41 protein-coding genes, 1 tRNA gene, 2 rRNA genes, 1 pseudogene and 1 riboswitch (1 of these 46 running past the window's edge) are annotated in these 57,671 nt (G+C 46.1%); of the genes and pseudogenes, 34 read left to right on the plus strand and 11 right to left on the minus strand.

Features of this window, described 5'->3' with window-relative positions:
* The 3 genes from AND4_RS13440 to AND4_RS13450 form a co-directional block, all read left to right on the plus strand.
* Positions 1-239, plus strand: a 23S ribosomal RNA gene (locus tag AND4_RS13440); the annotation flags it as partial.
* Between the two features lie 120 nt (positions 240-359).
* A 5S ribosomal RNA gene (gene rrf / locus AND4_RS13445) occupies positions 360-476 on the plus strand.
* Positions 477-544: 68 nt separating this feature from the next.
* Positions 545-621 (plus strand) — tRNA-Asp (locus AND4_RS13450).
* A gap of 138 nt (positions 622-759) precedes the next feature.
* On the opposite strand, the pseudogene AND4_RS19590 reads toward AND4_RS13450, so the two are convergent.
* The 3 genes and pseudogenes from AND4_RS19590 to AND4_RS13465 form a co-directional block, all read right to left on the minus strand.
* A pseudogene (locus AND4_RS19590) lies at positions 760-1,044 on the minus strand (transposase); the annotation flags it as partial.
* A 31-nt stretch (positions 1,045-1,075) separates the two neighbouring features.
* Positions 1,076-2,111, minus strand: a protein-coding gene (locus AND4_RS20125; protein ID WP_186004053.1) for an IS630 family transposase whose coding sequence is annotated in 2 segments (ribosomal slippage) — positions 1,076-1,646 and positions 1,645-2,111 — 1,038 coding nt in all. Because the reading frame shifts where the segments join, the coding sequence is not laid out codon by codon here.
* 158 nt (positions 2,112-2,269) lie between these two features.
* Positions 2,270-3,595, minus strand: a complete 1,326-nt coding sequence (locus AND4_RS13465; protein WP_009843528.1) for a sodium:proton antiporter — start codon at positions 3,593-3,595, stop codon at positions 2,270-2,272.
* Between the two features lie 189 nt (positions 3,596-3,784).
* Here AND4_RS13465 and metH point away from each other — a divergent pair, with 189 nt between their 5' ends.
* Positions 3,785-7,465 carry a methionine synthase gene (gene metH / locus AND4_RS13470; RefSeq protein WP_009843529.1) on the plus strand — a complete coding sequence of 1,227 codons (3,681 nt, stop codon included), beginning with the start codon at positions 3,785-3,787 and terminating at the stop codon, positions 7,463-7,465.
* Positions 7,466-7,531: 66 nt separating this feature from the next.
* On the opposite strand, the gene lysC is transcribed toward metH, so the two are convergent.
* Positions 7,532-8,881 carry a lysine-sensitive aspartokinase 3 gene (gene lysC, locus AND4_RS13475; protein ID WP_009843530.1) on the minus strand — a complete coding sequence of 450 codons (1,350 nt, stop codon included), beginning with the start codon at positions 8,879-8,881 and terminating at the stop codon, positions 7,532-7,534.
* A gap of 120 nt (positions 8,882-9,001) precedes the next feature.
* Positions 9,002-9,180: riboswitch (Lysine riboswitch) on the minus strand.
* A gap of 223 nt (positions 9,181-9,403) precedes the next feature.
* Here lysC and AND4_RS13485 point away from each other — a divergent pair.
* Positions 9,404-10,525 carry an alanine--glyoxylate aminotransferase family protein gene (locus AND4_RS13485; RefSeq protein ID WP_009843532.1) on the plus strand — a complete coding sequence of 374 codons (1,122 nt, stop codon included), beginning with the start codon at positions 9,404-9,406 and terminating at the stop codon, positions 10,523-10,525.
* A gap of 80 nt (positions 10,526-10,605) precedes the next feature.
* Here the strand turns inward: AND4_RS13485 and AND4_RS13490 are convergent, their stop codons facing one another.
* The 4 genes from AND4_RS13490 to AND4_RS13505 form a co-directional block, all read right to left on the minus strand.
* Positions 10,606-12,387 carry a PglL family O-oligosaccharyltransferase gene (locus AND4_RS13490; RefSeq protein ID WP_009843533.1) on the minus strand — a complete coding sequence of 594 codons (1,782 nt, stop codon included), beginning with the start codon at positions 12,385-12,387 and terminating at the stop codon, positions 10,606-10,608.
* Between the two features lie 64 nt (positions 12,388-12,451).
* Positions 12,452-15,274 carry an excinuclease ABC subunit UvrA gene (uvrA, locus tag AND4_RS13495; RefSeq protein ID WP_009843534.1) on the minus strand — a complete coding sequence of 941 codons (2,823 nt, stop codon included), beginning with the start codon at positions 15,272-15,274 and terminating at the stop codon, positions 12,452-12,454.
* A gap of 138 nt (positions 15,275-15,412) precedes the next feature.
* Positions 15,413-16,285 carry a UTP--glucose-1-phosphate uridylyltransferase GalU gene (galU, locus tag AND4_RS13500; RefSeq protein WP_009843535.1) on the minus strand — a complete coding sequence of 291 codons (873 nt, stop codon included), beginning with the start codon at positions 16,283-16,285 and terminating at the stop codon, positions 15,413-15,415.
* A 160-nt stretch (positions 16,286-16,445) separates the two neighbouring features.
* On the minus strand, positions 16,446-17,090 hold the full coding sequence (locus tag AND4_RS13505) for a LuxR C-terminal-related transcriptional regulator (RefSeq protein ID WP_009843536.1): 645 nt from the start codon (positions 17,088-17,090) through the stop codon (positions 16,446-16,448).
* A 282-nt stretch (positions 17,091-17,372) separates the two neighbouring features.
* On the opposite strand from AND4_RS13505, the gene AND4_RS13510 reads away from it, so the two are divergent.
* The 25 genes from AND4_RS13510 (at position 17,373) to tldD (ending at position 48,435) form a co-directional block, all read left to right on the plus strand.
* Positions 17,373-17,927 (plus strand): single-stranded DNA-binding protein, encoded by a 555-nt coding sequence (locus AND4_RS13510; RefSeq protein ID WP_009843537.1) that lies wholly within the window; start codon positions 17,373-17,375, stop codon positions 17,925-17,927.
* 232 nt (positions 17,928-18,159) lie between these two features.
* On the plus strand, positions 18,160-20,169 hold the full coding sequence (gene csrD, locus AND4_RS13515) for an RNase E specificity factor CsrD (RefSeq protein WP_009843538.1): 2,010 nt from the start codon (positions 18,160-18,162) through the stop codon (positions 20,167-20,169).
* 11 nt (positions 20,170-20,180) lie between these two features.
* On the plus strand, positions 20,181-21,629 hold the full coding sequence (locus tag AND4_RS13520) for a hypothetical protein (RefSeq protein ID WP_009843539.1): 1,449 nt from the start codon (positions 20,181-20,183) through the stop codon (positions 21,627-21,629).
* Complete coding sequence (gene gspM, locus AND4_RS13525) at positions 21,626-22,276, plus strand: type II secretion system protein GspM (protein ID WP_009843540.1); 651 nt, start codon at positions 21,626-21,628, stop codon at positions 22,274-22,276. Before AND4_RS13520 ends, gspM begins: the two co-directional genes overlap by 4 nt.
* Positions 22,269-22,601, plus strand: a complete 333-nt coding sequence (locus AND4_RS13530) for a hypothetical protein (protein WP_009843541.1) — start codon at positions 22,269-22,271, stop codon at positions 22,599-22,601. Before gspM ends, AND4_RS13530 begins: the two co-directional genes overlap by 8 nt.
* A 21-nt stretch (positions 22,602-22,622) precedes the next feature.
* Positions 22,623-24,257 carry a pilus (MSHA type) biogenesis protein MshL gene (mshL, locus tag AND4_RS13535; protein ID WP_043991673.1) on the plus strand — a complete coding sequence of 545 codons (1,635 nt, stop codon included), beginning with the start codon at positions 22,623-22,625 and terminating at the stop codon, positions 24,255-24,257.
* Between the two features lie 43 nt (positions 24,258-24,300).
* Positions 24,301-25,146, plus strand: a complete 846-nt coding sequence (locus tag AND4_RS13540; RefSeq protein ID WP_043991674.1) for an AAA family ATPase — start codon at positions 24,301-24,303, stop codon at positions 25,144-25,146.
* Positions 25,131-26,231: a tetratricopeptide repeat protein gene (locus AND4_RS13545; RefSeq protein ID WP_043991675.1), complete on the plus strand. Its 1,101-nt coding sequence runs from the start codon at positions 25,131-25,133 to the stop codon at positions 26,229-26,231. Before AND4_RS13540 ends, AND4_RS13545 begins: the two co-directional genes overlap by 16 nt.
* Positions 26,228-27,952 (plus strand): GspE/PulE family protein, encoded by a 1,725-nt coding sequence (locus tag AND4_RS13550; RefSeq protein WP_009843545.1) that lies wholly within the window; start codon positions 26,228-26,230, stop codon positions 27,950-27,952. Before AND4_RS13545 ends, AND4_RS13550 begins: the two co-directional genes overlap by 4 nt.
* 7 nt (positions 27,953-27,959) lie before the next feature.
* Entirely contained in the window at positions 27,960-29,183 is a 1,224-nt protein-coding gene (locus AND4_RS13555) for a type II secretion system F family protein (protein ID WP_009843546.1), read from the plus strand.
* Positions 29,184-29,724: 541 nt separating this feature from the next.
* A complete protein-coding gene (locus tag AND4_RS13560) occupies positions 29,725-30,231 on the plus strand; it encodes a prepilin-type N-terminal cleavage/methylation domain-containing protein (protein WP_009843547.1) in 507 nt (168 codons plus the stop codon).
* A gap of 68 nt (positions 30,232-30,299) precedes the next feature.
* A complete protein-coding gene (locus AND4_RS13565; protein ID WP_009843548.1) occupies positions 30,300-30,545 on the plus strand; it encodes a hypothetical protein in 246 nt (81 codons plus the stop codon).
* A 259-nt stretch (positions 30,546-30,804) separates the two neighbouring features.
* Positions 30,805-31,368, plus strand: a complete 564-nt coding sequence (locus AND4_RS13570) for a type II secretion system protein (RefSeq protein WP_009843549.1) — start codon at positions 30,805-30,807, stop codon at positions 31,366-31,368.
* Positions 31,365-31,928: a type II secretion system protein gene (locus AND4_RS13575; protein WP_009843550.1), complete on the plus strand. Its 564-nt coding sequence runs from the start codon at positions 31,365-31,367 to the stop codon at positions 31,926-31,928. The genes AND4_RS13570 and AND4_RS13575 overlap by 4 nt, the downstream gene beginning before the upstream one ends.
* On the plus strand, positions 31,928-32,644 hold the full coding sequence (locus tag AND4_RS13580; RefSeq protein ID WP_009843551.1) for a prepilin-type N-terminal cleavage/methylation domain-containing protein: 717 nt from the start codon (positions 31,928-31,930) through the stop codon (positions 32,642-32,644). The genes AND4_RS13575 and AND4_RS13580 overlap by 1 nt, the downstream gene beginning before the upstream one ends.
* A complete protein-coding gene (locus tag AND4_RS13585; protein WP_009843552.1) occupies positions 32,634-33,068 on the plus strand; it encodes a hypothetical protein in 435 nt (144 codons plus the stop codon). Before AND4_RS13580 ends, AND4_RS13585 begins: the two co-directional genes overlap by 11 nt.
* Positions 33,069-33,072: 4 nt before the next feature.
* Positions 33,073-37,437 carry a DUF6701 domain-containing protein gene (locus tag AND4_RS13590; RefSeq protein ID WP_009843553.1) on the plus strand — a complete coding sequence of 1,455 codons (4,365 nt, stop codon included), beginning with the start codon at positions 33,073-33,075 and terminating at the stop codon, positions 37,435-37,437.
* 152 nt (positions 37,438-37,589) lie between these two features.
* Positions 37,590-38,633 carry a rod shape-determining protein gene (locus AND4_RS13595; RefSeq protein WP_009843554.1) on the plus strand — a complete coding sequence of 348 codons (1,044 nt, stop codon included), beginning with the start codon at positions 37,590-37,592 and terminating at the stop codon, positions 38,631-38,633.
* 147 nt (positions 38,634-38,780) lie between these two features.
* On the plus strand, positions 38,781-39,671 hold the full coding sequence (gene mreC / locus AND4_RS13600; protein WP_009843555.1) for a rod shape-determining protein MreC: 891 nt from the start codon (positions 38,781-38,783) through the stop codon (positions 39,669-39,671).
* Positions 39,661-40,149: a rod shape-determining protein MreD gene (gene mreD, locus AND4_RS13605; RefSeq protein ID WP_009843556.1), complete on the plus strand. Its 489-nt coding sequence runs from the start codon at positions 39,661-39,663 to the stop codon at positions 40,147-40,149. Before mreC ends, mreD begins: the two co-directional genes overlap by 11 nt.
* A gap of 4 nt (positions 40,150-40,153) precedes the next feature.
* Positions 40,154-40,723 carry a Maf family protein gene (locus AND4_RS13610; RefSeq protein WP_009843557.1) on the plus strand — a complete coding sequence of 190 codons (570 nt, stop codon included), beginning with the start codon at positions 40,154-40,156 and terminating at the stop codon, positions 40,721-40,723.
* Positions 40,724-40,741: 18 nt separating this feature from the next.
* Positions 40,742-42,211, plus strand: coding sequence for a ribonuclease G (gene rng / locus AND4_RS13615; RefSeq protein ID WP_009843558.1), 1,470 nt, complete (start codon positions 40,742-40,744; stop codon positions 42,209-42,211).
* 11 nt (positions 42,212-42,222) lie between these two features.
* A complete protein-coding gene (locus tag AND4_RS13620) occupies positions 42,223-46,101 on the plus strand; it encodes a YhdP family protein (RefSeq protein ID WP_009843559.1) in 3,879 nt (1,292 codons plus the stop codon).
* 55 nt (positions 46,102-46,156) lie between these two features.
* Entirely contained in the window at positions 46,157-46,978 is an 822-nt protein-coding gene (locus tag AND4_RS13625) for a carbon-nitrogen hydrolase family protein (protein WP_009843560.1), read from the plus strand.
* An 11-nt stretch (positions 46,979-46,989) separates the two neighbouring features.
* The gene (gene tldD / locus AND4_RS13630; RefSeq protein ID WP_009843561.1) at positions 46,990-48,435 is read left to right on the plus strand and encodes a metalloprotease TldD; all 1,446 of its coding nucleotides are present in this window, start codon (positions 46,990-46,992) and stop codon (positions 48,433-48,435) included.
* Positions 48,436-48,505: 70 nt separating this feature from the next.
* Here tldD and AND4_RS13635 read toward each other — a convergent pair whose 3' ends face one another.
* On the minus strand, positions 48,506-49,882 hold the full coding sequence (locus tag AND4_RS13635) for a PhoH family protein (protein WP_009843562.1): 1,377 nt from the start codon (positions 49,880-49,882) through the stop codon (positions 48,506-48,508).
* A 532-nt stretch (positions 49,883-50,414) separates the two neighbouring features.
* Here AND4_RS13635 and rapA point away from each other — a divergent pair.
* Positions 50,415-53,324: an RNA polymerase-associated protein RapA gene (rapA, locus tag AND4_RS13640; protein WP_009843564.1), complete on the plus strand. Its 2,910-nt coding sequence runs from the start codon at positions 50,415-50,417 to the stop codon at positions 53,322-53,324.
* 134 nt (positions 53,325-53,458) lie between these two features.
* Here rapA and AND4_RS13645 read toward each other — a convergent pair whose 3' ends face one another.
* A complete protein-coding gene (locus AND4_RS13645; protein ID WP_009843565.1) occupies positions 53,459-54,724 on the minus strand; it encodes a divalent metal cation transporter in 1,266 nt (421 codons plus the stop codon).
* A gap of 236 nt (positions 54,725-54,960) precedes the next feature.
* Here AND4_RS13645 and rluA point away from each other — a divergent pair, with 236 nt between their 5' ends.
* Positions 54,961-55,713 (plus strand): bifunctional tRNA pseudouridine(32) synthase/23S rRNA pseudouridine(746) synthase RluA, encoded by a 753-nt coding sequence (gene rluA, locus AND4_RS13650; protein ID WP_009843566.1) that lies wholly within the window; start codon positions 54,961-54,963, stop codon positions 55,711-55,713.
* 32 nt (positions 55,714-55,745) lie between these two features.
* Positions 55,746-56,708, plus strand: coding sequence for a D-2-hydroxyacid dehydrogenase (locus tag AND4_RS13655; RefSeq protein ID WP_009843567.1), 963 nt, complete (start codon positions 55,746-55,748; stop codon positions 56,706-56,708).
* 64 nt (positions 56,709-56,772) lie between these two features.
* Here the strand turns inward: AND4_RS13655 and yjgA are convergent, their stop codons facing one another.
* Entirely contained in the window at positions 56,773-57,300 is a 528-nt protein-coding gene (yjgA, locus tag AND4_RS13660; protein ID WP_009843568.1) for a ribosome biogenesis factor YjgA, read from the minus strand.
* 110 nt (positions 57,301-57,410) lie between these two features.
* On the opposite strand from yjgA, the gene pmbA reads away from it, so the two are divergent.
* Positions 57,411-57,671: the 5' portion of a metalloprotease PmbA gene (gene pmbA / locus AND4_RS13665; RefSeq protein ID WP_009843569.1), read on the plus strand. Its footprint extends 1,083 nt past the window's final position; the window shows 261 of its 1,344 coding nt (coding positions 1-261); the start codon lies at positions 57,411-57,413; its stop codon lies beyond the right edge, outside the window.

Consider the following 57,671-nt stretch of genomic DNA (forward strand, 5'->3'; position numbering starts at 1 on the left):
CCGGAGTGGACGAACCTCTGGTGTTCGGGTTGTCATGCCAATGGCATTGCCCGGTAGCTAAGTTCGGAATCGATAACCGCTGAAAGCATCTAAGCGGGAAGCGAGCCCTGAGATGAGTCTTCCCTGATACTTTAAGTATCCTAAAGGGTTGTTCGAGACTAGAACGTTGATAGGCAGGGTGTGTAAGCGTTGTGAGGCGTTGAGCTAACCTGTACTAATTGCCCGTGAGGCTTAACCATACAACACCCAAGAGGTTTTGATGGACTCAAAGCAAGAACAGATTGAATGTGTGAGAACAAAAACAGCTTTCCGAATGATTGTTTTTAGGTTGAATTAGACCTGAAGACAAAAAGAATTTGCTTGGCGACCATAGCGATTTGGACCCACCTGATTTCCATTCCGAACTCAGAAGTGAAACGAATTAGCGTCGATGGTAGTGTGGGGCTTCCCCATGTGAGAGTAGAACATCGCCAGGCTTTAATTTCGTTTTTATCTTTTCAAAAAGATGAAGACAAAAATTTAGACTTAAATGTCTAACCAGTGCGGAGCGGTAGTTCAGTTGGTTAGAATACCGGCCTGTCACGCCGGGGGTCGCGGGTTCGAGTCCCGTCCGCTCCGCCACTTATTTAGAAACCCAGTCTTCGGACTGGGTTTTGTCGTTTAAGAGCAGGAGACTTTCCCTTGCTGGGAACGACTCCAATTACGTGCAAGCCCAGACTAGGCGCCCCGCCGTTCCGCCACTTATACCAATCCGGAAAATTAACTGATCAGGTTTATCCAATCTCTTCTGCTTATTTTTGTGACACGATCTTTGCACTCAAGAAATCCATTCCAAGCGCGACAAACCTTGGAAACAATGTCGTTATAATCAGTGAAACTTTGATTCGCTAGATAATGTTGTCGCAACCAACTCCAAACTTGCTCTATAGGGTTAAGCTCTGGCGAGTAGGGAGGAAGCTTAATAGTACTGACGTTATTAAACTCTCTCGCAATATCATCGGTATGCCAGCCTGCACCATCTATTATAACGACAGCATGACGTCCTTTTTTAGTAGCCTTATACCAATCCGGAAAATTAACTGATCAGGTTTATCCAATCTCTTCTGCTTATTTTTGTGACACGATCTTTGCACTCAAGAAATCCATTCCAAGCGCGACAAACCTTGGAAACAATGTCGTTATAATCAGTGAAACTTTGATTCGCTAGATAATGTTGTCGCAACCAACTCCAAACTTGCTCTATAGGGTTAAGCTCTGGCGAGTAGGGAGGAAGCTTAATAGTACTGACGTTATTAAACTCTCTCGCAATATCATCGGTATGCCAGCCTGCACCATCCATTATAACGACAGCATGACGTCCTTTTTTAGTAGCCTTAGATATCTGCTCTAAGTGCTTGGTCATTATGTCCTTGTTAACCCAGGGAACCACCATGGCTTCACCAATTCCTCTTTCAGGGTATGCTGAATCAAACAAATAAGCGTATTCAAATTGCTGTTGTTTTACCACGCGAGGTCTCGTTCCACGAGCCGCCCAAAGACGTGTCGTTGTGTTCTGTTGGCCAAACCTAGCTTCGTCTTGAAACCAGACATCAACACTCTCTAGCCCAATATGACCGGGGATCTTAAGGATCGTTTCTATTTTGAATTTTTTTAAAATCGTCTTGGACTTGCTGTGATTGTTTAGGGTGTTTGGAGCGAGAAGTTATCCAAGAGAAACCCATGTGATCGAGGAGATAATAGATAGAATTAGGGTGGTAGTATTTATCAAAGTTTTTCACGATGTAGTCATGTATATCGCTCCCGACAAGGCGCCCGCCCGAAGGGGAGTCTGCTTCTTTTTTAATGAATGCACTGAGTTGTTTTCGTTGTTCTGCATTGAGATATGCAGGTCTGCCTGTGCGAGGTTTTTCTTGAAGCCCTTCCAATCCTTCTTCAAGAAATGTTTGAACCCATTTGTTTACACTAGTTCGACTGACTTTAAGGTATTTGGCAATTTGAGTGCGCGAGTGACCTTCTTTGAAGTGGGCAAGTGCTAGCAAGCGAACCTTCATTTGAATAGTTTTTTGTTGGCTTGCTAGTTTTTTAAAATCAGTATTATTAAGGCTATCCATCGCGATTTTCTGTAAGAGTTCGACAGCCTCAATTAGATTTTATTTTTACTTTAATTGATATTCGGTACTCGAGTATTGTCGATAAGTCTATTTGCAAACAAGCCATAAAAAAGGCAGCCCATCATGAGGCTGCCTAGCAATAGCGATGATGTAAGTAATTATTCTTGAGAAGCCTTTGATTCTTGCGTCTCAGAAGAAGCTTCTTGTTCCATTTCTTTCTCGGCTTGTTTTGCTTTCTCAATCATTGGTGTAATGGTTGAACCTTGGATAAGTATAGAGAACACAACCACCGAGTAAGTCATCACCATGATGATTTCTTTTACATCAATCAATTTTTCTGGAATGACCAAGATACCTGAGGGGATTGATAATGCCATGGCCAATGCAAGCCCTCCACGTAAGCCGCCCCAAGTAAGAATCTTCACTGACCACGGGTTGTACTTTCTGTAGCGCTTAAAGCCGATATAAGAGATGAATACACTGAGGTAGCGAGCAGCCAGTACAAGTGGTACTGAAATGGCCATCATTATCCAGTCTTCTTTATGGAATTCGAACAGAAGCATCGACATACCGATCAGTAGGAATAACACGCCATTTAGGAATTCATCGACCAATTCCCAGAAGTGGTCTAAGTGATCTTCACTTTCTTTCGAGAAACCAATAAAGCGTGTCCAGTTACCAATCATGATACCCGATACCACCATTGCTAACGGTCCTGATACGTGAAGGTATTCTGCAAATGCGTAACCAGCGGTTGGAACGCCAATAGTGAGCAGCAGTTCCATTGAGTGATCGTCGGTCGCACTGATTAGGTAGTGAAAAATTAAACCTAATACGAAGCCGTAAACAATGCCACCGATCGCTTCTTGAATAAATAGGTGTGTAACGCTGCCCACTGTTGGTGCTTCGGTGCCGAATGCTATGGTGAATAGCGTTACGAAAATCACCAGACCAAAGCCGTCGTTAAACAAGGACTCACCTTCAATTTGTGTTGAGATGCGTCTTGGGGCGTTGAGCTTTTTAACAATAGCGAGTACCGCAATCGGGTCTGTTGGGGAGATAAGTGCACCGAAGAGCAAGCAGTACACAAGGTCGAATTGAATACCGATAACTTGGCAGAAACCGTAAAGTACAAAGCCAATGAAAAAAGTGGAGAACAGCGTCGCACCTAAAGCGAGCACGGTGATTTCCCATTTTTGATCTTTGAGGTTAGGGAGTTTGATACCTAAGCCACCAGCAAACAGCAGGAATCCAAGGATACCCTTGAGAAGAAAATCTTCGAAATTAATGCTGGTAACGGTCTCGGTTGCTATCTCGTTGAGGTGAAACCAATCATTTTGACCTGCGATTAGAATGAGAAGTGAAAGAATCATCGAACCAGCAGTGATTGCGATGGTGGTTTGCATCTTTCCTATCTTGCTGTTTACAAAGGCAATAACCATTGCAGCCGCAGATAGAAAACATAAAGTATGATAGACCGACATAGAGCTCTCTTTATGTAACATTTTATGAATGGAATTCTCGGATGATGTTGACTAAATAGCAAACATTTTTTCGGGATTATTTTGTAATTCAACGCAAACAAAATAATCATCAATTTGCATTTTAGACGTCTAGACTCCTTTAATTTGTGTGTTAGGATGGAGAGATAACAAAAGGAATGAGGCTGTACTGTGGGAAGTAATGTAAGACAACAGATTGAAGCTCAATTAAAGCAACGTATTTTATTGATCGATGGTGGTATGGGCACCATGATTCAAGGATACCAACTTGAAGAGCAAGACTACCGAGGAGAACGCTTTGCAGATTGGCATAGTGATCTAAAAGGCAACAATGATTTGTTGGTGCTCACTCAGCCTCAATTGATTAAGGAAATTCACAGCGCTTACTTAGAAGCTGGCGCTGATATTCTTGAGACCAACACCTTTAACGCGACGACGATCGCGATGGCTGACTATGAAATGGAAAGCCTGAGTGAGGAAATTAACTTTGCCGCTGCAAAGCTTGCTCGTGAAGCTGTGGATGAGTGGACGTCAAAAACACCAGATCGTCCGCGTTATGTTGCGGGAGTGCTTGGTCCGACAAACCGTACCTGTTCTATTTCTCCTGATGTTAATGATCCGGGCTATCGAAATGTTTCCTTTGATGAGCTGGTTGAAGCATATTCTGAATCCACTCGAGCTCTGATTAGAGGTGGTTCCGATCTTATCCTCATCGAGACTATCTTTGATACGCTAAACGCGAAAGCTTGTGCCTTTGCGGTTGATAGCGTTTTCGAAGAATTAGAGATTACATTACCAGTCATGATCTCCGGCACCATAACCGATGCTTCCGGACGCACGCTTTCTGGTCAAACAACGGAAGCCTTTTACAATTCTCTGCGTCATGTTAATCCGATTTCATTTGGCTTAAATTGTGCGCTTGGTCCTGACGAACTTCGCCCTTACGTAGAAGAGCTATCTCGTATTTCCGAATCTTTTATTTCTACTCACCCAAACGCGGGTTTACCAAATGCTTTTGGTGAGTATGACCTTTCACCTGAAGAGATGGCGAATCATGTAAAAGAGTGGGCGGAGAGCGGTTTCCTCAATCTTATTGGTGGCTGTTGTGGTACGACACCAGAGCACATTCGCCATATGGCAATGGCGGTTGAAGGTATGAAACCTCGTGAGTTGCCAGATCTTACGGTTGCGTGTCGCTTATCCGGTCTCGAGCCTCTGACGATTGAAAAAGAGTCGCTGTTTATTAACGTTGGTGAACGCACTAACGTAACGGGTTCGGCGCGCTTCAAACGTCTGATCAAAGAAGAGCTCTACGATGAGGCTCTTGAGGTTGCTCGTCAGCAAGTTGAGAACGGTGCTCAGATCATCGACATCAACATGGATGAAGGTATGTTGGACGCTGAAGCCTGTATGGTTCGCTTCCTTCATCTCTGCGCGTCCGAACCAGAAATCTCCAAAGTGCCAATCATGGTTGACTCCTCTAAGTGGGAGGTGATCGAAGCAGGGCTTAAATGCATTCAGGGCAAGGGTATTGTGAACTCCATCTCTTTGAAAGAAGGGAAAGAGAAGTTTATTGAACAAGCAAAGCTGATTCGCCGTTATGGCGCGGCTGTGATCGTCATGGCCTTTGATGAGCTCGGTCAGGCGGAAACACGTGAACGCAAGCTTGAAATTTGTACTAACGCTTATCGTATCTTGGTTGATGAAGTCGGCTTCCCTGCGGAAGATATCATTTTTGACCCGAATATTTTTGCCGTTGCGACGGGCATCGAAGAGCACAACAACTATGCCGTGGATTTCATCGAAGCGGTTGCCGACATTAAGCGCGACTTGCCTCACGCGATGATCTCTGGCGGTGTGTCTAATGTTTCCTTCTCATTCCGCGGTAATAATTACGTTCGTGAAGCGATTCACGCGGTGTTCCTATACCACTGTTTTAAAAATGGTATGGACATGGGCATTGTTAACGCCGGTCAATTAGAAATCTATGACAACGTCCCGGATAAACTCCGTGAAGCGGTTGAAGATGTGGTGTTGAACCGCCGTGACGATTCAACCGAGCGATTGTTAGATATAGCGGCGGAGTATGCGGGTAAAGGCGTTGGCAAAGAGGAGGATGCCTCGGCACAAGAGTGGCGTACCTGGGCGGTAGAGAAACGTTTAGAGCATGCGCTTGTAAAGGGCATAACAGAGTTTATTGTCGAAGATACTGAAGAGGCTCGCCTCAATGCCTCTAAGCCACTTGAAGTGATTGAAGGTCCATTAATGGACGGTATGAACGTGGTTGGTGATCTATTTGGTGAAGGTAAGATGTTCCTTCCTCAAGTAGTGAAATCCGCGCGTGTTATGAAGCAAGCGGTAGCGCACCTAGAGCCTTTCATTAACGAGGAAAAGCAAGCGGGTTCATCGAATGGCAAAATCTTGCTAGCGACGGTAAAAGGCGACGTGCACGATATCGGTAAGAATATCGTCGGTGTGGTATTGCAATGTAATAACTATGAAATCATTGACCTTGGCGTCATGGTACCGTGCGACAAGATCCTTAAAGTCGCGAAAGAAGAGAATGTCGATATCATCGGTTTATCAGGCCTAATCACGCCTTCTCTTGATGAAATGGTGCATGTGGCAAAAGAGATGGAGCGTCTCGATTTTGATGTGCCACTTCTGATTGGTGGTGCAACAACATCGAAAGCGCATACGGCGGTTAAGATTGAGCAGAACTATAAAAACCCCGTGGTATATGTGAACAATGCTTCTCGTGCGGTTGGTGTATGCTCCTCACTGCTATCAGATGAGCGCCGCCCCGGCTTTGTTGAAAAGTTGGATGCAGACTATGAACGCGTGCGTGAGCAGCATCACCGTAAGAAACCGCGTACTAAGCCTGTTACGTTAGAAGCGGCACGAGCGAATAAAGTCGCGATTGATTGGGGAGCGTATACCCCGCCTATACCAGCGAAGCCTGGCATTCACGTTTTTGATGATTTTGAAGTGTCGACGTTACGTAAGTATATCGACTGGACACCTTTCTTCATGACTTGGTCGTTAGTCGGTAAGTATCCGACTATTTTTAAACACTCTGAGGTTGGAGAGGAAGCGCAACGTTTATATAAAGACGCCAATGATTTGCTTGAACGCATTGAGAGTGAGGGATTGCTTAAGGCCCGTGGTATGTGTGGTTTATTTCCAGCGGCGAGTGTGGGCGATGATATTGAAGTTTATACGGATGAATCGCGCACCGAAGTTGCAAGAGTTTTGCTGAATTTACGTCAGCAGACCGAGAAGCCTAAAGGTTTCAACTACTGCCTTTCTGATTATATTGCTCCGAAAGAGTCGGGTAAAAAAGATTGGATTGGTGCATTCGCGGTGACAGGTGGTATCGGCGAGCGTGAACTTGCAGATGAGTACAAAGCACAAGGTGATGACTACAATGCCATTATGATTCAAGCGGTTGCTGATCGTCTGGCCGAAGCATTTGCTGAGTGTTTGCATGAAAGAGTGCGCAAGGAGATTTGGGGTTACGCTGTGGAGGAAGATCTGTCGAATGAAGAACTGATTCGCGAGAAATACCAAGGTATTCGCCCAGCACCAGGTTATCCCGCATGTCCTGAGCACACAGAGAAAGGACCGATCTGGGATCTAATGAATGTTGAAGAAAATATTGGTATGTCGCTGACCTCCAGTTATGCGATGTATCCAGGTGCTTCGGTATCAGGTTGGTACTTCTCGCATCCTGACTCACGTTATTTTGCGATTGCGCAGATCCAAGAGGATCAGTTACTCAGTTACGCTGATCGCAAAGGGTGGGATAGGATCGAAGCAGAAAAATGGCTTGGTCCAAACATTAATGGTTAACCGAACCGTCAACAAACTAACAGGGCTGCGATGTGCAGCCCTTGTTTATTGATGAGTTAAATTTTATTACTCAAACAATTCTGTATGCAGTTTTTGAATTGCTTGGCGTGATACCGACTCATGAACAAGGAAGCACAGGTTATGCGGGCTGGCGCCGTAACAAATCATGCGTAGGTTAAAGTCTTCTAAGGTACCAAAAACTTGCTTAGCGTAACCCTTACACTCACTCATATTATTACCAATCAGAGCGACCAGGCATAAGTCGTGTTCTACTTCTACTTTACACAGTTCTTCTAGTTCTTCACGCACTGCTTGTGGGAGCTGTGGGGCGCCACCTGATGTGTCTGTTTGATCAAGAGTGAGTGAAACACTGATTTCAGATGTGGTGATAAGATCGACGGAGATTTTGTGTTTTGCTAGGATCTCAAACACCTTGGCTAAGAAGCCGTATGCGTGAAACATATTAACACTGCGCAGTGTCACCATGGTTTGGTTGTCGCGCAGAGTGAGTGCTCGGAATAAAGGTGAGCTCTCTACTTGATGGCGGATCCAGGTGCCGCCTTTTTCGGGTTCTTTAGAGGAACCAACAAAAACCGGAATATCATGACGAAGCGCAGGAACTAAGGTTGAAGGGTGGAGGATCTTTGCTCCAAAGTTTGCCATTTCAGATGCTTCACTAAAGCTGATCTCTGGAATTGGTGCGGCTTTTGAAGCAATGCGCGGGTCCGTGGTGTAGATGCCCGGAACGTCGGTCCAAATCTCTAGGCCTGCCGCTTTCACGCCTTCTGCGATCAATGCGGCGCTGTAGTCACTGCCACCACGACCAAGAGTTGTTGTGTTACCTTCTTCATCTGAGCCGATAAACCCTTGAGTGATAACCACGTACTGCTGGCAAAGTGGAACCAGCTTTTCTTGCGCCCGTTGCGCGATTGTCTCAACATTGGGTTCTGCGCACCCAAAGTTGCCATCGGTTTTGAGAATATCCCTAATATCAAAACGAACAGCGTTGAGGCCTTTCTCGCGCATTAGCTGAGCAAGAACATGAGTGGACATCAGCTCGCCACATGCCACTAAATGGTCGGTGAGTTTACTGCTTGCTTGAATAGAGGCAGCCTCAGCAAGGCTCGTGACTGTATCGAGAATCTCGTAAACTTCAGTAGCGGTTTTGGCCGCATCTTGTAATCGAGCTAATATTGACTCATGTATATCGGCTAATTTTTGCAATACTTCTGCGCGATGTTCTTGGTCCTGAACACCATTTGCTAATTCGACTAAAAGGTTGGTAACGCCAGAGCAAGCGCTGCTCACAACAAGGCGGGTATTTGGATTGTTTTTTATGATAGTGGAGCAACGACTCATTGCCTCAAAGTTGGCAACACTGGTTCCACCGAATTTTGCTACGTTAAATGCGCTCACTGCGTTCTCCCGCGACTTCCTGAAAATAACAACAATTAATGGGTTGCCCAATACATCCAATGTATGGTGAGGAAAGGAACAGAGCAAATAGAGAGGTAGTAAGAATGTGATTTAAAATTTACCCTCAGAAGCTCTTCATCAAACAGCGTTGATGACAGTTGATGGGATTCAACCCAAGTCAACCGACAAGTCAAATCCGGCAAATTTGACTTACCTCGGCACTGCTCCCCCTGAGTGATTGGTATTGGAGTTGCGGCTCCACAAATCACCTACCTAGGCAGTGCTCCTCTTCTGCATAAAGCTTTATCATTGAACGGTTTTGCTGCCACATTGTCAACCAAAATTGCAACGATTATAAAGTTTTTTATTAACGAATTTGTGACAGTGGTTTGACCTCTATACTTAGGGTTAATTGCTGACAGAGGAAAAATCTATTAGGGTGAAAGTTCCGACCCTGAGCCAACCTTTTGAATAGAGCGTATGCAACTGCTCAGGATGAATGACTGCAATCAAGGAGCTGACATGGCGATTCAAAGTTTTATTCCCCCACATCGTATTTTGATGGGACCTGGTCCATCAGATATTTCACCTCAGGTTTTGCAGGCACTTAGCCGCCCAACGGTTGGCCATCTAGACCCGCTTTTCATCGTTATGATGGATGAGTTAAAACAACTGCTTAAATACGCCTTCCAAACCGAAAATGAATTTACCATAGCAGTTTCTGCTCCGGGCAGTGCAGGTATGGAAACGTGCTTTGTTAACCTGATTGAAAAGGGTGACAAGGTGCTCGTCTGTCGAAATGGTGTTTTCGGTGAGCGCATGCGTGAAAATGTAATTCGTGCTGGTGGTGAAGCGATTGTCGTCGATGATGAATGGGGAACACCTGTCTCGTTGGATAAGGTCGAAGAAGCATTAAAACAGAACCCAGATACCAAGATTCTTGCTTTTGTTCATGCAGAAACATCAACGGGAGCGGTGAGTGATGCTCAAGCTTTAGGTAAACTTGCGAAGCAGTATGGCTTGCTATCGATTGTCGATACCGTGACCTCGCTTGGTGGTGTACCACTCAAAGTTGATGAGTGGCAGTTAGACGCTGTGTATTCTGGTAGCCAAAAATGCCTGTCGTGTGTTCCTGGGTTGTCGCCAGTAACGTTTTCGTCTGCTGCTATTGAAAAAATTCAATCTAGAACGACACCAGTTCAAAGTTGGTTCTTAGATCAAAGCCTAGTATTAGGTTATTGGAGCGGCGAGGGTAAACGCAGCTACCACCACACAGCGCCAGTGAACAGTTTATACGCGCTGCATGAAGCGTTACTCATGCTTAAAAATGAAGGTTTGGAAAATGCGTGGGCACGTCACCAGTTAATGCACGAGAAGCTTAAAGTGGGTTTGCAAAAACTAGGTTTTGAATTTGTGGTAGAAGAAGATTATCGCCTGCCACAACTGAATGCGATTTATGTTCCTGAGGGAGTGGATGAAGCAAAAGTGCGGAGTCACTTACTTGAAACCTACAACCTAGAGATCGGCGCGGGCCTTGGCGTACTGGCTGGTAAAGCGTGGCGAATTGGCCTGATGGGCTATGGTGCTCGACCTGAAAATGTGGCTTTGTGTTTGCGCGCTTTAGAAGAGTCGTTAACTGAGTAAAAAACCAGTGATGAGGTTAGGCAAAGCGAAGGTCACACCTTCGCTTTGTTGTGTTTAATTACCAAGTGATTGTGTGACGATCACTCCATCACAGACAGTGGCGTTGGTGAGGCTGAAATGGCTTGCGATGGTGGTTGATAATTAATGCTACTGAAGTCAATGTTAGGGAACAGGAACTGCGCTTCTGCACGAATCTGTTCTGCTTTGCTGGTGTCATCTAGCCCTTGGTATGCCAATATTAGGTTGTTATAAAATGCTGGACGTGGCTTGTCCTTAATAATAACTGAAGACCAATCAATGTAAGACTGTATCAAGGTTGGATCTTGCTTATATAAGCCGATATTTAAAAAAGTGCTATACACGTCCCAGTCGAATCGATCCTTCCAAACCACGGGGTTTGTCACTTGATTCAAGATGTCGGGATTGGTTGGACGCGTGGTTTCAAACTTGGTGAGCACGTAGTTAGTGTGCAGAGCACTCACCATGTAGAAGGTAAACACCGCTGGAACGACAAGGCTACATACTCGGAGTAAGCTTTTGGTCACTTTACTAAATGGTGCTTGACGATAGCGAGAGACGCGTTGGTCGACCCAGTAAAGCAGAATCACAAAGATTAGCCAATGCACTAATGAATGATAGAAAGGGTATTCTAACTGTGAGTGCAGAACGACCGGAATAAACAGCGCCAATAGTGCTAAGCGAGTCCCTCGTTTGGCTTGGTAGATACGATATAGCACTAGTACTATTGCTAAAAAGATACCGAGAATTGGCAGTAACCCACCTTCTACTGCCCAATACAAGAGTTCATTGTGTGGGTGATCCATGGCGGGTAAACCCGCAGGATAGCTTTCATTGAGTGCATGCTGGCGCGCAGTGTATAGCATGTATTCTGATTCAAATTTGCCGTAGCCGTATCCAGTGAATGGTTTCTCAATCACCATATCCAATGTTTGTGGAAAGGTGTATGTTCGCGGCGATTGCATATTTACTTTTTCACTTGCTAGGCCACCTCCATCTGGAAACGCAATATTTATCACGACAACTGATAAAGCGAGACCTATTGCCATGGCAACGATCCAGCGAACAAAGCGTGCACGTGTTGCAAAGCGGTACATATATGGGATGACCATCAAAATCGCAATGATGGATGCTAACCAGCCAGTGCGTGAGGCAAGAGCTACGATCAAAGGCAAGGTCACTACAGGTACGGCGTAAAGCAGGTAAATATCGCTAAGTTTATGTGAATATTTGTAAGGTTGTCGGGCGAGTAGGTAGCTGGCGATCACTAAGCCAGTCGCAAGGAAACTCGCCATAACGTTTGGTTGCTGAAAGATACCATAAGGGCGGTTCGCTACTGTGTCATAGTTAAATACGTTTTCTGGCTTGAGATAAAGATATTGAGTTAAGCCGAAAATCGCTTCGATCACGACGGCAAGCACAATAAACCACAGTAAGCGTTGGCGGTGCTTGTTACTGAAATGGAATTGTTGCAGCACAATGAAGAAAAGCATGCCACACCAAAGGCCAATAAGCTTATTGGCTGCAAGCGTACTATTCGCATTCGGATAGAAGATGGGTATGGTCATGATGGTGCAACTTATCAACAGACCAATGGTTAACTTGGAATAACGTAACACCCGATTGCTCGCAAGTTGGTAGCAACCAATGCCGAGAGCAAAGCTGAGCGCAATCCATGTGGTTGCATTGAAAGACAACGCAAGTCCAGAACCACCCGGATTTGGCATGAAGATGTGCATCGCCAGCAGAAAGAGCGCTGTTAGTGCGATGAGAAACTTGCGGTTTAGAGGAACTTGTACTTTCCCGGGAGAAAGGTTGGTTCCACTGACGTGTATAGTAGCCATAATTTTTGTGTTTTTTAATGAAAAAGACCAGCAATGGCTGGCCTTTGTACTTTACCTGTTTTTTCTACTTCAACATAGGCTTAAGGAAGCGCGCTGTGTGTGAACCCTTGATCTGGGACACATCTTCAGGTGTTCCTTGTGCAATAATTTCACCGCCCCCTTGCCCACCCTCAGGGCCTAAATCGATAATCCAGTCTGCCGTCTTAATGACATCGAGGTTGTGTTCAATGACGACAACCGTATTTCCGTGATCGCGTAGCCGGTGCAGTACGGTCAGCAATTGCTGGATATCATGGAAGTGCAGACCTGTTGTCGGCTCATCCAAAATGTATAAGGTTTTACCGGTATCACGTTTAGACAGTTCTCGCGCTAGTTTTACACGTTGAGCTTCACCACCTGAAAGCGTCGTTGCTGCTTGTCCTAAGCGAATGTAAGACAAACCAACATCCATTAGGGTTTGCAGTTTACGAGCAATGGCTGGCACTGGTTCGAAGAAGATTCGCGCATCTTCTACCGTCATTTCCAGCACTTCATCAATGGTCTTGCCTTTGTAACGTACTTCAAGTGTTTCTCGGTTGTAGCGTTTACCTTTACACAAATCGCAGGGAACGTAGACGTCAGGTAAGAAGTGCATTTCTACTTTGATTACTCCGTCACCCTGGCAAGCTTCACAGCGGCCGCCACGCACGTTAAAGCTAAAGCGACCTGGTTTATATCCACGAGAGCGAGATTCTTGCGTGCCTGCAAACAGTTCACGAATTGGAGTAAAGATGCCAGTGTAAGTGGCTGGGTTTGAACGTGGTGTACGACCGATAGGACTTTGATCAATGTCGATAACCTTATCGAAGTGTTCTAAACCTTTCACTTTTTTGTACGGTGAAGGGTGTGCGGTTGTTGCCCCGTTCAACTGAGTATGAGCAATCTTAAAGAAAGTATCGTTGATCAAGGTTGACTTACCTGAGCCGGATACGCCTGTAATGCAGCTGAACAAGCCAACGGGAACGGAAAGATCAACATTTTTTAGGTTATTGCCCGTCGCGCCAAGGAGCTCAACAGTTTTCTTTGGATCACGTGGTGTACGCTCTTTCGGTACTGCAATCTCTCTCGCGCCACTGAGGTACTGACCAGTCAGCGAGTTAGGGTTAGCGATGATCTCATCCATGGTACCTTCGGCGACCACGTTGCCACCGTGTACTCCAGCCCCCGGACCAATATCGATCACATGATCGGCACAGCGAATCGCATCTTCATCGTGCTCAACCACCAAGACGGTATTACCTAGGTCTCGCAGGTGGGTCAGGGTTTTCAATAAACGCTCGTTATCACGCTGGTGGAGGCCAATCGATGGTTCATCCAGAACGTACATCACACCCACTAAGCCTGCACCGATTTGGCTTGCTAAACGAATACGTTGAGCCTCACCACCTGATAGGGTTTCTGCGCTGCGGGATAAGTTGAGGTAGTTCAGGCCTACGTTAACCAAAAACTGAAGGCGGTCGTTGATTTCCTTCATTACCTTTTCAGCAATCTGGGCACGTTGACCTTCTAGCTTCAAAGAATGGAAAAATTCCAATGCATCGGCGATGCTGAGCTCAACAATTTCTGGCAGTGTCGTATCGGCGATGAAGACACTACGGGCTTCAAGGCGTAGACGAGTACCGCCACAACTCGAACAAGATTTCGTCGAGATGTATTTCGCAAGCTCTTCACGTACCGAGTTTGATTCAGTATCGCGGTAACGGCGCTCAAGTGTATTTAGGATCCCCTCGAAAGGATGGCGCTTAACACGGATGTCACCACGATCGTTAATGTATTTGAACTCAACGTCTGTGCGGCCAGAGCCTTTAAGAATGATGTCTTGGGTTTTCTTAGTGAGAGAATTAAACGGCACATGAAGATCGAAGCCGTAATGATCCGCCAATGCGGTCAGCATTTGGAAGTAATAGTAGTTCTTTTGATCCCAACCTCGAATGGCACCTTGTGCCAAGCTAAGCGTTTCATCTTGAATGACTCGACTCGGATCAAAATATTGTTGTACTCCTAGGCCATCACAAGTGCCACACGCCCCAGCTGGGTTGTTGAACGAGAACAGGCGGGGTTCAAGTTCTTGCATGCTATAGCCACAAGTAGGACAAGCAAAGTTGGCCGAGAAGATCACCTCTTCGCCATCGCCATCCATTGGTGCAACAACCGCAATACCGCCAGAAAGCTCTAGCGTGGTTTCAAATGATTCTGCCAAGCGTTGCTGTAGATCTGGGCGCACTTTAAAGCGGTCGACAACCACTTCTATGGTGTGCTTTTTGTGCAGTTCTAGCGTCGGTGGATCAGAAAGGTCGCAGGTTTCACCATCGATACGTGCACGGATAAACCCCTGCGCGGCAAGGTTCTCTAGTGTTTTTACGTGCTCACCTTTACGCTCTTTGACGATCGGAGCAAGCAGCATCATTTTGCTGCCTTCTGGCAACTCCAGCACTTTATCTACCATTTGGCTGACAGTTTGTGCTGCTAGTGGCTTATGGTGAGTCGGGCAACGAGGCTCACCAACACGAGCGTAAAGCAGACGCAGATAGTCGTAGACTTCGGTGATTGTTCCGACAGTCGAGCGCGGGTTATGTGATGTTGATTTCTGCTCAATAGAGATAGCAGGAGATAAACCTTCGATATGATCAACATCGGGTTTTTCCATAAGAGACAAAAACTGGCGTGCGTAAGCGGATAGTGACTCGACGTAACGTCTCTGACCTTCAGCGTACAAGGTATCGAATGCGAGAGAGGACTTACCCGAACCACTCAAACCAGTAATGACAGTCAATTTATCGCGGGGGATAGTGAGGTTGATGTCTTTTAGGTTATGGGTGCGGGCACCACGAACTTCTATTTTATCCATCGTTTTTGCTCTATGTATAACCAAGTCACGCAAGTATTACATAGTGTGAGAAATGTGCAAATAAAATACTGGACAAAAAAACAGTAAAAGAAAGCCCAGCGTTAAGCTGGGCTTTTAATCAACAGGCTTTTGAGTAGGTTACGCTTCTTTTTTCGTTACGTGTTTACCTAGCTCAGACTTCTTTTCATCTTTTAAATACAAGTTTTCAAAGCAGTAGTTTGTTGCTTCAATGTAACCCTCTACGCTGCCACAGTCGAAGCGTCGGCCTTTGAATTTGTACGCCAATACACAGCCCGCTTTTGCTTGCTTAAGTAGTGCGTCAGTGATTTGGATTTCGCCACCTTTGCCTGGCTCAGTGTTCTCGATCAGTTCGAAAATATCGGGAGTCAGAATGTAACGGCCGATGATCGCCAGGTTACTTGGCGCGGTACCTGACTCTGGTTTCTCAACCATGTCGTCTACGCGGTAGATGTCATCTTTGATCATTTCACCAGAGATAACACCGTATTTGTGCGTCTCTTCTTCCGGTACTTCTTGAACAGCAACGATTGAGCAACGGAACTGTTTGAATAGCGCCACCATTTGAGCCAGAACACCATCTTGCTCATTGACACAAAGGTCATCAGCAAGTACGACGGCAAATGGTTCGTCACCGATCAGCTCGCGACCAGTAAGGATGGCATGACCCAAACCTTTCATCTCACGCTGGCGGATGTAGGTAAAGTTTGCAGAGTCAATGATTTCACGGATATCAACCAACAATTCTTCTTTATTGGTGCCGCTAATTTGGTGTTCCAGTTCGTAGTTTTTATCGAAGTGGTCCATGATTGAGTGTTTACCGCGGCCAGTCACAATGCACATGCCGTTCATGCCAGCTTGGATCGCTTCTTCAACACCGTATTCAATTAGAGGCTTGTTCACGACAGGCATCATTTCTTTAGGCATTGACTTCGTTGCTGGAAGGAAGCGCGTACCGTAGCCCGCTGCAGGGAACAGACATTTTTTTATCATTGGGTAAATATCCTTTCTCATTATTTAATCAAGAATCTGGGCACCACTTTAACATGAGAGGTGTATATGAATCATGAATTAAGTCGAAAAATACGTAAAAATCAGGTTATAAATAAGTATGATTAATTCCTGTTTTAAAAATCCCCCCTTTATTATTGCTCTATGACAACAGGTTTTGGTCAGCCCAGGCAATGGCCTGTACGCGGTTTTTGACCGAGATCTTTTTAAAAATCTGAGACAGGTGAGACTTAATCGTGGACTCGCTCACGTATAGATCTTCAGCCATTTGAATGTTTGACGTACCGGCTTGCAGGCAGCGCAGAACTTGCAGTTCGCGAATGGTCAAATCGACGGTGGCAGGGGCGGTGTGCGTGCTAATAACGTTACGGTAATAATGTAGAAGCTGGCTAATGATATTGCGAGGTAACCAATTTTGACCATTAATGATTGCTTGTAACCCTTCGCTAATCTGTTCAACGGAGCTTTCTTCGTAGAAGATGCCTTTCAATTGACCAAAGGTGAGTAACTCATCTGTCGTCAGACGTTTAGGGACGTTGAACACGACCGTTTCGAAGTTTTTCCAAATCAAAGGAAGATTCTTTATCGATAGTACTAGCGCTTTGTGATCACTAAAGTCGATAAGAAGGATCTTGTTGCGGTATTTCGGGTTTGCTTCCATCAATGCTTGGGGTGAAATGACCGGAATGTCCATATCTATGCACTTCTCCAGCTCTTGGACCTGTTTACTTGCATGTTTTTCTCTGCTGATGAAAAAAAGTTTTCTCGTATAAGCCGATTCTTTCATGTGCTTTAATCTCCTGACTAACGTTGTTTGAATGCAAATACGTTGGCATCAATCATCACTTAGAGCTATAGCAACTGAACAGAAATGCGTTGAGATTCAAAGGTTCACGAAACGATGTCTGCAAATGAATCAAAAATGCAACGCCTTGGGCTTAAAGTAATATTTCATTTTCACAATGGGTTGTCTCAGGACACAATGGGATTAGGCTTTTATCAAAACATCAAAGCGTGTATTCTTGTGCGCTAGAATTTTATATAGATCCAGAGTTAAACGGAGCACATCATGGCCAGCCGTGGAATTAACAAAGTTATTTTGGTAGGGAATCTAGGTAACGACCCTGAAATTCGTTACATGCCGAGTGGCGGTGCAGTTGCAAACATTACGATTGCAACTTCTGAGTCATGGCGTGATAAAGCGACTGGCGAACAGCGCGAAAAAACAGAATGGCATCGTGTTGCACTATTCGGCAAACTGGCTGAAGTTGCAGGCGAGTACCTACGTAAAGGCTCTCAAGTTTACATTGAAGGCCAACTTCAAACGCGTAAATGGCAAGATCAAAGTGGTCAAGACCGTTACACCACAGAAGTGGTTGTGCAAGGTTTTAATGGCGTAATGCAAATGCTGGGTGGCCGTGCTCAAGGTGGCGCTCCAATGGGCGGTGGTCAGCCTCAACAGCAGCAAGGCGGTTGGGGTCAGCCTCAACAACCTGCTCAGCAGCCAGCTCAACAGCAATACAATGCCCCTCAGCAGCAGCAACCTCAACAACAGGCTCCGCAGCAACCTCAGCAGCAATACAATGAGCCACCGATGGACTTTGATGATGACATTCCATTCTAAAATGATTGAGCATTGAGTATTGAGTTTATAAGGCCGCGAATTTCGCGGCTTTTTTTATTATCTCTACGTCGGTATTGCTGACCCCGTTATTTTGGGCGGTCATTCATAATAATGTCTTGTACCTTTGCATCTTAGGCTCTCACATTCTCACGAATCCGATTGTCTAGTGGAGGCTTATCAAGTATAAATATTTCAATAAGGTATATGATGAATAAAAAGGAATTTGGTATTCATGAGGTATACCCCAACTCTTAAGCTAAGCACGCGACTGGTGGCTTTTGTCACTATGATCGTTATTTGCGCAATGTTTATCTTGTTTGTCGGTGGCACCCTCTCTTTCAAACGACTAGGACATGAGTATCTCAACCATTATTTGGAGGGGATCGTCGACGTTGTAGATAAAGAGTTGGAAGACCCAGACGCTGCTTACTCGATGCAGCGTTGGATGCCAAAGATGCTGCAAGCGAGCAACATTGTTGAAATGACGCTGTCTACGAATAATGCTGTCGTTTATCGCTTCAAAGACACCTCTCATAAGACAGGGAGTTTGGCGTTGCTTGAACATGAGTATCAACTTACTCACAACCAAGACTACGTCATCTACTTTAAAGCCATTCCTCCGTATCTCGGCTACGGATATTCGATGCAGGCTTTGTGGTCAATTACGCTTGCCGTTGTTCTTATTATTTTCTGTTTGATGCGTGGTGTTAAGTGGCTCAAAGAGCAGCTTGCAGGTTCGGAAATGCTTGAAGAGCGTGGCCGAATGATTTTGGCTGGCCGAGTTGAGCAATACGCAAAAGGTGATGAGCGAGAATGGCCTTATACGGCGAGCGAAGCGTTGGACGTATTAATCGAAGAACTTCAAGATGCGCGCAAGGAGCGCAGTCGCTTCGATACCTTTATCCGTACGCAAACTTTTCTCGACAAGTTAACTGGTACCGCCAACCGAGTCTTGTTTGACAGTAAACTGGAATCGGCTTTGTTAGAAGGTGGCTCGCGTGGCGCCGTAATGCTGATTCGCATTCAAGACTGGAAATCCGTCGAAGAGGCGCAAGATAAGCAAACTTGTGATGACTTTATCGTCGAAGTTGGAAGCTTACTCTCTAACCTAGTTCAACGTTATCCTGACGTAGTTTTTTCCCGCTATTACAATGCCGACTTTGCTCTATTTTTGCCACATCAATCGACAAAGGATGTCGCAAGCTTGGCATCTCAATGCATTCGTCAACTAGAGAAACTCGACCCTCCTTATCCTTTGGACTCTGACAACTGGTGTCATATTGGTATCACGATATACAAGGAAGGTGAGCTGCATAGCCAAATTATTGATGAAGCAGAAACGGCATTACGTAGTGCTCAGTTGCAAAATAGCAACAACTGGAGCCGTTTTAAAAAGTGGAATCAGGATGAGGATTCACGAGGCAGTGTGAGATGGCGTACGTTATTTGACTCAGCTCTCACTGTTGAAAATGTGATGCTCTACGCACAATCGGCTTACCCAATAAGTGACGCAGCACATAGCAAACCCCTGCATAAAGAGTTAACATGCCGAATACGTGACCCTGAAAGTGGCATTGTTAAAGCTGCTCGATTTATTTCTGCGGTTCGACAAGTCGGTTATGAAGCACAGATGGACCGCGCAGTTGTTAATAAATTCCTAAAAGATTTTAAGCATAGTTTTGACCGTTCTACCTGTTATGTGCTCAACCTGCACGTGGTGCCTTTTAGACAACGAGAATATTTCAAGTGGTTTCGTGATGAACTCTTACAGTTGTCACGAGAGCAAAGAAAGTGCCTTACGTTTGAGTTTGTTGAGGCACAATTTGTGCGGCATTTCGACTTTATGCGACCCGTTGTCAAGACGTTAACAGGGTTAGGATGTCACATCATGATTGGACAAGCCGGTCGAACGATCGTCAGTACTCATTATTTAAAAGATGTCGACATTCGTTACCTTAAGCTCCATCGTAGCTTGGTATCAAAAATCGATCAGAGACATGAGAATCAGTTGTTTGTCCGCAGTATGTTGGGCGCGGCCGCAAACAGCAAAACAAAAATAATAGCAGTGGGAATTGAGAACAAGCACGAATTGAACACCTTAATTGAATTAGGGGTTCATGGCGGTCAGGGGCGTTATTTCTCTCCAGAAGAGCAGTATTTACCTGGCGTTAAGCCAACAGTGACTTCTCAATCAGACTCTCAAATTAAATTGGGACGACGAAACCGCTGGCGAAAAAAATAAAGATACTAATCATGGATTTTAAAGCGGTACTCGATAAACTCAAGCGGTCATCGGTTGGCGGTCGTATGTGCTTTTTGGTCATTCAGCCAGATGCAGTTTATATATCATCACCAACGAACAGCAGCCGACCATCTAAATTTGAAATCTCCGAATCAAATTGGGAGCTCGCTTTTGAGCAAGCGCTAAGTGTTGCTGTTAGCGCTTATGATTCGTTATCAGTGGTGCTGTCTCACCATTATTATCAGATGTATCAAATCGACAAGCCAGCGATGCCACGCCATGAGTGGCCACTGGCGCTGCCATTTTTGTTAAAAGAGCTTATTTCTGAGCGTGCTATCGATATCATTGCCGACGCTGTAGCCTTGCCTAGCTCTAATAAAATTCAAGCTTATGTGATGCCTCGTAAAACGCTCGACAAGATCGTTTTACTTGCTGACCGAGCCCAGTTTACCCTCGAATCTGTGCTTCCTGAGGATGACATTTGGGGGGACACTTCAGGTGAATTAGGTAATTTCCTACTCCTACAACGCAGTGCCCGCGGTCATTTTCGTATTAGTGCATTTGTCGAACATACCATCGCTTTTCATCGCTCTATTCGCAGTGTGACCCCTCCGCTAACGGGGGTGCCTTCAAGTGATTTACAGATGGATAGTCTGTCATTAGAGCTGCAGCGTTCGATCGATTATCTCTCTTCCCAGTTACGTCATGTCCAATTACACCAATTGAAGGTGTGTTGTGATGATGAAGATGAGAACGAACTGGTTGAATCACTCAATTACCGTTTAAGCACCAAAGTGTCTCCTTTACTCGCCGAAGAGCAAGCGCTATCAGGTTATGTATTGGCGGATACTGCAGCGGCTTCAGTGAGCTCTCGACGAATCAATCTTTATCCAGAATTCCTCAAGCCGAAGAAGAATCTGCTGACGTTGAAAAATGTTGTCATCTCTTGGGGGGTAGCTGCTGCATTGATCTTTATCTCTTTTGGCTATCTCACTTGGCAAAATCTTGGTGTCGCAGATGAAATCAAGATTGTAAAAAGTCGTGGCGAAATCATGAAATCTGATTTGCAACATCAGCAGGCCAATCTACGCAAATATCAACCGAATACCAATAAGTTGGCGGCAAAAGCTCGTTTGGAACGCGAAGTGAAAGCGAAACGCGATTCACTAAAAGCGGTGGGGAAATATGATGACTCGCAGCGCACAGGCTACTCTGGTGTGATGTTATCTCTGGCTAAATTGGGTAGTAATAACATTTCTTTGACTACCATACATATCGACAATACCACTCTAGGCCTCAAAGGCTTGGCAAGGTCACCGAGTGCGGTACCTAACTGGGTGAGCCAATTTAAGAATGAAATTAGCCTAGTGGGACGTACTTTTGATGATGTGAAGATAGGTCGTAACGAAGACGACACCGTGACCTTTGAATTGAAGGCGCGTGGAGACAAAAAGAAATGAACGAATTTTGGTCCTCGTTAGAAGAGCGCTTTGATGAGGTGAGCGCTCGTGAAAAGGTATTGGTCGCTTTGTGCGGTCTTGTTGCCCTTACCATGCTCCTGTTTAGCTTGGTGTTGGAGCCAACACTGAACGAAGTGAATAGCAACAATGAACAACTGCGGAATTTGACCCAGACTAACCAGCAGACGGAAATAGAGATATTACGTATTCAAGCTCAGCTAAAGAAAGATCCGAACGTCGAAATTGATCAAGCGATCGCTCGGCTGATGACAGAAAGTCAGCGCCTATCAATGCAGCTTTCTCAGATCATTGAACATTTGATCACACCTTCACAAATGGCAAGGTTACTCGAAACAGTTTTAGAGCAGCAAAGCGGTGTCCACTTGGTGTCGCTCCAGACTTTGTCTGCTGAGCCCATAACAGAAGACAAAGAAGTCTCTCAATACTCAGGTTATTACGTACACCCTGTCCGTATGGAATTGACTGGTGATTACTTTTCGATTGCTGACTATCTAACCAAGTTAGAGGGCTTACCGGCAAGTTACTATTGGCGCAGTTTCAGTTACAACGTGGAAGATTACCCGAAAGCAAAACTTGTACTGGAAGTGTATACCCTAGGTTCACAAGAGGAGTTTATTGGTGGTTAAGAAACTTACGATCTCTGTCGTACTTGCGATGATCTCGACGAGTAACAGTCTGGCGAATCAAGATCCAACGGCACCTTTAGGCTGGGTTAAGCCTGTGACGGAGCAAGCAAAGCCAAAAGCGAAACAAGCTCGCTTGCCTACCTTAAACAGTATTGTTTGTAAGCCCAACACATCATGTGTGGCCATTTTAAATAACCGAATTGTTGAGCCGGGAGCAAAACTCAATAGCTATCGAGTAGCGAACATCAACAGTGAATTTGTAACTTTAAAGCGTGGTAGCCAGCAGTGGAAACTAGAGCTTTTTGGTCTAAACGTAAAACAATAATAACCAGAGCCAGAACAGATTATGCGCAAATTAGTTGCAGGAGTCGTGATAGCTTCCTTAATGGGTTGTTCTATGGGCCACCGAGACCCAGTCGAAGTGAAGCAAGCACTTAATAAATCCATCAATGAATCCAGTGGTCGCTCATTAACGGAGCTCCCCCCTTCAGTACAAGCCGATCTTATGCCGAATCTGGACTCCAATATGGCTGCAAAAGAAGGCACGTTGAAGCGCTTTCGAGTTCAAGCTAACGCAGTGGAAACTCGGAGCTTCTTTGCTTCTTTAGTCAAAGGCACAGAATACAGCGTGGCAATCCATCCTGCGGTACAAGGTAATATTACCGTTGACCTCTCCGATGTCACATTGGACGAAGTTCTGAATGTGGTGCAGAACATGTACGGCTATGACGTAGTGAAATCAGGCAAAGTGATTCAGGTTTTCCCTGCTGGTATGCGTACCGTGACGATTCCGGTGGATTACCTTCAGTTCAAACGCACCGGTCACTCATTAACAAGCATAGTCACTGGTTCTGTGACGTCTGCGGGCACCTCTCAATCTGGTGGCGGCTCAGATGCTTCTGATTCATCGGACTCAAATAAGGATAACGATAGCAGTTCTGCTTCATCAACGGGCGGGACACGGATTGAAACCGTGACCGAAAGTGATTTCTGGCCAATGCTGCAGCAAGCGGTTGCTAACCTGATTGGTTCAGGTAAAGGTCAAAGCGTTGTTGTTACTCCGCAAGCTGGTGTGATAACGGTACGAGCATTCCCCGATGAAATCCGTGAAGTCCGTGAATTCCTGGGGGTATCGCAAGAGCGCATGCAACGCCAAGTGATTCTTGAAGCGAAGATCCTAGAAGTTACATTGAGTGATGGTTATCAACAAGGTATCGATTGGTCGAATATGTCAGCATCCATCGGGAACTCGGGCAGTATTGTGGTTGACCGCAGCCCTCTGTCTTTACCCTTGGATGCCATAGGCACACTGCTGGGTGGGCAAACGAATGTCACTTTCTCTGATGGCAACTTTAAGGCGGTGATGAACTTTATGGCGACTCAAGGTGACTTGAATGTGCTTTCTAGCCCGCGAATTACAGCGGCGAATAACCAGAAATCCGTCATAAAAGTGGGCACCGATGAGTATTTTGTTACTGAACTTTCTAGCAACGCGGGTAACGGTGAGAATTCAAATGCCGTTCCTGAAGTTGAGTTAACTCCTTTCTTCTCTGGTATCTCTCTTGATGTTACGCCGCAAATTGACGACAAGGGTAACGTATTCCTTCATGTTCACCCTGCGGTAATCGAGGTGGAAGAAGAGATTAAAAAGCTCAACCTTGGTGGCGAGTTTAATAACGTTCAGTTACCTCTGGCAAAAAGTTCGATCAGAGAGTCCGACTCGGTTATTCGTGCAAAAGATGGCGATGTGGTGGTCATTGGTGGCCTGATGAAGCAGCAAAACCTCGAACAGGTATCAAAAGTTCCCTTCCTTGGTGACGTGCCTGCGCTTGGTAACTTGTTCCGTAATATCAACAATGTGACACAAAAAACAGAGCTGGTTATTTTGCTAAAGCCAACCGTTGTTGGCGTGAACACATGGCAAAAGGAATTGGAACGATCACGTGATCTACTTCAAGAGTGGTTCCCTGACACTGAGTAATCGGTGTTAGGGCTGTCGCTAAACGTGGCTTTGTGATTTAGCTATGTACTTGTCGCATTTTGGATTTCGAGTTCAACCTTTCTCGCTGACCCCAAACACAGAAATGTTTCTGGGGTTAGTGCCTCACTACGAGGCCATACAAACCATTATGGCTGCGGTCCAAATGGGCGAAGGAGTGATTAAAGTCACCGGAGAGGTGGGGACAGGTAAAACCATGGTTTGCCGCAAGTTAATGGAGCAAATCGAACCTGAGGTGGAATTGGTTTACTTACCGAATCCAGTGCTAAGCGGTGACCAGTTACAGTTTGCGGTTGCACGAGAACTAGGTATTCAAGATACCGATCCGCTCAAAGTCGTGTCACTGATACAAGAGCGTTTAATCCAAGTTCATACTTTAGGGAAAAAAACGGTACTGATTGTCGATGAAGCGCAAGCTCTGTCATCCGAAGCTTTAGAAACGCTGCGCCTTTTTGGTAATTTGGAGACCGGGCAAGACAAGCTGATTCAACTGGTGTTGTTCGGTCAGCCAGAGCTTGACGAGCGACTTGAAACCCACGAGTTAAGGCAATTCCGCCAGCGTATTACGTTTAGTTGTCAGTTACGGCCTCTCTCGATAGAAGAGGGCGTGGCCTATATCAATAACCGCTTAGATAAGGCAGGTAACGGTGCGCATGTTTTTTCGATTGAGCAGAAGAAGGCGATTTGGCGTGCGGCGATGGGTATCCCAAGGTTGATAAACCAAATCAGTCACAAAGCCCTGCTTACTGCGTTCAATGACCGTTGTACGTTATTAAAGAATCAACACGTTTACGTGGCGATGCATGACACCTTTGATGCACGTAAACCTAAGTTTAAAACTCCCAGATTTTGGGGATGGAGTCAGCCTTGAGTGCCATCAATAAAGCATTATCAGAACTTGCTGAAAAACAGTCGCCTTCCGAGTTAACTCGGGCGGAGATTCCAAGTATTACTCGAAGCAAGCCATGGCTGTGGCTTGTGGGGGGATTTTCTTTGAGCTTGGCTGTTGGCGGTTGGGCGGTTTCTCAGAGCCCAGCGCCAATAGAGGAGGCTGTTTTAATCGCAGCTGCACCAATCAATCGCGCGGCGGTAGAAACATCACCAGTGGTTGCCGTCAGCCACTCGCCAACTAGCAAGGCGACACCTCAATTAGATAGCGTGGTTTACACGCGCGCAAGGGCCGATAAACCGAAACTCACGGTGCCATTACCCGCGGTAGATTCGGCTTCCCAAGTGGATGACTTTACCTCACTCAGAGCGTTATCGATTGAACCGGAGCAACCTATTTTACTGGCGAGCGTAGATAACGGTATTGATCGAGCTGCTAATGTCTCGAATCAAAGTTCAATGCGTATTGAACAGGTTGAGTTAACGCATCAGCAGTTAGCTGAAAAGGCATTATCGCGAGCAGGTAAGGCGATGGATGCGAATGATATGAAAACCGCTTTGTCTGCATTTGGTGAAGCGCTTCGGTATCAGCCGACTAACGTCGAAGCTCGGCAAAAGCTCGCGGCGCTGTATTTCGGTAAAGGTGATACACGCAAAGCCTATGAGATTTTGCAAACGGGGATTTCTCTGGATATCGACCACCAGCCTTTACGGTTGGCACTGGCAAAACTGCTGGTAAAAGCACAACAACCAGAGGCCGCATTAAGCCCATTAGTGCATTTACCGCCAACACCCAGTCGTGACTATTTAGCGATGCGAGCTGCGCTGGCTCAAAAACAAAATCAAAATGCCATCGCCCTTGAAAGCTACCGATTATTGACTCAACGTGAGCCGGATAATGCGCGCTGGTGGCTTGGGCTAGCGATTCAACAAGAGCGAGCACTGACTTTTACGCCAGCGATTGCCTCTTACCAAAAAGCGCAGGGTAAAATTGGTATTTCAAATCAGTCTCAGGCATTTATTCGTGACCGCTTGAATATCTTGCAACAACTGGAGACAGTGCAGTGAAAATTCAGTTGAGAAAGCGTTTAGGTAACTTACTAATAGAAGAGGGCATTGTCTCTGAAGAGCAAGTCAAGCAAGCTTTGAATGCTCAGCACAGTACCGGACAAAAGTTGGGCGATGCTCTGATCGGGCTGGGTTTCATCAGTGAAGAACAGATGTTGGCGTTCTTATCCCAGCAACTCGGTCTACCACTGTTTGATTTTAGTCGTGCATCTATTGATGCCGATGCCGTCCCCATATTGCCTGAAGTGCATGCTCGCCGTTTACGCGCCATGATTGTTGCTCGCAACGGCACAAGATTGCGTGTCGCTATGAGTGATCCCGCCGATCTGTTTACCCAAGAGTCATTGATGAACTTGCTCGGCGAGTATGATTTAGAGTTCATTATTGCATCAGAACATCAGCTGGTAGAAAACTTTGATCGCTACTACCGTCGAACCAAAGAAATTGCCTCTTTTGCAGAACAACTGCAAGCCGAGCATCAAGATGTTGAAGGTTTTCATTACGGTATTGATGCTGCTGACAGCGAAGAAGTCACGGTTGTAAAACTGGTTAACTCGATGTTTGAGGATGCTGTACAAGTTGGAGCGTCGGATATTCATATTGAGCCAGATGATAAGGTGCTGCGTCTTCGCCAGCGTGTTGATGGGGTATTGCATGAGACCTTGTTAAATGAAGTGAACATTGCTTCGGCATTGGTATTGCGACTGAAGTTGATGGCGCATCTGGATATATCAGAGAAACGTTTACCACAAGATGGTCGTTTTAATATCAAGGTTCGTGGTCAATCGATCGATATCCGTATGTCGACACTGCCGACGCACTATGGTGAATCCGTCGTCATGCGTTTACTCAATCAGTCTACTGGGCTGCGTGAGCTGGAAGATTCTGGTTTACCTTCTGAGTTGTTAGCACGCCTTCGTCGTCAACTCGCTCGCCCCCACGGTATGATTTTGGTCACCGGGCCAACGGGGTCCGGTAAAACCACCACGCTTTACGGCGCATTGAGTGAACTTAATCAAGCCAGCAAAAAGATCATCACGGTAGAAGATCCGGTTGAGTATCGTTTACCGCGTATTACTCAAGTGCAGATCAACACGAAAATTGACCTGACGTTCTCGCGAGTGCTGCGTACCTTTCTCCGTCAAGACCCTGACATCATTCTCGTCGGTGAAATGCGTGATCAAGAAACGGTTGAAATTGGCCTTCGCGCCGCACTGACTGGCCACTTGGTATTGAGTACCTTGCACACCAACGATGCGATAGACAGCGCGCTGCGCATGATTGATATGGGCGCGCCTGGTTACTTAGTCGCAAGTGCGGTGCGGGCCGTGGTCGCTCAACGCCTTGTTCGTCGTATCTGTTGTGATTGCAAAACGACGGATGTGCTTGAAGAAGCACGTCAGCAGTGGCTTGCGGGGCGCTTCCCTAACCAAGTGGGCTTAACCTTTCAAAAAGGGATGGGCTGCCAAAACTGCAACTTGACCGGTTTTCGTGGCCGAGTGGGTGTGTTCGAAATGCTTGAGCTTGAAAATGAAATGATGGACAAGCTACGAGCGAATGACACCGTAGGTTTCGCTCAGGCGGCGCGCCGCTCAGACAGCTATAAACCACTATTGGCTTCAGCAATGGAACTTGCGTTGCAGGGGACGGTGAGTCTAGATGAAGTCATGAGCTTGGGTGAGGGCGATATTTCCTCTCAAACTGACCCCATTTATATGTAGGTAAGTGATGCCAACTTTTCGTTTTCAAGGCCGAACCTTAGACGGCTCATCCACCAGTGGCAAAGTCGATGCGGTGAATTCCGAAGCGGCAGCGGAAGCGTTAATGAATAAGGGAGTCATTCCCCTTCACCTGCGATTAGAGAGAGAAGCGGTCAAAAGCAAACTCAGCTTATCTAAACTATTGGTGCCAGCGATCCCATTGGAAGTGATCATCCTGTTTTCACGTCAGCTATTTAGCCTAACTAAAGCCGGGGTCCCTTTGCTACGTTCTATTCGTGGTTTGCTGCAAAACTGTGAAAACAAGCAGCTTAAAGAAGCCCTAGAGGAAGTGGTCGCTGAATTGAGTAATGGTCGTGGTCTTTCTTCAGCAATGCAGCCGCATACCAAGGTGTTTAGCCCGTTGTTCGTCTCAATGATCAACGTGGGTGAGAATACAGGTCGTCTTGATGAGGCGCTGCTGCAATTGGCCAACTATTACGAACAAGAGCTGGAAACACGTAAGCGGATTAAAGCCGCAATGCGTTACCCAACGTTTGTGATTGTGTTTATCACCATCGCAATGTTTATCCTTAATATTATGGTTATTCCTGAATTTGCTTCCATGTTCACCCGTTTTGGCGTTGAACTGCCACTGCCTACGCGGGTGTTGCTCACCACCTCCGATTTCTTTGTTGATTATTGGGGCTGGTTGATTGCAGGGATAATTGGGGCGTTTATTGTTTTCAAATCTTGGGTGGCGACGGCTGACGGTCGAGAGAGATTTGATAAATTGCGTTTAAGGTTACCTATTGTGGGTGACATTGTTAATCGCGCCCAGCTATCACGATTTGCCAGAACTTTTTCATTAATGTTGCAATCCGGTGTGCCATTAAACCAATCGCTCGCCCTATCTGGTGAGGCGTTAGGCAATCGATTCTTGGAAAACCGGATTCTAGAAATGAAATCGGCGATTGAGGCAGGCAGTACTGTCTCCGTCACGGCCATCAACAGTAAGGTCTTTACGCCATTGGTCATCCAGATGATAGCCGTGGGTGAGGAGACGGGGCGTATTGACGAGTTGCTTTTGGAAGTTTCAGATTTTTATGACCGAGAAGTGGATTACGACTTAAAGACCCTGACTGCGCGAATTGAACCATTACTCTTGGTCATAGTGGCAGGCATGGTTATGGTGCTCGCTCTGGGGATCTTCCTGCCAATGTGGGGGATGCTGGATATCATCAAAGGTGGCTAATACGGTGGTCGAAAATCAACGCTGAGTATGCTTTATTCCGTTTAGAGTCAACGGGGTTAATATGCTGGTGGTATTGACCATTGGTGCAAACATGATCGACAACGTAAAGTTATAGCGATTCATTTATCAGAAGTTCGTGGAGTAATTAAAAGTGATGATTTACACATCATCAAAGCGATCAAATCGGACAGAGAGTTGTTGTTTTATCGAAGGCTAATTATCTGAAAACAGACGCCGAAATGTCGACTAAGTAGGATTTTTGACACTTTAATATTACCACCTAGAATGGAAGGCGGTATAATGCAATTGTCTTCATAGGCAAAAAGTTGTTATGAAAGGTTATTTTTTGGTTAGGTTTCTTTTGTAAACCGCCTTAACTTAACCATAGCGAATCATCATTTGTTCATGCGGTAGAGAGTGCGCTCACTCAACAGACTCATTAACGTGTGCTGCGAGCACAAACCTTGTGACAATACCCCAAATGGTCACATGACCGATAAATTTTGCAGTCTTCTGCATGCTTATATAGAGAGAGTAAACAATGAAAAGACAAGGCGGTTTTACCCTTATCGAATTGGTAGTGGTAATTGTAATTCTAGGTATTCTAGCGGTGACTGCAGCGCCCCGTTTCCTTAACCTGCAAGGTGATGCTCGAGCGTCTGCTCTTGAGGGTTTAAAAGGTGCTATCAATGGTGCGTCTGGTATTGTATATGGTAAATCAGCGGTTGAGGGGGAGGAAGCATTAGCATCTACGAACACTCCAGCTCCGGCTACTGAAAATATCTTGACAAACTTTGGTTACCCAACCGTTGCAGATTTGCCTGAAGCAGTCTCTGGCCTGGCTGATGAATGGGAAATCATGACTGGTGTAACTGTTACTAATGTACCGGGAGCAACACGTACTTATGGCTTCGTCACAACAGCAGCAGCAGGTTGGGCGTTTGATGCAAATGATGCAGAAAATGCAACAGGTTGTTACGTTATTTATGTCGAGGCTGCTGATGAGAACACTCCAGCATACTCTCGAGCAGTGACGAGAGGATGTTAATGTATGCTTCAAAGGCCAGCTAGTCTGGCCTTGCTCTGTTTACTTTGCTTGATCTCGGAATAGTTGCTATGCGTAAATTATCAGGCCTTAGTGCAATCGAGTTTGTGTCTGTACTGATTATTTTCGCTGTGGTCGGCTATGTAGTATTGCCAAGGTTTATCAGTGTTGAACCAGAAATCTTTGAATTAGAGACTTATGAAGCAAAATGGCAGCACACCAAGCAAACCGCTGAGCATGTTTCAGAGACACTAAGCAACAAAGAAACCTACGACCGAATTGAAGAGGAACTGGAGCGCTCCAAAAGAGAAAAATAACCTGTGATGGTTATCTTTCCCGCGCACTGTTCAAATCTGAATTTTATCAATTTATCATTATTCTCACGCTGTTATCTTGTCGTCGCTTTGCTTGTCTGTGTTTAATATCTTTCACAGTAAAAGTGTAAAAATAGTGTAAAAAATGCGTGATAATAAGGTAAACATGTCGATAAGTCGTGATTCTACAATCCAAATTTTAAATGACGTTATCGAGCGCAGAATGACCAGTTAGTTACTACGTTCGGTATAAGGTTGGGTTATGAAAGTTCGCTGCTCTTTATTGGGGTTCACCTTGATGGAGCTGATTCTAGTTATCGTTCTCTTGTCTATACTGTCCCTGTTTGCTGCTAGCCGTTTTATCGGTAAAAGCAGTGTGTCTGCCTTTGCACTGCAAGAGCAAGCGATCTCTGTGATTCGCCAAGTCCAACTCAATCGCATGCAGTCGAATATCAACACCCCCGACAAGCCTTACCCAGACAGATGTCTGCCCAGCAGTTACCAAGCGGGAGAGGACACCAGTTACACCAACTTTTGCTTAGCCATCACCAGCTCTTGTATCGGGTCTGTGGCCGCCTGCAATCTGGCAAGTAACCCACGAGCGGCTCGAAGTGATGTTGTTATCGACAGCTCAGCACAGTTTTCCATGATTAATGGCCTCTCGGGACCGATTGAATTTAATCTATTGGGTAATCCTCTCCGCGCTGCTTCTGGTGGTGTGTCGATTGTTATCCGTGATGCAAATGGACAAAGCCAGTGCCGAGTGCTGATTAACTCTCAAGGTTACGTTGCTCAGGGGTCTGCCGTTGAAGGAACCTGCTCATGATAAAGCAGCTCGGTATCACATTGGTTGAAATGATCATGGTCATTGTCCTGATGGGGATTGCAATGGCGGCGTTTACTTCCTTCCTCGTACCGCAAATTCGCGATTCTGCAAAGCCTCACTATCAAACTCGGGCAGCTGCACTAGGGCAAAGCTTTATGTCACAAATTTTGGCGCGTGGCTTTGACGAGAACAGCGACTTTGATGGCGGTCTATTGCGTTGTGGTGAGAACTCGACTTCCTGCACCCTACCAGCCAATCTCGGTCCTGACTCTGGTGAGTCTATTCCCGAAAATTTTGACGATGTCGATGATTACATCGGTTGTTGGAGTACGCCAACGACGGTTGCTCAATGCCAAGGCACGAGTCGTGGCACTCTCTCCAGTATCTTAGGCACAAGCAGTGAAGATAAGTACCCTAATTTCCGCGTTGAAGTGGGGGTGGGGTACGACAATTTAGTTGCACCAGTAATAGGCATGACTAACTATAAAAAAATCACTGTGACCGTTTTTGCGAGCAACACCCAGCCACTTAAGCTTACAGCCATTAGAGGCAACTACTGATGAAAGTTCGTGGTTTTACCCTCATGGAGATGATCACCACCATAGTGATCGGTAGCGTTATCATGCTTGGTATTGCTGGTTATGTTCAGTTTGGTATGAAAGGCTATGTCGATACCATTGAGCGTCAGCGCATGCAAACTCAAGCTCTGTTCGTCTTAGAAAAAATGTCGCGTGAAATTCGTCATGCGGTTCCAAATAGCTTTCATGTGCCCAAGGGCGCTGAAAACTGTTTAGAGTTCGTTCCGATTGAATATGCCGGTGTGTATAAATTAACGAACAATGACTTGGCGTTTCTCATTGGTCATGACCCAACACTAAACCTGATTCCTGCAAATCGCAGGATGGTGATTAATCCCAGTCGTTTTGACGATTTACACCCCACTTCTTCGCAGAGTTTAGCGGTCGGCGGCCTAGCAAAAAAGACTGGCGAGGTATTTGTTGTCAGTGGCGCTGCAAGTACGCTTGGCGCAACTTCCATCGCTCGTCGTCATTATATTTATCAAGATAATTCTGAAGTGCGTTACTGCTTCACTAATCAACATATTACGCGTAACGGTATTACGGTGGCCGACAGTGTTGATACCTCAGCGAGTGATATGCATTACTTGGAACCCACCCTACAACGAGGCGGTATCGTTCATCTCAATTTAGAGTTTACTCAAAATGGCGAGCGCAGTGTTTACCAACAAGACGTGCAGGTGCTTAATGTTCCGTAAGAATAGTCAACAGGGTCATGTCCTTATTGTGGTTTTGTTCGTCATTATTGTGCTGGGTTATTTGGCGGCATCGTTAATGAAAGTGAGTTGGTCAAACCAAAGCACGCTAACCAGAGAACTTCTCGGTACCAAAGCTTGGTTTATTGCTCAGTCTGCCAATGAATGGGCACTGACACAGCTCTACCCGCTAGATAATCGTGATCCTGATGTTGCGGGTATCTGCACTAATACTGTGGATGGTGCGATCCCCAATGTGACAGAAGAGACAGGCTGTAAGCTTAAGGCCATGACATGCTCAAATATTGGTACATTTAACGCGGGTACCTCTGAAGCCGAGTCTCTATTTCGTGTGCAATCCATAGCAACTTGCGGCTCTGGGAGTACACAAGTACAGCGTCAACAAGAGATTTGGGTACGGGAATAATCTAATGAAAAAAATAATATCTATTCTTATTCCAATGTTTGCTTGCTTAATGAATTTATCGGCTCAAGCGAAAACCTGTGAGGTTTATGGTAATCAAGACTTTACCGTGACCTTTGACGTGACAAGTATTGCACCAGATAGCTATGTTTATTTAGAAGAGACGGAGCTCACCCCTCAAGAAGTGCTTTGGCATAATGGTTCTAGCCATTGGGCGGCTCGTTTTTACTTTCAAGAGCAGAACCTATTAAAAGGTCAACCCTATAATATTCGTATTGAGCATAAGGCGAACGTCAATCCCGCCACCAACTCTGGGACATTAATCTATTCTCGTAAGTTTGCCGGGGACAGTGACTGGCAACTCATGGCGACGATAAGTAACGTGAAGTTGAAAAATGGTCCTTTGCGGCTTTCTGAGCAAGGGAGCTTAAGTGGATTTGATTGTTCTGGTCATTCATCGGCCCCAGTACAAGCAAAATTACCTAACAATGTGTGTCAATACTTTCCCGAGCCGATTCAGGGCATGAGGGGCTATTCACAAAATACGCTAAATGTATCCACGCAAAGTGCGCGCGCGCTAGGTTGGTCTGAAGATTATAAGAACTTCTTCACCCTAACCGATAAAGAGGACCTTTTTTACTACTCGCCGAACGCCCAGCAACCGAATCAACCTAAGTATATTCTGGCGGGTTTTGACAAAGCGAATACAGATGATGCGCGAGATAGATTGTATCGTCTTCCTATTTGTGGGGATGATTCGGGTTGTGACGTCGGTAATAACGATGGGCAACTAGAAGCGAGAAAAGCCGCCCAGCCGCTTGGTATTCAAACTGCTTTTGGTGACCAATCGCTATCGTTGCAGGTCGATAATATAGACAGCTTGTGTGATAGCACTGACTTGTGTAGCGCGACACGTTACTCTATCAATGGCAAGAGCGGCATAGAAATTCAAATCGGAAGTAATCTCAATCGTTTAGAGGTCAATCAAAACAACTCACGCTTTGATCAAGTTAAAGTGATTCTACCTGATGGCACTAACGTCCGTCATTTAACGGTTGAAGCAGGGCCGAATGATGATTTGCGAATCGTGATTCCTCAAGATGCTACGGTCACCTTAGAGCATTGGGAACATGTGGGACACACCAAGTATTCTTTCTACAACAACGCCAGAATCAATGTGAGTGGTGATTCCGTTGTTTTCGCTAACCCTATCGATGTCACCACCCAATATTACGCAACAATTTATGCGCCAAATGCGTCAGTAGACTTTCAAACCAAATCTAAAGCGTTCTATGGCTTTATCTTAGCCGATAGCGTTAATTTCAATAACCCTATTACGGTGAACGGTTCTGTTACTGCGCGTCATCTTACGATGAATAAGAACGTGGTAATTCAAAAGCCTTTTTATTCGTGTCCAGTTGAGCCCCCAGTGCAGCAATGTGATCAGCTTCTCGTAGAAACCTTCGATTCACCTAATGCGGACAATTGGTCTGTTATTGGGTATGGCAGCAGCATCAAGCCACAAGTTGTTAATGGACGATTTCGGCTAAATAACAATACGCCTCGTCAAGCGACAGCCTCCGCTTACAACTATGTGTTTCCATCGGACAGAAATTATCTAGAAATTGAGTTTGACCACTTTGCTTATGATGGCGGCATTCAAGGTGCTGATGGTGTGGCTTTGGTTTTGTCTGATGCCAATGTGCCTTTGCAAACGGGGGCTTTTGGTGGGCCATTAGGTTATGGTATGAAATTATACAAAAACCACTCTGATGAAATTTCTCATGATGTTGAAGGCTTTGCTGGGGGCTGGATAGGTATAGGTATTGATGAATACGGTAATTTTTATCGAGAAGGCGAAGAAAACCTTGCAAGCGATGTTATGCCAAACAGTGTTGGCGTTCGTGGCCCTGGCATTAAAGACATCAATGGTAAATGGCTAAAAGGTTACAAGTACATCAGAGGAAGGCAGTTTAACCAGCCATTGGATGGGCGTTCGACGATTCCTCACCGCTATAAGGTTGCTTTGACTTCTCACCGTTCGGGGGCAAAGACACTGTCCGTACACAGAAAGATTGGTGTTAATGGTCGATGGGAAGAAGTCATTAAGACTTTTGACATATTGAAAGAAGGCAATTTCAATTACACACCAGAAAACTTCCGTATTTCAGTTACCGCTTCTACTGGAGACTCAACCAATACGCATGAAATCGATAACTTCCAAGTTTGTGCTCGCAAATACCAGAAAATAAAGAAAGGGATTCACCATTTCCAATTTGATTACTCCGGTACTGGCAGTATTTGTCAGGCGTCCGAGGTAACACTACGAGCATGTATGAATGCATCTTGCTCGAAGACCTATCCGTCTTCAGTGTTGAACTCAAACTCGAGATCAAAAGTTGATCCTGTGACGGTCTCTTTATTGCCAAAATCTGATTCTTTGGTGGCATGGGAAGGCGGCGACAGCGTTACTTTTAGTGACTCTGTCTCATTGAAGTTGAAAGCTTTTCGTTCAGGGGATGCCCAGCTAGGTATCGCAGAGAGCTCTGTTCAGCAGCTTGGCTTTGATGAAGTCAAGTGCATCAATGACGGCCCACAATCTGAGAAAAACTGCACAATTTCATTCAAGTCTGACGTACTGGGTGTCATGGTCCCAGATAAGATCGCGGGTAAGCCCTTCTTAAATGCTAAGGGGCAGCACCAATACAGCCATCAAAGTTTGCCTTATTTAGAGTTTTGCAGCTTACCGGACCAGCAAGAGGGGGATGGTGAAAATCGGGATATTGTGTTGTGGATAAAAATTAGAAAGCCGACAACGAATGTTGTATCAGTGCCCGCTTACGTCTCTTTCAAAAAGCGTGATGGTACCTTCAGTGATGAGGTTCGCCTCGGTACAGAACGCAAAAAGGTTAGAGGCGTTTACTTTAACGAGCAAGGCAAGGCGTATTTTAACCTGAGATATCCAGAAGTAGGAAGAGTCGTACTGAAGGCAAAAATAAAAGATGAGAAGCAGGCACCAGGAAGAAATAGCTTCGTCAGCTTCCCTGCTTATCTCTCGCTTTCAACTAATGGTGGGCAATGTGATTCGGACTCTTGCACTAAAGGCTTTGTCGCTGCTGGTGAAACCTTCACTATGTCCGTTACGGCGCATCAATTCGGCGGGGCATTAGCGAGAAACTATCAGCAAAATGGATTATCCGTCGTTCATAAAGTGACTTACCCAACAACAGGGGCTTTATCTGCCGGTGTTCTGCGGGCAGATGTGTACGATCATGATACACCTCAAGACGCGAAAGACTCGATTGAGCAAAGTATCTCGGAAGTCGGGGCGTTTGAATTGACCGTAACGCCGCCAAAAGCTTACTTGGGCAGTAAAGCGTTTGTGATTGAACCTGCGAAGGGCGTCATTGGTCGAATCTACCCTAAATACTTTAAAGTTTACCCAGATGAAAGTGCGGTTTGGAATTACCCAAATGGACAGGGCTTTGCCTATATGAATCAGCCGTTTGGTGTGAGCAAGTTCTATGTTGAGGCGTTGGGGGCAAATAAAGGAACGTTAACGAATTACTCGTTTTTTGATCCTCCCTTGTTGGCTAAATTCAATCTGTATGAGCGGGGGGATTACGTTTCTCGTTTCTCAGCGGCGAAGACGTACAGCGGAACATGGAAAGAAAGTTTAGGCAAAGCACTGGTCGTATCGAGGAGTGTTGGGCGCTATGGGGGGGGGAGTGATGACGCGACAGGTTTAAGTGGTAATGGTTTGCTTATGGCGAAAGGTGACGGCCCGCATTACCCCGATGGACCACTTAACTTATTTGAGCAAGGTAGAGATACTTTAGTTTCAATCGCAGCTTCAAGTAGTAGTGAGGATCCTGTCATCGTGATTGAAACTGATTCAGCCTTGGACCCGCAGCCTGACATTCGCTTTGGCCGTGTCGATCTCGATGATGTTGGTGGTCATCAGGGGGCGACACTGAGAGTGCCATTACGCGTCGAATATTGGAATGGTCACCGCTTTATTGCGAACCCGAACGATAATCAAACTGATGTGAGAGGTGTTACGGCGGCCGAAAAGCATATTTGGCCTGATGGCCCTGATGCAGCTCCTAAAGCCGTTACGTTTGGATCGGGTGGTAGGGTTTCTGCGGGTTACTCTCGATCTGTAACCGCGCAGGAGGCGGAATCATACCGTCAGCAGACGCGTGTTTGGTTGGATCTTGATGACTATGCAAATGGATATTCATGGCTCAAATACAACTGGGATAAAGATAGCCTAGATGAAGATAATCCATCATCTGTCATCACCTTTGGTATTCACCGTGGTAATGATCGAGTGATTTATCGTGGCGAACCTGGGGTGACTGGGCAATAACAAACCTCGGTTTTTTGCGTTAAGTAAGGAAACTGCAAGAAAATGGGGCTTTCTGCGCATGTTTGTGTAGCAATACCTTGCTGTAGCAGCGAGGCATTGGTACATTTAAGACAATTTTTGTCTTCTAAATTTTTGCAGGATGAGCGAAGAATATGTTTAAAAAACTTCGTGGCATGTTTTCTAACGACCTATCTATCGATTTAGGTACTGCCAACACTCTAATTTACGTAAAAGGGCAGGGTATTGTCCTTGATGAACCTTCTGTAGTTGCTATTCGCCAAGATCGTGTAGGTTCTGCAAAAAGCGTTGCTGCTGTAGGCCATGCAGCAAAACAGATGCTTGGACGTACGCCGGGCAACATCTCAGCAATCCGCCCAATGAAAGATGGCGTTATCGCCGATTTTTATGTAACAGAAAAAATGCTTCAGCACTTCATCAAGCAAGTGCATGACAACAGCTTCCTTAAGCCAAGCCCACGTGTGTTGGTTTGTGTTCCTTGTGGCTCGACTCAAGTTGAGCGTCGCGCGATTCGCGAATCGGCATTAGGTGCGGGTGCGCGTGAAGTTTACCTTATTGACGAGCCAATGGCGGCAGCAATCGGTGCTGGCCTTCGTGTATCTGAGCCAACGGGTTCAATGGTGGTCGATATCGGTGGTGGTACAACGGAGGTTGCAGTTATCTCCCTAAACGGTGTGGTCTACTCTTCTTCTGTACGTATCGGTGGTGACCGTTTTGACGAGGCTGTGATTAATTACGTGCGTCGTAATTACGGTAGCTTGATCGGCGAAGCGACGGCTGAAAAGATCAAACACGAAATTGGCTCAGCTTACCCTGGTGATGAAGTACTAGAGATCGAAGTTCGCGGTCGTAACCTTGCGGAAGGTGTGCCACGTAGCTTTAGCTTGAACTCAAACGAAATTCTTGAAGCGCTGCAAGAGCCACTATCGGGTATTGTGTCTGCAGTAATGGTTGCACTTGAACAGTGTCCACCAGAACTTGCATCGGATATCTCTGAAAACGGTATGGTATTAACAGGTGGTGGTGCGCTATTGAAAGACCTAGACCGTTTACTGATGGAAGAAACTGGTATTCCAGTGGTTATCGCTGAAGAACCACTAACATGTGTGGCTCGTGGTGGTGGTAAAGCACTGGAAATGATCGACGTGCACGGTGGCGATCTCTTCTCTGAAGAATAAACATGAAGGTGAAGTCCATTTGGGCTTCACCTGCATTTCCGCTCTCTGTATTTTCAATCTGCTCTATACCTAGAATCTGATTATGTCGAATTCTAAGGTTGCGAAGTAAGACTCAATAATCATGGTAGCAATCAGGTTAAAAACAAGATGAAACCGATTTTCGGCAGAGGCCCATCTCTGCAATTGCGTCTGTTTTTTGCTGTCATCGTGTCGGCGAGCTTAATGCTGGCTGATAACCGTCTCGATACGTTTTCTCATGTCCGATATCTATTGAACAGTATGGTTGCGCCTATTCAGTATGCAGCCAATATGCCTCGTAGCTTGTTTGATGGGATGTTCGAACGTTTAAATACTCATCAGGCTCTGATTGAAGACAATCGTAATTTAAAGCGCGAAGTACTTCGGTTGAAGAGCGAGCTGATCTTGTTAGACCAATATAGAGAAGAAAACCAACGCCTACGTAAACTGCTTGGTTCTTCATTCGTCCGTGACGAGAAGAAAGTTGTAACCGAAGTGATGGCTGTGGATACGTCACCATATCGTCACCAAGTGGTGATCGATAAAGGTCATATTGATGGCGTGTACGTTGGTCAGCCTGTCATTAACGAGAAAGGCATTGTTGGTCAGGTGACGTTTGTCGCAGCGCATAATGCACGTGTTCTGCTGCTCACTGACGCGAAAAACGCGATTCCAGTTCAGGTGATTCGCAATGATATTCGTGTCATCGCCTCAGGGAACGGCGAAGTAGATGAGATCCATTTGGAACACATTCCAACCAGCACCGATATCCAAGTAGGTGACTTGCTAGTGACATCTGGTCTTGGTGGTATTTATCCAGAGGGTTATCCCGTTGCGACGGTAACGAATGTGGATCATGACACTCGCCAAGAGTTTGCATCGATCAAAGCTGAGCCAGTGGTTGAGTTTGATCGTCTACGTTATCTGCTGTTGATTTGGCCGAATGAAGACCGTCAGCACAAAGCATTACAATCCAATGTTGAAGAAGACTCAGAACAAGAGGTAACCGATGGCCAATAGTGTATTTAGAAGCCGCATGGTCATCGGCGTCAGCTTCTTTGTTGCGTTAGTTTTACAGACGATACCATGGCCGGGTGCTCTCGATTTGTTGCGCCCATCGTGGTTATTCCTCGTGACCTGCTACTGGGTGTTAGCGTTGCCGCAACGTGTTAACGTTGGCTCCGCGCTGATTTTAGGTTTACTTTGGGATATTTTGATTGGCTCGACGCTTGGTATCCGAGGGATGATGATGTCGATCATTATCTACTTGGTGGCATTGAACTTCTTGGTGATCCGCAACATGGCACTGTGGCAACAGTCTATTTTAATTGCCTTTTTTACTGTGATCTTGGAGCTCCTTATCTTCTGTGGGGAGTATTTAAATCAAGATGTCGTATTTAACCCATTATCCCTGTGGACTGCTGCAATAAATTGTATACTTTGGCCATGGATGTTTTTATTGATGCGACGCGTCCGTCGCGCATGGCACGTAAGGTAGCGTTGTGAAAAAGGGCTTATCCCTCGTTCTGTCATCGGGTTCTCCGAGAAGAAAAGAGCTGCTTGCTCAGTTAGGTTATGACTTTGATATTGTTCTTCCTAACATAGAGGAAGCCAAACAAGACCATGAGCAAGCAAAAGACTATGTTTTGCGTCTCTCTTTGGAAAAGGCTCAAGCAGGCTTAGCGATGGCTAAGCCTGATTCCGTTGTTTTGGGCTCTGACACCGTAGTAGTGTGCGATAACCACGTATTAGAAAAACCTAAAAACTTCGAAGATTCAAAGCGTATGCTCAGTAATTTATCCGGTCGTCAGCATCAAGTGATGACCGCGGTGAGCATAGTGTCAAAAGTACAACAACATTCAGTGGTTGTTATCACTGATGTGTGGTTCAAAACGCTGACTGACAAAGAAATAGAACGATACTGGCATTCAGGCGAACCATGCGATAAAGCTGGAAGTTATGGTATTCAGGGGCTTGGCGGGCGCTTTGTCACTCGGATAGAAGGCAGTTATCACGCCGTAGTAGGCTTACCTTTGTTCGAAACCGATCAGCTAATTCAAGAATTTTTATAATTGTTTTGAGGTGTGCACATGAGTGCGGAATTGCTGTTAAACGTGACCCCGAGTGAAACTCGTGTGGCCATGATTGAAGGTGGAGTGCTACAAGAAGTTCATATAGAACGTGAGTCGCGTCGCGGCATTGTTGGTAATATTTACAAAGGTAAAGTAAGCCGGGTATTGCCTGGGATGCAAGCAGCGTTTGTCGACATTGGTTTGGAGAAAGCGGCGTTCCTGCATGCGTCAGATATCGTTCCGCATACAGAATGTGTTGCAGAGAACGAAAAAAAACAGTTTCAAGTTCGTGATATTTCTGAGTTGGTTCGCCAAGGTCAGGATATTGTCGTGCAGGTGGTTAAAGACCCGCTAGGCACCAAGGGCGCGCGCTTGACCACAGATATCACTCTGCCATCACGTTATCTTGTCTTTATGCCGGGGGCGAGCCATGTTGGCGTTTCTCAGCGTATTGAAAGTGAAAGTGAACGTGAACGATTGAAGAAAGTCGTCAATCGCTACTGTGACGAGCACGGTGGTTTTATCATTCGCACAGCAGCAGAAGGCGCAGACGAGAAAGAGCTTTCTCAAGATGCGGCCTTTTTGAAGCGCTTATGGCAAAAGGTGATGGAGCGCCGAGCGAAGTACAAAACGCGTTCGACTTTGTACGGAGAGCTAGGTTTAGCACAGCGTATTTTACGTGATTTCGTTGGTACTGAGCTGGACAAGGTTATGGTTGATTCTCGTCTTGAATTCGAGCACCTAAAAGAATTCACCTCTGAATACGTCCCGGAATTGACAGACAAGCTTGAGCTGTACGAAGGTGACAAGCCTATTTTTGATATGTACGACACAGAGAACGAAATTCAACGCTCTTTAGAACGTAAAGTTGAGCTTAAGTCTGGTGGCTACCTGATCATAGATCAAACTGAAGCGATGACAACGGTTGACATTAATACTGGTGCGTTTGTTGGCCGACGCAACCTTGAAGAAACCATTTTCAACACCAATGTCGAAGCGACTCAAGCGATCGCTCGTCAGCTCCGCCTGCGTAACTTAGGTGGTATCATCATCATTGATTTTATCGATATGGCATCGGAAGAGCACCGAAAACGTGTGCTTGTTTCACTTGAAACGGCGTTATCAAAAGATCGAGTGAAAACCAATATCAACGGTTTTACTCAGCTAGGCTTAGTTGAGATGACCCGTAAGCGAACGCGTGAAAGTATTGAACATATCCTGTGTTCAAGCTGTCCTACTTGTGTAGGTCGCGGCAGTGTAAAGACTGTTGAGACAGTATGTTATGAAATCCTACGAGAAATTACGCGTGTCAACCGTGCTTACGATGCAGACAACTTCGTTGTTTATGCGTCAGCTTCCGTAGCAGAAACACTCTTGGGTGATGAATCCCATGCGCTCGCTGAGCTTGAGGTATTTATTGGTAAGCAAGTTCGTATTCAAGCTGAACCCCTGTACATTCAGGAGCAGTTTGACGTCGTTATGATGTAATTGGAAAATTTGTGAATTCTGGTTTTAACCGTTTCGGGCGCTTCTGCGCGTGGACCTTGGTCACTTTGTTGGTGCTTCTGGCCATTTTGGTGACGACACTGCGTGTGGCATTGCCACAACTTAACCACTTTCAAGATGAGATCAAAGCCTGGGTCAAGCAAGACACAGGTTTTGACTTTTCGATTGCCAGCGTTGCTGGTTCTTGGCGTAACAGCCACCCCTCTATCTCACTGCAAGGTTTAGAAGCGAATCTTCCCAATAACCAAGATGCTCGTTTTGCGGTGGATGAAATTCATATTGAATTCGATCTCATTCGATCTCTTCTGCAGTTTAAACCCGTGGTCGCGGACTTAACCATAGATGAGCTTGCTTTAGATATACGCACTTTCGACCTTCTGTCTAAATCGGAAGGCAAAGAGCCACAAACAAATACCAGTAAAAATGAAACCAAGTTTATTGATCAACTTGACTCATTATTACTGCGTCAGTTTGAAGACTTCACCATCACAGATTCTCGCATTTGGTATAAATCGATTTCCGGTGAAACACGTCGCTTGGATATCGAACTGTTACGTTGGAGTAACCAAGGTAAACACCACTTAGCAGAGGGAACGGTTAGCATTGCCGATGCGAGTCTCAACTCGTTGTTGGTAAGTGCTAACTTTAAAGACTTCGGATCGCTGCGAGATGTGTCAGGCGAGTTTTACGTCAGTGCTAAAGATGTGGCGGTGACACCGTGGTTAACCTCTTATATGCAGGAGCAATCGGGGATCGAATCGGGGAAAGTGAGCCTTGATACCTGGCTAACATTGAGACACAGTCAGCCGAGCTATGCGTATGTTGATTTGCAACCTTCTGAATTGTCTTGGAACGACAGTCGTCGCCATCAGCTTCAGATTCAATCTGGTATTTTCAAGCTGCAGCCAGATAAAAAAGGCTGGAAAGTAAATGGTCACTCACTGCAAGTTCGCACGGATAATAGGCTTTGGCCAGAGTTGGATGTGGCTTTCGACTGGCAACCGAGCGGCTGGCTACTCAACCTTTCCCAGTTAGATATTGAAGCGCTTACTCCGCTAATTAAGCTCGCACCGAAGTCAGAATCCACCACGGATTTACTCGACAAGCTTGCATTGAAAGGACGGGTGAAAGACATCCGCTTATCGATGAGTGGCGGTTTAGATACGTTGCATTATTCTGCTGATCTGGATGATCTTGGATTAAGCCAATGGGAGCTGCTTCCGGGCTTTAGTCATGTGCAAGCTCAAGTCTCGGGAAATCTAGAACAGGCAAAAGCCAAGGTAACGGTCATTGATGATGTCTTCCCGTATGGAGAGGTGTTTCAAGCGCCCTTAAATATCAAGCAGGGCGAAGTCGACATCATTTGGCAGCAGGATGAAAATGGTTGGCGTCTATGGTCTGATAAAGTGACCGCTGCGACCCCAGATTTACAGGTACTGGGCGCATTCCGTCTTGATTTTCCGCAAGAGAAAAGCCCATTTTTGTCGTTTTATGCAGAAGCCGATCTCTATAATGCAGGGGAGACGTGGCGTTACTTGCCAACCTTGGCCCTTGGACAAGATCTGACAGATTATTTGTCTACGGCGATCCAAGGTGGTAAAGCCAATACTGCCAAGCTACTTTGGTATGGCGAATTAGGTGACTTTCCATACAAACAAAACAATGGCCTGTTCCAAGCATGGGTTGGATTGAAAAATGCCAAATTTAGCTTTGATACTGCTTGGCCAACCATCACAGATTTGCAGCTCGATTTGTTGTTTGAAAACGACGCCATGTATTTGGATTCAAAGTCTGCCACGCTAAATGGTGTTAGAGCGAAACGAATCACTGGGCGCATTCCCGAGTTAGCAGAGGGGGGGCATATAGAGATCGAAGCCAAAGCAAGTGCGCCGGGTAATGAAGTTCGTGACTACATGATGGCCACGCCGCTTGTTGACTCTGTGGGGGCCGCGCTGACGGCACTGCAAGTAAGTGGTCCTGTGTATTCAGAATTCCAACTCAATATTCCATTTGACACAAACAGAGAGCCTAGAGCATGGGGCTATGCGGATCTTAACAACAACCGCGTGGATATTGATGCGCCGCCGATGACGTTAGAAAATGCAACGGGTCGTATCAAGTTCGATAATGACGTGGTGACCACTTCAGGCCTTTCTGCAGAGTTATTGAAGCAGTCCATTTCACTTGATTTTCGAGGGAAGAATGCGGGCCAAGGGTATGGTGTGACCATTAATACCCTTGGTGATTGGGAAGTCAATCCACTCAAACCTTACCTTGGTGACCGTTGGTTGAGTTTGGTTTCAGGTCATGCTCCGTGGCAAATGGATATCGATTTACAACTCAATGATGTCGGTTTTACTTATCAAGTCGATGTGCTGGCGCAACTTAGCCAGTTAAGCAGTGACTATCCTTATCCGCTGACCAAAAAACGTGGCGAGAAAGGCCAAGCAAAACTGCAAGCCTCCGGTAATCAAGAGAGTATTTCTGCTCGCCTACAACTCCCCAATGCGAAATACCAAACTGAAATCGATATTTCTGGTGACGTACCTCAGTTAACAGCGACTAACCTCGTGATTGGTCATGGCGGTTTCGATATTAGCCCGGTTGTTGGGCATGATGCTTCGATTCGTTTGGATGATTTTAGCTTTGATACTTGGGCAGACTTCATGCATGCCCCCCAAAACACCACGCGGTCAGTGTTAGAAAGCATGAAAATGCCAACGATCCCATTGCCGACGCGGGTAAGTATGGATGTGAAAAACCTCAAGCTCGGTGGTATAGAGTTCCATGATGTGGATTTAGACGCGCGTAAGAGGGATGCGAGTTGGCTGATTGATGTTGATAGCCAAGAAGTAAAAGGTAAAGCTAAGTACCTCACGCCGAATGATCTGTCGGTTTCACTCAAGCATTTACATGTATATATTCCAGGTTTTGACGAGGCAACTAAAGAGCGTGCTTCACTGTTTGCCAGCGAAGATCAAGCAGCACCACTGATCTCAAATTTTGACCGCAAGTTCCATGCAAAGATGCCAAACTTAACTTTGGATATCGATGACTTTTGGTTGCAGGGTTACAAAGTCGGCAAAGTGAACTTGGATGTTGAGCGCACCAATAACCGGATTGAATGGAAAAATGTGAGTTTTAGCAGTGGCCAAAACCGTGTTGATATGAGCGGCTGGTGGGAGTTGACCGAAGCGCGCAGCCATTCTAACTTGACCACCAAGGTGAAGGGCGAAAATAACAGTGACTTGATGGAGCGCTTCGGCATTACTTCTGGTATCCAACAAGCACCGTTTGAAATTAACGCCACACTAGATTGGGATGGCGCACCTTGGTCGATGAAGACGCAAAGTTTACAAGGTGAGGTGTCGACTGAGTTTGGTAAAGGTGTTATCTCGCAAGTCAGTGGTGCCGCTCGATTGCTTGGTCTGTTTAGCCTAGACTCAATTATTCGTAAGATGCAGCTCGACTTTACCGATGTTTTTGACCAAGGCATGGCTTTTAACTCGATTACGGGCACGGGCAAAATCCAAGATGGTGTGTTTGTTACTAACGATATCGAAATGAATGCCTTGGCAGGGGAAATGAAAATCCGTGGCCTCGCCAATATGAATACCCGTTTGGTGGATGCGGAAGTGAACTTCACACCAGACATTACTTCTGGTATCCCAGTGCTGACCGCCTTTGCAGTCGCGCCGCAAACCGCCTTGTATGTTCTGGCGATTTCGACGGTAATCTCTCCAGTGGTGGAAGTCTTTACACAAGTGAATTATGAAGTGAAAGGCCCGCTGGATGCACCAAGCGTAAAAGAGATTTCTCGGAGCAAAGGAGAATTCAAGTTGCCAGAAAAACTGCGTGAGCAAGCCAAGTAACTGAGTTAGCCAAGCAACGAGCAGTTTCGCTTGTGAGGAGCAAGGATTAGAAAACATGGAACGTATTGGTATCATCCAAATGACATCAGGTCCTGATGTCTTAGAGAACCTGGACTTCATTGCTAAGCAGTGCGCATTAGCCGCCAAGCAAGGCGTTAAGTTGGTTGTCACGCCAGAGAACGCCACCCAGTTTGCCGATAGAGAGTCTTATCACCATAGTGCTGAGGTTTTGGGTGATGGTCCGGTTCAGCAGCGTTTGTCTGATATTGCGCAGCACAATCGGCTGACTTTAATCATGGGTAGCATGCCGATTCGTACGGACCAGGGCGTGACGACGACGAGCTTGGTTTTCTCGCCACAAGGTAAACGCCTTGCTCACTACGATAAACTGCATATGTTTGACGTGGATGTTGCTGATGGGCATGGCAGTTATCGAGAATCGGACACCTTTATTGCAGGTAATCGTATCGTGACGGCCGAGACCGACCTTGGAGCGGTTGGACTAAGTATTTGTTACGATGTGCGCTTTCCTGAATTGTTTAAAGCGCTACGTTTAGCGGGAGCACAAGCTATTGTTGTCCCCGCAGCGTTTACTGCTGTTACAGGGCAAGCGCATTGGGAAGTACTGCTAAGAGCGCGGGCGATTGAAGCCCAATGTTGGATTCTTGCCTGTGGGCAAACCGGAACGCATCCGTGTGGTCGCCAAACTTGGGGACACTCCATGGTGATTGACCCTTGGGGACGCGTTCATCGACAACTGAATGACCAAGTCGGGTTGCTGGTGGCGGAGATAGATTTGTCACACAACCAGCAAGTAAGGCAGAATATGCCGCTGACTCAACACAGTCGCTTTCAAAATGAATTGAAACGGAAATAAAAGAGCTAACTATGAGCATAAACCAAATAGAACAGGCACTCCTTGCCCCAAATGGTCTGACAGAGCAAGACGTCGCTGACACACTAGCGAGTATTGCGACGCGCCAGATCGATTATGCGGACATTTACTTTCAGTCTAGCTGGCACGAGTCTCTGGTTCTAGAAGACAGCATCATTAAAGATGGCTCTTTCAATATTGACTGTGGTGTCGGTGTACGTGCAGTCACAGGCGAGAAAACAGGTTTCGCCTACTCAGATCAAATTCAATTAGAAGGTTTGAAGCAAAGTGCAATTGCAGCGCGTGGTATTGCGCAGCAAGGTCAAAACGGCAAAGTACAGGCATTCAAACGCTCTGATAACCAAGCTTATTACGATGCAGTAAACCCTCTAGCAAGCTGGGAAAAGCAACAAAAAACCGAACTCTTGTTGTCTTTGGATGCGTACATTCGCACTAAAGAGCCAATGATCAAAGAAGTATCAATCAGTATCAGCGGTGTGCATGAGCAAATGCTGGTTGCAGCAACCGACGGTACTTATGCTGGCGATATTCGCCCGCTTGTGCGTCTCTCAATCAGTGTTCTCGCTGAAAAAGGCGATCGCCGTGAACGCGGCAGCGCTGGCGGTGGTGGCCGTTTTGGTTACGACTTCTTCCTGTCTGAAACCAACGGCGTAAAACAAGCCTTCCAATTTGCTGATGAAGCGATTCGTATGGCGCTAGTGAATCTGGAAGCAGAAGCGGCACCTGCGGGTATGATGCCAGTGGTACTCGGCTCTGGCTGGCCTGGCGTATTGTTGCACGAAGCGGTAGGACACGGTTTAGAAGGTGATTTCAATCGTAAAGAGTCTTCCGTGTTCTCTGGTAAGATCGGAGAGCAAGTGACGTCTCCGCTTTGTACTATTGTCGATGATGGCACGCTGAAAGACTTGCGTGGTTCATTGAACGTGGATGATGAAGGTGTGAATGGTCAATACAACACGCTTATCGAAAATGGTGTGCTTAAGGGCTACATGCAAGACAAGTTGAACGCACGACTCATGGGGGTAAACCCAACGGGTAACGGTCGTCGTGAATCTTATGCGCACCTTCCTATGCCACGAATGACTAACACTTATATGCTCCCGGGAGAGCACACACCAGAAGAAATCATCTCAACGGTGAAGAAAGGCCTTTACGCGCCAAACTTTGGTGGTGGTCAGGTGGACATCACGTCTGGTAAATTCGTCTTCTCTGCCTCGGAAGCCTACTTGATTGAAGATGGTAAAATTACACGTCCAGTGAAAGGCGCAACCCTTATCGGCTCTGGTATTGAAGCAATGCAGCAAGTTTCTATGGTCGGTAACGATCTAAGTATCGACAGAGGCGTTGGCGTGTGTGGTAAAGCGGGTCAAAGCATACCGGTTGGCGTTGGTCAGCCAACACTGAAGCTCGATTCCATCACGGTAGGCGGTACTGAGTAAACGTCATCTTTAGCAAATTTAAAAAGAGCGCTCATTGAGCGCTCTTTTGTTTTTAGCGTGCGATGATTGGCTATAGGTTCTCTTCCGCAAACTCAGCCAAGCGACTGCGCACCACACCGTTGAGGTGAATGTTGGCGCTGCCCTCAAAGTTTTTGAAGCGTTCAACCATGTAAGTTAACCCCGAGGTTACTGGGGTGAGGTAATGGGAGTCAATTTGTGCCAAGTTACCGGAACATACAATTTTAGTGCCTTCACCACAACGGGTGATGATGGTTTTGATTTGTGAAGCGGTTAAGTTTTGACACTCATCGAGCAAGACAAACGCATTCTGGATAGAACGGCCACGCATAAAGTTAATCGATTTAAACTGAATGTTGGCTTTATCACAGATGTATTTCATCGAACCCTCAGTGCAGTGGTCATTTTTGTGCAGTGCTTCCAAGGTATCAGTCACCGCTGCCAACCATGGCATCATTTTTTCCTCTTCCGATCCGGGTAAGAAACCAATCGACTCACCGATATCTGGCGTGTTCCGCGTTACGATGATCTTATCAAACATGCCTTTTTCAATGGTTTGTTCCAGTGCTGCAGCCATGGCGAGCAGTGTCTTACCACTACCAGCGGCACCGGTTAAAATAACTAAATCAATATCTGGGTCGAGTAGGGCATCCATTGCCATGCCTTGGTAGATATTTTTTGGTGTAATGTCCCAAGCGCGACGATGCATCATACGCTCACGACTCAAATCGAGCAGCGTCAACTTGTCTTCACTAATGGTCTCTACTCGCCCGACAAAGTCACTCTGTTCATCAATTACGTATTGGTTAATAAAGGTTGGCTCGAACGGTTCACGGCTGAGTTTATGGAATGTTTTCCCTTCCAGCGCATAGCTATCGACTTCATCCACACCGCTCCAAAAATCGCCTTCACGTTGTTGAAAACCTTTAGTGAGGTATTGGATATCATCAATCAGTTGATCGGTACGATAGTCTTCAACAAAACGAACGCCAGCCCCTTTGGCTCGCAAGCGCATGTTGATGTCTTTGGTTACAAGCACAACTTCACGTGGTAAGCGCTTGTTTTGTAGATAAAGCACCGCGTTAAGTATGCGGTTATCACCGGCTTTGTCGGCGAAAGCTTTGACGGTTTCCTGTAATTCAAAGTCCGCCAAAATGGAAATAGTGCCTTGGTTGGGTTTGTCTTTAGAAACCGGAATACCTTCTGAGATTTCATCCGGTGTTGCCTCTCTAAACAGGTCTTCCAAAGCTCGAATCGCAACGCGCGCATCCCTTGCTACATCGCGTTTGCTGTCTTTGATTCGGTCAAGCTCTTCCAACACAGTCATTGGGATAACGACGTCGTGTTCGTGGAAAGAGAAAATGGCGAAGGGTTCATGAAGAAGAATGTTGGTATCGAGTACAAACAGTTTCCGATCGGTATCGCCCATAGCGTCTCCTTGCCGCAGTGCGGCTATGCTGGCGGTCATTAAGAAGTAGTCACTTCCTAACTCTGATTGCTTGCAATAGAGGTTGTCGGGCAATGTCGGCTAGTGTGCAACCGAGTAGCAAGACAACTTACTGCAAACCCGTGTTGATCCTAATCGTGTACTTAATGCGCTCAAATCATGCGCGATGACTTTAAGTGCTCTTCAATACAAGTATACGTAATTTTTTCTTGTTACAACTTAATAATTGTCATGAGTTTTTTACAATTTGATTGCATTCCTAATTCAAGAAAAAAGTTTGCCCTCTTAGCGGTTTCGGCGTGACCTAAATCACAGCTTCAAGTAAGATTAGCGACCTTTTTCTGCGGATAGTCTATGCCCGATTTATCATGTTAAGCTGGCCTAGAATGCTTAGAGCATGGTGACATGACCAGCATGATTGGTGTAGCAGAAGCCAGAATCAGATCTAAACTATTATCCATGCCCATCGGGGTGGGTAGAGACCAACAAGAAACAACAAAGAGGTAGTCAATTCATGACATTTGCTTTGGGGCAGCGCTGGATTAGCGATACGGAAAGCGATTTAGGTTTAGGTACTGTAGTTGCAGTGGATACTCGTACAGTGACATTGATGTTTGCAGCATCAGAGGAAAACCGAGTTTATGCACGTAGCGATGCGCCAGTTACCCGAGTAACGTTCAACGTCGGTGATGTCATCGATTGCCAAGAAGGTTGGTCATTAAAAGTTGAGGAAGTACTTGAAGATGAAGGCTTGTACACCTACTTCGGTACTCGCGAAGACACGCAGGAAACGGCGATAGTATTGCGTGAGATCTTCCTTAGCAACCACATTCGCTTCAATAAGCCGCAAGATAAATTGTATGCAGGTCAAATCGACCGCATGGACAACTTTGTACTCCGCTACCGTGCGCTACAAAATCAATTTGAGCAACACAAGAGCCCAATGCGTGGTCTGTGTGGCATACGTGCGGGCTTAATTCCTCACCAGCTCTATATTGCACACGAAGTCGGTCGTCGTTATGCACCCCGCGTATTGCTTGCGGATGAAGTTGGTCTGGGTAAGACCATCGAAGCGGGCATGATTATCCACCAACAAGTCTTGTCGGGCCGTGCTGAGCGTATTCTTATCGTGGTACCAGAGACATTGCAACATCAATGGTTGGTGGAGATGATGCGTCGTTTCAACCTTCACTTCTCAATATTCGATGAAGAGCGCTGTATCGAGGCATTCTCAGAAGCAGAAAACCCATTCGATACCCAGCAATATGTGTTATGTTCACTGGATTTCCTACGCAAGAGCCGTAAGCGTTTTGAACAAGCGCTAGAAGGCGAGTGGGATCTATTGGTTGTCGATGAAGCACACCACTTGGAGTGGAGCCAAGATAAACCAAGCCGCGAATACCAAGTGGTTGAAGGCTTGGCAGAGCGCACCGCGGGTGTGTTACTGCTAACCGCAACGCCAGAGCAGCTCGGGCGAGAAAGCCACTTCGCTCGTCTACGTCTTCTCGATCCAGACCGCTTCTACGATTACGATGCATTTGTTGAGGAGGAGGAGCAATACGCACCAGTGGCTGACGCCATCACATCATTGTTCTCTGGTGAAAAACTGCCTAACGATGCGAAAAACCAAATTACAGAGCTGCTTTGTGAGCAAGACGTTGAACCGCTATTTCGCATCATCGAGAGCGACAGCGATGAAGAAGCGAAAGCATTAGCCCGCCAAGAGCTGATCGATAACCTGATGGACCGTCACGGTACAGGTCGAGTACTGTTCCGTAATACGCGTGCTGCAATCAAAGGCTTCCCGAAGCGTAATGTGCATTTAATGCCAATGGATATTCCGCAGCAGTACACCACCTCAATGCGTGTGTCTGGCATGATTGGCGGTAAAATGACGCAAGAAGCGCGCGCGGTGAAGAACCTTTACCCAGAGGAAATCTTCCAAGAGTTTGAAGGTGAGGATTCAAGTTGGTGGCAGTTCGATTCACGCGTGAACTGGTTACTCGAGAAAGTCAAAGAGAAGCGCAGTGACAAAGTGCTGGTTATTGCTTCCCGTGCCAGTACTGCTCTGCAACTTGAACAAGCATTGCGAGAGCGTGAAGGTATCCGTGCTACCGTATTCCATGAAGGTATGACGATCCTTGAGCGTGATAAAGCCGCAGCCTACTTTGCGCAAGAAGAGGGCGGTGCTCAGGTGCTTATCTGTAGTGAAATCGGTTCGGAAGGTCGCAACTTCCAGTTTGCTAATCAGCTTGTTATGTTCGATCTGCCGTTTAACCCAGACCTGCTTGAGCAACGAATCGGTCGTCTTGATCGTATTGGTCAGCAGCGTGATATCGACATACATGTCCCGTACTTAAAAGACACGTCACAAGCGATCCTCGCACGTTGGTTTGATGAAGGTCTGAACGCGTTTGCTGAAACCTGTCCAACAGGCCGCGCGGTTTATGATAAATACGCGGATGCTCTGATCGAAATGCTGGCATCTGGCGATGTTTCAAACCTTGATCAAGTGATTGAAGAGTCAGCGAAGATGAACCAAGCGCTGCGGTCACAACTTGAGCAAGGTCGCGACCGGTTGCTGGAGATGCATTCAAACGGCGGCGAAAAAGCACAGCAAATCGTTGAGAAAATCTCATCAAAGGATGGCGACACCAATCTAGTCGCGTTCGCATTGTCTTTGTTCGACACTATTGGCTTGAACCAAGATGATAAAGGCGAGAATGCGCTTGTGGTGACCCCATCTGAGCACATGATGGTACCGAGCTACCCGGGCTTGCCATATGAAGGTGCGACTATTACGTTTGACCGTGATACAGCCCTGTCTCGCGAAGACATGCACTTCATCAGTTGGGAACACCCAATGATTCAAGGTGGTATCGATTTGCTGATGAGTGAAGGGGTTGGGGCGTCAGCAGTTTCTCTGTTGAAGAACAAAGCGCTGCCAGTAGGCACTATCTTGCTTGAATTGGTGTATGCAGTAGATGCGCAAGCGCCAAAACGCAGCGGAATTGCTCGTTTCCTGCCTAAGACGCCAATCCGAATGATGATGGATGCTCGTGGTAACGATCTGTCTTCTCAGGTTGACTTTGAAGGCTTCAACCGTCAGCTTAGCCCGGTAAATCGTCATCTAGGCAGTAAGCTGGTCACGTCGGTACAGAAAGATATTCATGGCCTCATCGAGGCGGGTGACGCATTAGTTGAGCAGAAAGTGGAAGAAGTCCGTCAGCAAGCGCATCAAGATATGCAACAAAGTTTAAATGCAGAACTTGAGCGTTTACAAGCGCTCAAAGCGGTCAACCCGAACATCCGTGATGAAGAAATCGACGTGATTGAAGAACAAATCAAAGAGCTAACCGGTTACATCAACCAAGCTCAGGTTCAGCTGGATTCGCTTCGTCTGATTGTGGTCAGCCACAACTAATCAAGGATACAAATACCCCCCAAAAAGGTCTTCAAGTGAAGACCTTTTTCTTTATCTGAACGTTTTTGCTTCGCCAATTCTGGGCACTTACTTATTGAGTTACTTTTAAAGCTCAGAGAGTGACTAACAGCCAGTTACATTAACCACTTCCACCAAATAAACAGCGCCAAGAAACCGAACAAGTACACCAAACCAGCAATCGATAACCAAGTTAATTTTCGGCCTATTGCCAATGCTTTAGGTAGGTCTGTCTTACTGACTAGAATGTAGTTCAATAGCGCGAAGAATGGTGTCGTTATAAACGCCAATACCATGGCAAAATCTAACATGGGCAGCAGCGCTGACGCCCAGAATAGCACAATGCTTAAAGCTGAAAACGACACGGTTAGCATGATTGCTGATGTCGCTTTCTGGTTTGTCTCTGGTTGTGAACGTAGTAGGCGTTGAGCGTCTGAAATGACACGTGAGTAGCCGTCAATCACAGTGATGGTACTGCCAAAGATACATAAGAAGGCGATCACTGCAATAAGATGGCGTGACCACTCACCAATGGTTGAAGCATACAAGCCGACCAGCTGGTGGGAGAAGCCCACACCTGAACTTTTCAATTCAATACCTGAACCGTGCAGTATCAACGCACCTAGCGAAACAAACACCAATGCCAGCACCGCCGTGCCGATATAACCTACGTTGAAATCAAACAACGCAGATTTTGCGGTGACCTCTTGTTGGCGGGTTTGGCGCTTTAACCACGCAGAGGTCAAGCAGGATATTTCGATTGGTGCCGGCATCCAACCTATGGTTACCACGATAAAGCCGATTGCCGCAATCGACCACGGAGACGGAGATTCAAAGTCTGCCACAGGCTCAACAGGGTTACCAAACGCAACAGCCACCGCGATTAATGTTGTCACGGTCAGCACTGTCATGATGACTTTCGAGAGCGTATCTAGCACCTTGTAATGACCAGCAAAAAGGATCACCAAACACGTCACCAATACGATGATACTGAGTGACGCCATTGATAGCGAAAATGGAATGAAGTACCCCAACAAGCTGGCACTAAACATCAACAATGCTGCTGCGTTAATCACCCCTGAGACAGTACTAAGGAATAAAAATAACCACAAGTATGGACGGCCAAGCTCAGCGTATCCCTCGACCAGTGTTTTCCCTGTGCCCATGGTGTATTGCACGCCTGCCCGAAAAAATGGGTATTTAAAAAAGTTTACCAGCAGGATAAGCGCAGCGAGTTGCCAGCCATAAATCGCACCAGCTTTCGTTGAAGCAACGAGGTGAGAGCCACCTACTGCGGCAGAAGCCATAAGAATACCTGGCCCCAATGAGCGTATAAATTGAAAGAATTTTGATTGGGGTTGTTCTGGTACTGTCGATTCCATTTTTTTATTGTCCTTTTTTTCTGCGATTAACTATTACTAACATGCTCAATATGCTTGTCAATTTAATTTTACAGCTTGAATTTTAATTATTTCTTGCGAAGCTGACTTGGTGTATTGCTTTACTTAAAAAAGTTATGCTGCCCCTCATGCGCGATAAAATTTACTGTGTTTTATACATGCATCTTAAGGTCACTTGGGTATAATCAGCGCGCCTTTAATCTGTAGAGAGTCCCCTGATGGCAATGCTTGAGTACAACCCACCCACTGATCCTTGGATTGATATTGTTTTTGAGGACGAACAGATCTTAGCTGTGAATAAGCCTTCAGGTTTGTTGTCAGTGCCGGGACGCCTTGCTGAGCATCATGACAGCATGTCGAGCCGCTTAGAGAAAGAATATCCAGAGATCCAAGTAGTGCACCGTTTAGATATGTCGACTTCTGGTTTGATGGTGTTGGCGAAGAATAAGCTGGCAGAGAGTGCTTTAAAGAAACAGTTTCAATACCGATTGACGCATAAAATCTACTATGCACGCGTTTGGGGGCATGTCGCTCAGGAAGAGGGAGAGGTTGATCTTCCGCTTATTTGTGATTGGCCTAATCGTCCATTACAAAAAGTGTGTTTTGAAGATGGCAAACCCTCTAAAACGTTATTCCAAGTAGCGAAACGAGAAGAACACGCCGATGGCTTGAAGACGACCATTGTACGTTTGTTACCAATCACGGGACGCTCACACCAACTGCGCGTCCATATGCAAGCGTTAGGTCATCCGATTGTCGGTGATGAGTTTTACGCCACCGAAGAAGCGCAAGCCTTCTCTACACGTTTAGAATTGCACGCTACAGAACTGAGCTTCTATCATCCAGAAAGTCATCAGCTATCTCGCCTTTTTGTTCCTTGTGATTTTTATCCGGAAGTGGAAGCAATGATCTTTGACTATTTTGATCCAGAGCGTAAATTACCAGATTACAAAACACTGCCGCGTCCATAAATTCATCTTGAGGTAGTGAACAAGGAGTTGTTATGTCACTGCCCAAAGTCGTCTTCCTCGATCGTGCAACCATCCCCGCCCAAATTCAGGTACCTCGTCCATCTTTTGCTCATGATTGGATGGAATACGAACTGACCTCTCCCGAGCAAGTGGTTGAGCGCCTTACTGATGCGGATATCGTGATCAGTAACAAGGTGGTGCTCGACCAAGCCGTTTTAACCCAACTCCCTAAACTCAAGATGATTGCCATCGCGGCTACGGGCTTTAATAACGTCGATGTCAACTTTTGTACGAAGCAGAATATTGCCGTCGCGAACGTGCGTGGTTATGCGACTCGTTCTGTGCCAGAGCATGTTATCGCCATGCTGTTTGCCTTGCGTCGTAATGTGTTTGGCTATCATCAAGACATTGCAGCAGGTGAGTGGCAGCGCAATAAACAGTTCTGTTTCTTTACGCATCCGATTGGTGATATTGCTGGCAGCACATTGGGTGTGATTGGCAGCGGCGCATTAGGGCAGGCGACGGCGCAATTAGCAAAAGCGTTAGGGATGAATGTGTTGTTTGCCGAACGTAAGGGCGTCACAGAGTGTCGAGAAGGCTACCACGCTTTTAATCAGGTGCTAGAGCAGGCGGACGCCATCACACTGCATTGCCCATTGCATGATGAAACACGTAACTTGATTGGTGAAGCAGAGCTTAAAAGGATGAAGCCAACATCGATTTTGATTAATACTGGACGGGGTGGGTTGGTTGATGAACAAGCTTTGGTGGATGGATTAAAACAACGAGAAATTGCTGCTGCGGGGGTGGATGTTTTCACTCAAGAGCCTGCTGATGAGAGTAATCCGCTGGTTGCCAATATTCATCTGCCAAATCTACTGTTAACGCCACACGTCGCTTGGGGCAGTGATTCGTCGATTCAACGCTTGGCGGAAATCTTGATTGAGAATGTGAATGCCTTTGCACGTGGAGAAAGCCTCAATCGTTTAGCATAATGCCCGAAAATAGACATGAAAAAAGCAGACACAAAGGTCTGCTTTGGTATTCTTGAGCGTCGAGTTAAATGCCTTCTTCTGCGTGCGCTTTTAGGACTTGGAAGATTTCACGGTAAGATTTTGCAGGTTTCCCCGCTTTTTTCTCTTTTGCTGCTTGTCGAGCAAGTTGACGTAGACGCTGACGATCCGCATCTGGGTACAGTGCTATTACGTCATCAATCGCCTTATCTCCCTCTTCCACAACGCGATCACGCAGTGCTTCAAGTTTGTGCAATGCCGCTGTTGCCTGAGAGTGTTTGTTACGGATTTTGTCCAGTGCCGCTTGAATTGGTTCTGGATCTTCGTAACGCATTAACTTGCCGATACGCTGTAGCTGACGACGACGAGCCTCGTTTTTAAAGCGTTGTGCATCCGCGATTGCTTCGCGTAGGTCTTCACTCAATGGAATCTTTTCTAGGGCTGATGGCTTAAGACCAACCAGCTCTTCACCAAGCTTTTGCAGCTCTTCCATGTCTCGCTTCATCTCGGATTTACTTACCCAGATAATTTCTTCTTCTGGTTCCCATGGCGCTTTTTGATTCTTACGTGCCATTTCAGTTGCCTGTGTTTTGATTAATATTATGACTATTTTAACAAGATTCTTGGGGAGAAAGCGAAATTCTTGTTATTCTATTGTGCATTGAAGACATGATGTGAAAGACAATGGATATTAAACAGCAGGTTGCTGAGCAACGTACCGAGCTAGAACAAGCCGTTTCTCGTGCATTAGAAATCGCTGCGGCGAAGTCTGATGCCGCTGAAGTTGCCATCACCAAGAGCACGGGGTTGAGTGTTTCTACTCGCATGGGTGACGTGGAAAACGTTGAATTTAATAGCGATGGTGCATTGGGTATTACCGTTTACCGTGGTCAACGCAAAGGCAGTGCTTCCACATCAGACTTGAGTGAAGCGGCTATCGAGCAA

Origin of the sequence: Vibrio sp. AND4 (genome assembly GCF_000171815.1) — a bacterium.
Taxonomy (GTDB): domain Bacteria; phylum Pseudomonadota; class Gammaproteobacteria; order Enterobacterales; family Vibrionaceae; genus Vibrio.

Excerpts from the sequence above, each read along its gene's own strand:
- AND4_RS13465 (WP_009843528.1), bottom strand. The coding sequence starts at position 3,595 with ATGTCGGTCTATCATACTTTATGTTTTCTATCTGCGGCTGCAATGGTT.
- AND4_RS13485 (WP_009843532.1), top strand. The coding sequence starts at position 9,404 with ATGGCGATTCAAAGTTTTATTCCCCCACATCGTATTTTGATGGGACCT.
- AND4_RS13490 (WP_009843533.1), bottom strand. The coding sequence starts at position 12,387 with ATGGCTACTATACACGTCAGTGGAACCAACCTTTCTCCCGGGAAAGTA.
- uvrA (WP_009843534.1), bottom strand. The coding sequence starts at position 15,274 with ATGGATAAAATAGAAGTTCGTGGTGCCCGCACCCATAACCTAAAAGAC.
- galU (WP_009843535.1), bottom strand. The coding sequence starts at position 16,285 with ATGATAAAAAAATGTCTGTTCCCTGCAGCGGGCTACGGTACGCGCTTC.
- AND4_RS13505 (WP_009843536.1), bottom strand. The coding sequence starts at position 17,090 with ATGAAAGAATCGGCTTATACGAGAAAACTTTTTTTCATCAGCAGAGAA.
- AND4_RS13510 (WP_009843537.1), top strand. The coding sequence starts at position 17,373 with ATGGCCAGCCGTGGAATTAACAAAGTTATTTTGGTAGGGAATCTAGGT.
- csrD (WP_009843538.1), top strand. The coding sequence starts at position 18,160 with ATGAGGTATACCCCAACTCTTAAGCTAAGCACGCGACTGGTGGCTTTT.
- AND4_RS13520 (WP_009843539.1), top strand. The coding sequence starts at position 20,181 with ATGGATTTTAAAGCGGTACTCGATAAACTCAAGCGGTCATCGGTTGGC.
- gspM (WP_009843540.1), top strand. The coding sequence starts at position 21,626 with ATGAACGAATTTTGGTCCTCGTTAGAAGAGCGCTTTGATGAGGTGAGC.
- mshL (WP_043991673.1), top strand. The coding sequence starts at position 22,623 with ATGCGCAAATTAGTTGCAGGAGTCGTGATAGCTTCCTTAATGGGTTGT.
- AND4_RS13540 (WP_043991674.1), top strand. The coding sequence starts at position 24,301 with ATGTACTTGTCGCATTTTGGATTTCGAGTTCAACCTTTCTCGCTGACC.
- AND4_RS13545 (WP_043991675.1), top strand. The coding sequence starts at position 25,131 with ATGGAGTCAGCCTTGAGTGCCATCAATAAAGCATTATCAGAACTTGCT.
- AND4_RS13555 (WP_009843546.1), top strand. The coding sequence starts at position 27,960 with ATGCCAACTTTTCGTTTTCAAGGCCGAACCTTAGACGGCTCATCCACC.
- AND4_RS13560 (WP_009843547.1), top strand. The coding sequence starts at position 29,725 with ATGAAAAGACAAGGCGGTTTTACCCTTATCGAATTGGTAGTGGTAATT.
- AND4_RS13565 (WP_009843548.1), top strand. The coding sequence starts at position 30,300 with ATGCGTAAATTATCAGGCCTTAGTGCAATCGAGTTTGTGTCTGTACTG.
- AND4_RS13570 (WP_009843549.1), top strand. The coding sequence starts at position 30,805 with ATGAAAGTTCGCTGCTCTTTATTGGGGTTCACCTTGATGGAGCTGATT.
- AND4_RS13575 (WP_009843550.1), top strand. The coding sequence starts at position 31,365 with ATGATAAAGCAGCTCGGTATCACATTGGTTGAAATGATCATGGTCATT.
- AND4_RS13580 (WP_009843551.1), top strand. The coding sequence starts at position 31,928 with ATGAAAGTTCGTGGTTTTACCCTCATGGAGATGATCACCACCATAGTG.
- AND4_RS13585 (WP_009843552.1), top strand. The coding sequence starts at position 32,634 with ATGTTCCGTAAGAATAGTCAACAGGGTCATGTCCTTATTGTGGTTTTG.
- AND4_RS13590 (WP_009843553.1), top strand. The coding sequence starts at position 33,073 with ATGAAAAAAATAATATCTATTCTTATTCCAATGTTTGCTTGCTTAATG.
- AND4_RS13595 (WP_009843554.1), top strand. The coding sequence starts at position 37,590 with ATGTTTAAAAAACTTCGTGGCATGTTTTCTAACGACCTATCTATCGAT.
- mreC (WP_009843555.1), top strand. The coding sequence starts at position 38,781 with ATGAAACCGATTTTCGGCAGAGGCCCATCTCTGCAATTGCGTCTGTTT.
- mreD (WP_009843556.1), top strand. The coding sequence starts at position 39,661 with ATGGCCAATAGTGTATTTAGAAGCCGCATGGTCATCGGCGTCAGCTTC.
- rng (WP_009843558.1), top strand. The coding sequence starts at position 40,742 with ATGAGTGCGGAATTGCTGTTAAACGTGACCCCGAGTGAAACTCGTGTG.
- AND4_RS13625 (WP_009843560.1), top strand. The coding sequence starts at position 46,157 with ATGGAACGTATTGGTATCATCCAAATGACATCAGGTCCTGATGTCTTA.
- tldD (WP_009843561.1), top strand. The coding sequence starts at position 46,990 with ATGAGCATAAACCAAATAGAACAGGCACTCCTTGCCCCAAATGGTCTG.
- AND4_RS13635 (WP_009843562.1), bottom strand. The coding sequence starts at position 49,882 with ATGGGCGATACCGATCGGAAACTGTTTGTACTCGATACCAACATTCTT.
- rapA (WP_009843564.1), top strand. The coding sequence starts at position 50,415 with ATGACATTTGCTTTGGGGCAGCGCTGGATTAGCGATACGGAAAGCGAT.
- AND4_RS13645 (WP_009843565.1), bottom strand. The coding sequence starts at position 54,724 with ATGGAATCGACAGTACCAGAACAACCCCAATCAAAATTCTTTCAATTT.
- rluA (WP_009843566.1), top strand. The coding sequence starts at position 54,961 with ATGGCAATGCTTGAGTACAACCCACCCACTGATCCTTGGATTGATATT.
- AND4_RS13655 (WP_009843567.1), top strand. The coding sequence starts at position 55,746 with ATGTCACTGCCCAAAGTCGTCTTCCTCGATCGTGCAACCATCCCCGCC.
- yjgA (WP_009843568.1), bottom strand. The coding sequence starts at position 57,300 with ATGGCACGTAAGAATCAAAAAGCGCCATGGGAACCAGAAGAAGAAATT.